This is a genomic window from Streptomyces sp. NPDC015346, assembly GCF_043078785.1.
GTDB lineage: Bacteria > Actinomycetota > Actinomycetes > Streptomycetales > Streptomycetaceae > Streptomyces.
Genome location: NZ_JBIBTW010000005.1, coordinates 514,847 through 571,197, shown reverse-complemented (window position 1 = coordinate 571,197; position 56,351 = coordinate 514,847). Strand labels below are relative to the sequence as shown.

At 72.1% G+C, this 56,351-nt stretch carries 49 protein-coding genes and 1 pseudogene (1 of these 50 cut by a window edge); 26 read left to right on the top strand and 24 right to left on the bottom strand.

Annotated elements, in window-relative coordinates:
- The 3 genes from ACF06X_RS21585 to ACF06X_RS21575 form a co-directional block, all read right to left on the bottom strand.
- A protein-coding gene (locus tag ACF06X_RS21585) for an RNA polymerase sigma factor SigF (protein ID WP_392288869.1) crosses the window boundary here: on the bottom strand, nt 1-812 show its 5' portion. 175 nt of this gene lie to the left of the window's left edge; only the first 812 of its 987 coding nucleotides appear in the window; it begins with the start codon at nt 810-812; its stop codon lies off the left edge, out of view.
- The gene (locus tag ACF06X_RS21580) at nt 809-1,222 is read right to left on the bottom strand and encodes an anti-sigma regulatory factor (RefSeq protein ID WP_351184013.1); all 414 of its coding nucleotides are present in this window, start codon (nt 1,220-1,222) and stop codon (nt 809-811) included. The genes ACF06X_RS21585 and ACF06X_RS21580 overlap by 4 nt, the downstream gene beginning before the upstream one ends.
- Nucleotides 1,223-1,475: 253 nt before the next feature.
- Entirely contained in the window at nt 1,476-1,736 is a 261-nt protein-coding gene (locus ACF06X_RS21575; RefSeq protein WP_392288868.1) for a UBP-type zinc finger domain-containing protein, read from the bottom strand.
- A 40-nt stretch (nt 1,737-1,776) separates the two neighbouring features.
- On the opposite strand from ACF06X_RS21575, the gene ACF06X_RS21570 reads away from it, so the two are divergent.
- Nucleotides 1,777-3,375, top strand: coding sequence for a Na+/H+ antiporter (locus ACF06X_RS21570; RefSeq protein WP_392288867.1), 1,599 nt, complete (start codon nt 1,777-1,779; stop codon nt 3,373-3,375).
- 12 nt (nt 3,376-3,387) lie between these two features.
- On the opposite strand, the gene ACF06X_RS21565 is transcribed toward ACF06X_RS21570, so the two are convergent.
- Nucleotides 3,388-4,287, bottom strand: a complete 900-nt coding sequence (locus ACF06X_RS21565) for a 1-aminocyclopropane-1-carboxylate deaminase/D-cysteine desulfhydrase (RefSeq protein WP_392288866.1) — start codon at nt 4,285-4,287, stop codon at nt 3,388-3,390.
- 49 nt (nt 4,288-4,336) lie between these two features.
- Complete coding sequence (locus ACF06X_RS21560; protein ID WP_392288865.1) at nt 4,337-4,927, bottom strand: N-acetylmuramoyl-L-alanine amidase; 591 nt, start codon at nt 4,925-4,927, stop codon at nt 4,337-4,339.
- A gap of 265 nt (nt 4,928-5,192) precedes the next feature.
- Between ACF06X_RS21560 and ACF06X_RS21555 the strand changes: the two genes are divergently transcribed.
- Both ACF06X_RS21555 and ACF06X_RS21550 read left to right on the top strand, forming a co-directional pair.
- Nucleotides 5,193-6,608 carry a family 2B encapsulin nanocompartment shell protein gene (locus tag ACF06X_RS21555; RefSeq protein ID WP_392288864.1) on the top strand — a complete coding sequence of 472 codons (1,416 nt, stop codon included), beginning with the start codon at nt 5,193-5,195 and terminating at the stop codon, nt 6,606-6,608.
- 86 nt (nt 6,609-6,694) lie between these two features.
- Nucleotides 6,695-7,738, top strand: coding sequence for a family 2 encapsulin nanocompartment cargo protein polyprenyl transferase (locus tag ACF06X_RS21550; protein WP_392289040.1), 1,044 nt, complete (start codon nt 6,695-6,697; stop codon nt 7,736-7,738).
- Between the two features lie 6 nt (nt 7,739-7,744).
- Here the strand turns inward: ACF06X_RS21550 and ACF06X_RS21545 are convergent, their stop codons facing one another.
- Nucleotides 7,745-8,320: a TetR/AcrR family transcriptional regulator gene (locus tag ACF06X_RS21545; RefSeq protein WP_392288863.1), complete on the bottom strand. Its 576-nt coding sequence runs from the start codon at nt 8,318-8,320 to the stop codon at nt 7,745-7,747.
- A 126-nt stretch (nt 8,321-8,446) separates the two neighbouring features.
- Between ACF06X_RS21545 and ACF06X_RS21540 the strand changes: the two genes are divergently transcribed.
- The 3 genes from ACF06X_RS21540 to ACF06X_RS21530 are packed head-to-tail and all read left to right on the top strand — an operon-like array spanning nt 8,447 to nt 9,903.
- Complete coding sequence (locus ACF06X_RS21540; RefSeq protein WP_392288862.1) at nt 8,447-9,034, top strand: dihydrofolate reductase family protein; 588 nt, start codon at nt 8,447-8,449, stop codon at nt 9,032-9,034.
- 26 nt (nt 9,035-9,060) lie between these two features.
- Entirely contained in the window at nt 9,061-9,432 is a 372-nt protein-coding gene (locus ACF06X_RS21535) for a hypothetical protein (RefSeq protein ID WP_392288861.1), read from the top strand.
- Between the two features lie 42 nt (nt 9,433-9,474).
- A complete protein-coding gene (locus ACF06X_RS21530; RefSeq protein ID WP_392288860.1) occupies nt 9,475-9,903 on the top strand; it encodes a DUF6304 family protein in 429 nt (142 codons plus the stop codon).
- A 77-nt stretch (nt 9,904-9,980) separates the two neighbouring features.
- Here ACF06X_RS21530 and snpA read toward each other — a convergent pair whose 3' ends face one another.
- The gene (gene snpA / locus ACF06X_RS21525; RefSeq protein ID WP_392288859.1) at nt 9,981-10,637 is read right to left on the bottom strand and encodes a snapalysin; all 657 of its coding nucleotides are present in this window, start codon (nt 10,635-10,637) and stop codon (nt 9,981-9,983) included.
- A 200-nt stretch (nt 10,638-10,837) separates the two neighbouring features.
- Between snpA and ACF06X_RS21520 the strand changes: the two genes are divergently transcribed.
- Both ACF06X_RS21520 and ACF06X_RS21515 read left to right on the top strand, forming a co-directional pair.
- The gene (locus ACF06X_RS21520; RefSeq protein ID WP_392288858.1) at nt 10,838-11,794 is read left to right on the top strand and encodes a LysR family transcriptional regulator; all 957 of its coding nucleotides are present in this window, start codon (nt 10,838-10,840) and stop codon (nt 11,792-11,794) included.
- A gap of 133 nt (nt 11,795-11,927) precedes the next feature.
- Nucleotides 11,928-12,350: a GNAT family N-acetyltransferase gene (locus ACF06X_RS21515; RefSeq protein ID WP_392289039.1), complete on the top strand. Its 423-nt coding sequence runs from the start codon at nt 11,928-11,930 to the stop codon at nt 12,348-12,350.
- A 105-nt stretch (nt 12,351-12,455) separates the two neighbouring features.
- Here ACF06X_RS21515 and sodN read toward each other — a convergent pair whose 3' ends face one another.
- Entirely contained in the window at nt 12,456-12,851 is a 396-nt protein-coding gene (gene sodN / locus ACF06X_RS21510) for a superoxide dismutase, Ni (protein WP_158990323.1), read from the bottom strand.
- Between the two features lie 150 nt (nt 12,852-13,001).
- Here sodN and sodX point away from each other — a divergent pair.
- Nucleotides 13,002-13,250: pseudogene (sodX, locus tag ACF06X_RS21505) on the top strand (nickel-type superoxide dismutase maturation protease); the annotation flags it as partial.
- 65 nt (nt 13,251-13,315) lie between these two features.
- On the opposite strand, the gene ACF06X_RS21500 reads toward sodX, so the two are convergent.
- A complete protein-coding gene (locus tag ACF06X_RS21500) occupies nt 13,316-13,999 on the bottom strand; it encodes a CGNR zinc finger domain-containing protein (RefSeq protein WP_392288857.1) in 684 nt (227 codons plus the stop codon).
- A 94-nt stretch (nt 14,000-14,093) separates the two neighbouring features.
- Here ACF06X_RS21500 and ACF06X_RS21495 point away from each other — a divergent pair, with 94 nt between their 5' ends.
- A complete protein-coding gene (locus ACF06X_RS21495; RefSeq protein WP_392288856.1) occupies nt 14,094-14,858 on the top strand; it encodes a class I SAM-dependent methyltransferase in 765 nt (254 codons plus the stop codon).
- Nucleotides 14,859-14,925: 67 nt separating this feature from the next.
- Here ACF06X_RS21495 and ACF06X_RS21490 read toward each other — a convergent pair whose 3' ends face one another.
- The 3 genes from ACF06X_RS21490 to ACF06X_RS21480 are packed head-to-tail and all read right to left on the bottom strand — an operon-like array spanning nt 14,926 to nt 17,633.
- Entirely contained in the window at nt 14,926-15,687 is a 762-nt protein-coding gene (locus ACF06X_RS21490; protein WP_392288855.1) for an amino acid ABC transporter ATP-binding protein, read from the bottom strand.
- Nucleotides 15,684-16,634 carry an amino acid ABC transporter permease gene (locus ACF06X_RS21485; RefSeq protein WP_392288854.1) on the bottom strand — a complete coding sequence of 317 codons (951 nt, stop codon included), beginning with the start codon at nt 16,632-16,634 and terminating at the stop codon, nt 15,684-15,686. Before ACF06X_RS21485 ends, ACF06X_RS21490 begins: the two co-directional genes overlap by 4 nt.
- Nucleotides 16,635-16,664: 30 nt before the next feature.
- Nucleotides 16,665-17,633 (bottom strand): ABC transporter substrate-binding protein, encoded by a 969-nt coding sequence (locus tag ACF06X_RS21480; RefSeq protein WP_392288853.1) that lies wholly within the window; start codon nt 17,631-17,633, stop codon nt 16,665-16,667.
- A 535-nt stretch (nt 17,634-18,168) separates the two neighbouring features.
- Between ACF06X_RS21480 and ACF06X_RS21475 the strand changes: the two genes are divergently transcribed.
- The 5 genes from ACF06X_RS21475 to ACF06X_RS21455 all read left to right on the top strand — a co-directional run bounded on the left by ACF06X_RS21475 (nt 18,169) and on the right by ACF06X_RS21455 (nt 24,327).
- Nucleotides 18,169-19,380, top strand: a complete 1,212-nt coding sequence (locus tag ACF06X_RS21475; protein ID WP_392288852.1) for an NADP-dependent malic enzyme — start codon at nt 18,169-18,171, stop codon at nt 19,378-19,380.
- Between the two features lie 212 nt (nt 19,381-19,592).
- Nucleotides 19,593-20,153: a phosphoesterase gene (locus ACF06X_RS21470; protein ID WP_392288851.1), complete on the top strand. Its 561-nt coding sequence runs from the start codon at nt 19,593-19,595 to the stop codon at nt 20,151-20,153.
- On the top strand, nt 20,150-21,706 hold the full coding sequence (locus ACF06X_RS21465; protein ID WP_392288850.1) for an alkaline phosphatase D family protein: 1,557 nt from the start codon (nt 20,150-20,152) through the stop codon (nt 21,704-21,706). The genes ACF06X_RS21470 and ACF06X_RS21465 overlap by 4 nt, the downstream gene beginning before the upstream one ends.
- Nucleotides 21,707-21,834: 128 nt before the next feature.
- Complete coding sequence (locus ACF06X_RS21460) at nt 21,835-22,800, top strand: zinc-binding dehydrogenase (RefSeq protein WP_392288849.1); 966 nt, start codon at nt 21,835-21,837, stop codon at nt 22,798-22,800.
- Between the two features lie 138 nt (nt 22,801-22,938).
- Nucleotides 22,939-24,327 carry a cellulase family glycosylhydrolase gene (locus ACF06X_RS21455; protein ID WP_392288848.1) on the top strand — a complete coding sequence of 463 codons (1,389 nt, stop codon included), beginning with the start codon at nt 22,939-22,941 and terminating at the stop codon, nt 24,325-24,327.
- A 15-nt stretch (nt 24,328-24,342) separates the two neighbouring features.
- On the opposite strand, the gene ACF06X_RS21450 is transcribed toward ACF06X_RS21455, so the two are convergent.
- Together ACF06X_RS21450 and ACF06X_RS21445 are read right to left on the bottom strand one after the other, a co-directional pair.
- The gene (locus ACF06X_RS21450; protein ID WP_392288847.1) at nt 24,343-25,236 is read right to left on the bottom strand and encodes a helix-turn-helix transcriptional regulator; all 894 of its coding nucleotides are present in this window, start codon (nt 25,234-25,236) and stop codon (nt 24,343-24,345) included.
- 1 nt (nt 25,237) lies between these two features.
- Nucleotides 25,238-26,152 carry a DUF4097 domain-containing protein gene (locus ACF06X_RS21445; RefSeq protein WP_392288846.1) on the bottom strand — a complete coding sequence of 305 codons (915 nt, stop codon included), beginning with the start codon at nt 26,150-26,152 and terminating at the stop codon, nt 25,238-25,240.
- 158 nt (nt 26,153-26,310) lie between these two features.
- Here ACF06X_RS21445 and ACF06X_RS21440 point away from each other — a divergent pair, with 158 nt between their 5' ends.
- Nucleotides 26,311-27,168: a hypothetical protein gene (locus ACF06X_RS21440; protein ID WP_392288845.1), complete on the top strand. Its 858-nt coding sequence runs from the start codon at nt 26,311-26,313 to the stop codon at nt 27,166-27,168.
- Nucleotides 27,169-27,237: 69 nt separating this feature from the next.
- On the opposite strand, the gene ACF06X_RS21435 is transcribed toward ACF06X_RS21440, so the two are convergent.
- Nucleotides 27,238-27,420 carry a DUF6104 family protein gene (locus ACF06X_RS21435; protein WP_037695221.1) on the bottom strand — a complete coding sequence of 61 codons (183 nt, stop codon included), beginning with the start codon at nt 27,418-27,420 and terminating at the stop codon, nt 27,238-27,240.
- Nucleotides 27,421-27,516: 96 nt separating this feature from the next.
- On the opposite strand from ACF06X_RS21435, the gene ACF06X_RS21430 reads away from it, so the two are divergent.
- The 7 genes from ACF06X_RS21430 (at nt 27,517) to fxsT (ending at nt 39,163) form a co-directional block, all read left to right on the top strand.
- On the top strand, nt 27,517-27,981 hold the full coding sequence (locus ACF06X_RS21430; RefSeq protein ID WP_392288844.1) for a CU044_2847 family protein: 465 nt from the start codon (nt 27,517-27,519) through the stop codon (nt 27,979-27,981).
- Entirely contained in the window at nt 27,978-30,059 is a 2,082-nt protein-coding gene (locus ACF06X_RS21425) for a trypsin-like peptidase domain-containing protein (RefSeq protein ID WP_392288843.1), read from the top strand. The genes ACF06X_RS21430 and ACF06X_RS21425 overlap by 4 nt, the downstream gene beginning before the upstream one ends.
- A 157-nt stretch (nt 30,060-30,216) precedes the next feature.
- Entirely contained in the window at nt 30,217-31,224 is a 1,008-nt protein-coding gene (locus tag ACF06X_RS21420; protein ID WP_392288842.1) for an AAA family ATPase, read from the top strand.
- A gap of 7 nt (nt 31,225-31,231) precedes the next feature.
- The gene (locus ACF06X_RS21415; RefSeq protein ID WP_392288841.1) at nt 31,232-34,351 is read left to right on the top strand and encodes an SAV_2336 N-terminal domain-related protein; all 3,120 of its coding nucleotides are present in this window, start codon (nt 31,232-31,234) and stop codon (nt 34,349-34,351) included.
- Nucleotides 34,352-34,540: 189 nt separating this feature from the next.
- The gene (locus tag ACF06X_RS21410) at nt 34,541-34,735 is read left to right on the top strand and encodes a hypothetical protein (protein WP_392288840.1); all 195 of its coding nucleotides are present in this window, start codon (nt 34,541-34,543) and stop codon (nt 34,733-34,735) included.
- Nucleotides 34,736-34,768: 33 nt separating this feature from the next.
- The gene (locus ACF06X_RS21405) at nt 34,769-36,097 is read left to right on the top strand and encodes an aKG-HExxH-type peptide beta-hydroxylase (RefSeq protein ID WP_392288839.1); all 1,329 of its coding nucleotides are present in this window, start codon (nt 34,769-34,771) and stop codon (nt 36,095-36,097) included.
- Nucleotides 36,098-36,154: 57 nt separating this feature from the next.
- Nucleotides 36,155-39,163, top strand: a complete 3,009-nt coding sequence (fxsT, locus tag ACF06X_RS21400; protein ID WP_392288838.1) for an FxSxx-COOH system tetratricopeptide repeat protein — start codon at nt 36,155-36,157, stop codon at nt 39,161-39,163.
- Between the two features lie 90 nt (nt 39,164-39,253).
- Here fxsT and ACF06X_RS21395 read toward each other — a convergent pair whose 3' ends face one another.
- From ACF06X_RS21395 to ACF06X_RS21365, 7 genes are all read right to left on the bottom strand, one after another.
- Nucleotides 39,254-43,051: a multifunctional oxoglutarate decarboxylase/oxoglutarate dehydrogenase thiamine pyrophosphate-binding subunit/dihydrolipoyllysine-residue succinyltransferase subunit gene (locus ACF06X_RS21395; protein ID WP_392288837.1), complete on the bottom strand. Its 3,798-nt coding sequence runs from the start codon at nt 43,049-43,051 to the stop codon at nt 39,254-39,256.
- Nucleotides 43,052-43,346: 295 nt separating this feature from the next.
- Nucleotides 43,347-44,432 carry an ATP-binding protein gene (locus ACF06X_RS21390; protein WP_392289038.1) on the bottom strand — a complete coding sequence of 362 codons (1,086 nt, stop codon included), beginning with the start codon at nt 44,430-44,432 and terminating at the stop codon, nt 43,347-43,349.
- A 38-nt stretch (nt 44,433-44,470) separates the two neighbouring features.
- Nucleotides 44,471-45,208: a response regulator transcription factor gene (locus ACF06X_RS21385; RefSeq protein ID WP_361850494.1), complete on the bottom strand. Its 738-nt coding sequence runs from the start codon at nt 45,206-45,208 to the stop codon at nt 44,471-44,473.
- A gap of 59 nt (nt 45,209-45,267) precedes the next feature.
- On the bottom strand, nt 45,268-45,942 hold the full coding sequence (locus tag ACF06X_RS21380; RefSeq protein ID WP_392288836.1) for a spermidine synthase: 675 nt from the start codon (nt 45,940-45,942) through the stop codon (nt 45,268-45,270).
- 191 nt (nt 45,943-46,133) lie between these two features.
- Nucleotides 46,134-47,207 carry a 5'/3'-nucleotidase SurE gene (surE, locus tag ACF06X_RS21375; RefSeq protein WP_392288835.1) on the bottom strand — a complete coding sequence of 358 codons (1,074 nt, stop codon included), beginning with the start codon at nt 47,205-47,207 and terminating at the stop codon, nt 46,134-46,136.
- 172 nt (nt 47,208-47,379) lie between these two features.
- On the bottom strand, nt 47,380-49,125 hold the full coding sequence (locus ACF06X_RS21370) for a glycoside hydrolase family 3 protein (RefSeq protein ID WP_392288834.1): 1,746 nt from the start codon (nt 49,123-49,125) through the stop codon (nt 47,380-47,382).
- A 116-nt stretch (nt 49,126-49,241) separates the two neighbouring features.
- Nucleotides 49,242-50,573, bottom strand: a complete 1,332-nt coding sequence (locus ACF06X_RS21365) for an MFS transporter (RefSeq protein WP_392288833.1) — start codon at nt 50,571-50,573, stop codon at nt 49,242-49,244.
- Nucleotides 50,574-50,724: 151 nt separating this feature from the next.
- Here ACF06X_RS21365 and ACF06X_RS21360 point away from each other — a divergent pair, with 151 nt between their 5' ends.
- Entirely contained in the window at nt 50,725-51,384 is a 660-nt protein-coding gene (locus ACF06X_RS21360) for a TetR/AcrR family transcriptional regulator (RefSeq protein WP_392288832.1), read from the top strand.
- Between the two features lie 67 nt (nt 51,385-51,451).
- On the opposite strand, the gene ACF06X_RS21355 is transcribed toward ACF06X_RS21360, so the two are convergent.
- Nucleotides 51,452-52,003 (bottom strand): hypothetical protein, encoded by a 552-nt coding sequence (locus ACF06X_RS21355; RefSeq protein ID WP_392288831.1) that lies wholly within the window; start codon nt 52,001-52,003, stop codon nt 51,452-51,454.
- Nucleotides 52,004-52,174: 171 nt separating this feature from the next.
- Here ACF06X_RS21355 and lon point away from each other — a divergent pair, with 171 nt between their 5' ends.
- A complete protein-coding gene (lon, locus tag ACF06X_RS21350) occupies nt 52,175-54,595 on the top strand; it encodes an endopeptidase La (RefSeq protein WP_392288830.1) in 2,421 nt (806 codons plus the stop codon).
- 108 nt (nt 54,596-54,703) lie between these two features.
- On the opposite strand, the gene ACF06X_RS21345 is transcribed toward lon, so the two are convergent.
- A complete protein-coding gene (locus ACF06X_RS21345) occupies nt 54,704-55,525 on the bottom strand; it encodes a lysozyme (RefSeq protein WP_392288829.1) in 822 nt (273 codons plus the stop codon).
- Between the two features lie 249 nt (nt 55,526-55,774).
- On the opposite strand from ACF06X_RS21345, the gene ACF06X_RS21340 reads away from it, so the two are divergent.
- Nucleotides 55,775-56,257 carry a MarR family winged helix-turn-helix transcriptional regulator gene (locus ACF06X_RS21340; RefSeq protein ID WP_392288828.1) on the top strand — a complete coding sequence of 161 codons (483 nt, stop codon included), beginning with the start codon at nt 55,775-55,777 and terminating at the stop codon, nt 56,255-56,257.
- The last annotated feature ends 94 nt before the right edge of the window (nt 56,258-56,351 follow it).

Here is a 56,351-nt window from a genome sequence, read left to right as displayed (position 1 = left end):
TTGAGCGACTCGCGGTACTCGACCCCCTCCAGGGCCTCGTCCTCCGCGCCCAGCGTGTCCGCGACCGCCGGGGACTCGTCGTCCGTGTCCGGGACGTCCAGGGAGAGCGTCGAGTAGGCGTTCGCCGACTCCAGACCCTCCAGGACCTCCTCCTCCGAGATGCCCAGGCGCTCCGCCAGCTCGTGCACCGTCGGGGAGCGGCCGTGCTGCTGGGAGAGTTCGGCCGTCGCGGTCGTCAGCGAGAGCCGCAGCTCCTGCAGCCGACGCGGCACCCTGACCGCCCAGCCCTTGTCCCGGAAGTGGCGCTTGATCTCGCCGACGACCGTCGGGGTCGCGTACGTCGAGAACTCGACGCCCCGCTCCGGGTCGAACCGGTCCACCGACTTGATCAGACCGATCGTCGCGACCTGCGTCAGGTCGTCGAGCGGCTCGCCGCGGTTGCGGAAGCGCCGGGCCAGGTGCTCGACCAGCGGCAGGTGCATCCGTACCAGCCGATTGCGCAGCTCCGCCTTCTCCGGGGAGCCCTCGGGCAGCTTGCGCAGCTCGATGAAGAGCGCCCGCGCACCGCTCCGGTCATGCGGATCCGGAGCCTCCTGCGGCTCGGACGCCTCCGGGGCCTCGGGCGTCCCTGAGGTCCCGGAGCCCTCATGGGCCTCATGGCCCTCGGGTGTCCGGGAGATCTCGGGGGCATCGTTGTGCTGCTCGTGCTCGCTCATCTGGACCGCCTGCTCCGTAGCGACCTCGACCTCGACCTCCGGATGCGGCCGCGCCTGCTGCTCAGGGATGCCGGCCGTCGCGTCCCCGCTCCTCACGCCGGGCCTGGCCCCGCGCCGCGCTGTTTGTACAGGCTGATGGAGACCGTGCGGTCGTCCGCCACGGAGGACTCGACCTTCCCGGCCAGCGCCGAGAGCACGGTCCACGCGAAGGTGTCCCGCTCCGGCGCCCGGCCGTCCGTCGTCGGGGCCGAGACCGTGACGTCGAGCGAGTCTTCGACCAGGCGGAAGACACAGCTGAGTACGGACCCCGGCACGGCCTGCTGGAGCAGGATCGCGCAGGCCTCGTCGACCGCGATCCGCAAGTCCTCGATCTCGTCGAGGGTGAAGTCCAAGCGCGCCGCGAGACCGGCCGTGGCCGTACGCAGCACGGACAGGTAGGCACCCGCAGCGGGCAGCCGGACTTCCACGAAGTCCTGGGTCCCGGGCTCGCCTGCGATCTGGGACACCCTCACCTCCAAGGTGGCACAAGCTCATTCGGGGCCCGGGGAGAAAGCCCCCGAACCGGGCGGTACGCAGTCGGTTGCGCGATCCGCCGTGACGCTATCGCGATCCATGCCGCCGTGTCGCCGTGGGCCCCGGTGGGGACCCCACCCCGCTGTCACTCATGGTAAGTCCATGAGTACACACAGTGGCTAGGGGTCTGCGAGGCCCAAATCCGCGGCGGTCGGCGGCCCCGCGGAGGGGTGACGTACCCACACCTCAGACGATCGAACCGTCCACGAAGCACCAGCGCCAGCGTTCCCCCGGCTCGAAGGTCCGCATCACCGGGTGTCCCGTGGTCGAGAAGTGCCCCGTGGCGTGCCGTCCCGACGACGAGTCGCAGCACCCCACGTGCCCACAGCTGAGGCAGAGCCGCAGCTGGACGGGGTGGGTGCCGGCGGACAGGCACTCAGGACAGGTGTCCGTCAGCGGCGCCGGTTCGGGGCGCGGCATTTCGGCGACGTGAGGGCACTCGCTCATGATGGCCAGGTTACGTGGTGGACCGAGACGGGGACCGGGCATGGACGCACTGCAGTTGGTGGCACTGGTCGCGGCGAGCGCCGCGGTGGCGGGGGCCGCCCGGAGAACCCCGGTGCCCGCGCCGCTGCTCCTGGTGGCGGCCGGACTCGCCGCCTCGTACGTCCCGGGCGTCCCCGACTACACGCTCGATCCGCACATCGTGCTGCCGCTGATCCTTCCGCCGCTCCTCCACTCGGCCGCGGTGGACTCCTCGTACCTCGATCTGCGGGCCAACGTCCGGCCGGTCGCCCTGCTCTCCGTCGGCTACGTCCTGTTCGCCACGGTGGCGGTCGGCTGGCTCGCGTACGTCCTCGTCCCGGACCTGCCGCTGACCGCCGCGCTCGTGCTCGGCGCCGTGGTCGCGCCGCCGGACGCCGTCGCGGCGACCGCGATCGCCCGCAAGCTCGGGCTGCCGAACCGCATCACCACCATCCTCCAGGGCGAGTCCCTGGTGAACGACGCCACCGCGATCACCGCCTACAAGGTCGCGCTCGCCGCGGCGGTCGGGGAGGGCGTCAGCTGGGCGGGCGGGATCGGTGAGTTCGCCCTCGCGGCGGTCGGCGGGATCGGCGTCGGACTCGTGCTCATGGTGCCCATCCACTGGCTGCGCTGCCGCCTGGACGGCCAGGCCCTGCTCCAGAACACCCTCTCGCTGCTCATCCCCTTCGTCGCCTACGCCGCCGCCGAGGAGGTCGGCGCCTCCGGCGTCCTCGCGGTGGTCGTCGTCGGCCTCTTCCTCGGACACCGCAACTGGCAGGTGGACTTCGCCACCCGCCTCCAGGAGGAGGCCGTCTGGAAGATGGTCGCCTTCATCCTGGAGTCCTCGGTCTTCGCCCTCATCGGACTCCAGCTGCCGTACGTCGTCCAGGGGCTCGGGCGGTACGGGATCGGCGAGGCCATCTGGTACGCGGTGGGCGTCTTCGTGGCCGTGGTCGTCGTCCGGTTCGTCTGGGTCTTCCCGGCCACCTTCCTGCCGCGCGCGATGTCGGAACGCATCCGGCGCCGCGAACCGGGCGTGAACTGGAAGGCGCCGGTCGTCGTCGGCTGGGCCGGCATGCGGGGCGTGGTCTCCCTCGCGATCGCCTTCTCGATCCCGGTGGCCACCGACGGCGTCGAGTTCCCCGCGCGCAACCTCGTTCTCTTCCTCACCTTCACGACCGTGATCGGGACCCTGGTGGTGCAGGGCCTCACCCTGCCGCCGCTGATCCGGCTCCTGAAGCTCCCCGGCCGCGACACCCACGAGGAGACCCTGGCCGAGGCGCAGGCCCAGAGCGAGGCATCCAGGGCCGCCGAGGAACGCCTGGAGGCGCTCCTCGCCGACGAGCGCAACGCCCTTCCGCAGCCGCTGGCCGACCGGCTCCGCACCGTCCTGGAGCGGCGCCGCAACGCGGTGTGGGAGCGGCTCGGCGCCGTCAACCGCATCACCGGGGAGACGGCCGACGACACCTACCGGCGGCTCGCGCGGGAGATGATCGAGGCCGAGCGGGAGGTCTTCGTCCGGCTCCGCGACGAGCGCCGGATCGACGACGAGATGATGCGCACCCTGCTGCGCCGCCTGGACCTGGAGGAGGCGGCGGCCTACCGCGAGGAGACCTCCTGAGGCGCCCCGCCGTCAGGACCGGGAGCCGGTGATCACCGCCGCGATCCGGGTCCCCGGGGCGAAGGCGCCCTCCTGTGCCAGGGCGACAAGTCCGTAGAGCATTTTGGCGACATACAGTCGCTCGATGGCGAGTCCATGCCGCGCCTCGAAGTCCTGGGCGAACGCCTCCAGGGCCGGCGTCGTACGGGCGTACCCACCGCAGTGGAAGCGCTCGTCGAGGGACCAGGCGCCCCGCGGGCCGCCGAAGGCCGCCGTCTGGAGCGCGCGGATCTCCGCGCCCAGGAAGCCGCCCTTGAGGACCGGGACGCCCAAAGCCCGCTGCCCGGCGTCCAGACCGGCCGCCAGGCCCGCGAGGGTGCCGCCCGTGCCGCATGCGACCATGACGACGTCGGCGGCGCCGGAGAGCTCCCTGCCCAGCTCCACGCACCCTTGGACGGCGAGCGTGTTGCTGCCGCCCTCGGGCACGACGTACGTCCCCGGAGGGGACTGGGCGAGCAACGGGGCCAGCACCTCGGGGTCGTTCTTCGCCCGGTACGTCGCCCGGTCCACGAACACCAGCCGCATCCCGTCCGCCGCGCACGCCGCCAGCGAGGGGTTCAGCGGCCGCCCGGCCAGCTCGTCCCCCCGGACGACCCCGATCGTGTCGAAGCCGAGCAGCCGGCCGGCGGCGGCGGTCGCGCGCAGGTGGTGGGAGTACGCGCCGCCGAAGGTGAGCACCGGCCGGCCGTCGGCCGCGCGCAGATTCAGCGCCAGCTTGCGCCACTTGTTGCCTGGCAGCTCCGGGTGGATCAGGTCGTCGCGCTTGAGCAGCAGCCGCAGACCGCGCCGGGTGAGACGTTTGTCCTCGACCGGCTCCAAGGGGGACGGGAGCCGGGGCCGCAGCCGGGAAAGTGCGAGGTCGAACGCGTTCACCCGGCCATTGTCGCGCGGACACGGCCCAGGGGGCCCCGCCGGACACCCCCTAGCGCAGTCGCTCGGCGATCCGCTTCCGCATCGAGGACATCGTGAAGCCGCGCGGGTCCACCTTCCCCGGCTGCCACTCCAGGTGGCCGATCACCGAGCGATGGTTCCAGCCGTGCACCCGGCAGACCGCGGCCGCGGCCTTCTCGATGGCCTCCAGCTGGACCTTCGGCCACGGATCCTCGCCGTTCCCGAGGTTCTCGCACTCGAAGCCGTAGAAGTGACGGTTGCCGTCCGTGGTGGCCTCGTTGTCCGGCGGGAGGCCCTGCTCGGCGATGACCGCCCGCAGCACCTCGTCGTCGCCGGCCCCCGCGTGGTTCGCGCGGCCGTAGCCGACCAGGTGGACGGTGCCGTCCTTGGTGATCACGCCGTGACAGAGCGGGCCGGGCAGCGACGCGTAGCCGTCGCGGCAGATACGGACGGTGTTCGCGGTGCCCCGGGTGACGGTGTGATGGATCATCACGCCGTGGACGGGGCCCCAGGGGCCCTTGTGGTTGCGGTTGTGCGTACGCCAGTCGCCTACCTCGACGACCGAGAGGCCCTCGTCGCGCAGGGCGGCGAGGAACCTGCTCGCGGGCATGGGTGCGGCCATGGCCGACTCCTTCGGACAAGCGGAACGGGAGGGACGCTCTCACCGGAGTACCGGAGGGGTGCGCTCCCAGCCATCCGTTCGGGCCGTGTGCGAGCCGATCCGGACATTGCGCCAACGGGGCCGAAATGGCTGCGCTGTTCGAGTGGAAACCGGGTGACATGCCCACTCGGCGGTGATCCACTCCCACTCATTTGTGTAATGGCGCCCGCACTCTCCGTGCTGAAAGGCTTCCTCTCGCAGCTCAGGCATATCGAGAGGGAGTTCCATGTCCGTTGGTTCGGTTGGCGACGAGGTCCGCGCGGAACAGGCAGGCCCGCAGCAGAGTCTCGGTACCGCCGCCGCGCGGAACCTGGCGACCACCACCAAGTCGGCCCCGCAGATGCAGGAGATCACCTCCCGGTGGCTGCTGCGGATGCTGCCGTGGGTCCAGGTGCAGGGCGGCACGTACCGGGTGAACCGGAGGCTCAGCTACTCCGTGGGTGACGGCCGCGTCACGTTCGTGCAGACCGGTGAGCGGGTCGCGGTCATCCCCGCGGAGCTCGGCGAACTCCCCGCCCTGCGGGGTTACGAGGACGAGGAGGCCCTCGCCGAGCTGGCGTCGCGCTGCGTCCAGCGGCAGTACGCCGCCGGAGAGGTCATCGCCACCGCCGGCGAGCCCACCGACCGGGTCCACCTGCTCGCCCACGGAAAGGTCGAGCAGATCGGTGAGGGGCCGTACGGCGACGAGGCGATCATCGGCGTCCTCGCCGACGGCTCCTACTTCGGCGACAGTTCGCTGACGCGGGACGGCGCCACCTGGGAGTGGACCGCCCGGGCGGCCACCGCCTGTACGGTCCTCGAACTCACCCGGGACGACGTACGGAACCTCGCGGAGCGGGCGACCTCGCTCGGCGCCCACCTCGCGAGCTTCGCCGCGCTGCCCCACCAGCGCACCAACAAGTACGGCGAGGCGGCGATCGACCTCTCCGCCGGTCATGTCGGCGAGGCGGTCGTCCCGCACACGTACGTGGACTACGACGCCTCGCCGCGCGAGTACGAACTGTCCGTCGCGCAGACCGTGCTGAAGGTCCACAGCCGGGTCGCCGACCTCTACAACCAGCCGATGAACCAGACCGAGCAGCAGTTGCGGCTCACGGTCGAGGCGCTGCGCGAGCGCCAGGAGCACGAGCTGATCAACAACCGGGAGTTCGGCCTTCTCTCCAACTGCGACTACGGACAGCGGCTCCAGCCCCACGACGGCGTGCCCAGCCCGGACGACATGGACGAGCTGCTCTCCCGCCGCCGGGGCTCCAAGATGTTCCTCGCCCACCCCCGCGCCATCGCCGCCTTCGGGCGCGAGTGCAACCGGCGCGGCCTGGTCCCCGAGTCCATCGAGATCAACGGCAACCGGATCCCCACCTGGCGCGGTGTGCCGATCTATCCGTGCAACAAGATCCCGATCTCGGACACCCGGACCACCTCGATCATCTGCATGCGTACGGGCGAGTCCGAGCAGGGCGTGATCGGCCTGCACCAGACCGGGATCCCGGACGAGATCGAGCCGAGCCTGTCCGTCCGCTTCATGGGTATCGACGAGCAGGCGATCATCTCCTACCTGGTCACGGCCTACTACTCGGCGGCGGTGCTCGTCCCGGACGCCCTCGGTGTCCTCGAGAACGTGGAGGTCAGCCGCTGGCACTGACCCCCGGCGAGCCACGGCGGGGGCCCCGGACCGGCCCCCGCCCCGCCCACCCCGCGCCGAGCGAACAAGGAGGGAAGACCGTGACCATGACCCGTGCGGACGCCACTGCCGACAGTCGGAGTGCCGTGGCGCTCCTCGACCAGACACGGACCGTCGTCCATCCCCAACTGCGTTCGACCGTCGAGTCGTTGCCGGGCTCCATACGGAGAGTGGCGATGTACCACTTCGGCTGGGAGCAGGCCGACGGCTCCCCGGCCGCGGGGCAGGCGGGCAAGGCGATCCGGCCCGCCCTCGTGCTCGCCGCCACCCGCGCGCTCGGCGGTGATCCCACACCGGCGATCCGGGCGGCCGCCGCCGTGGAGCTGGCGCACAACTTCACCCTGCTCCACGACGACATCGTGGACGAGGACCCGACCCGCCGTCACCGGCCGACGGCTTGGAAGGTGTTCGGTGTCCCGGACGCGCTGGTCGCGGGAGACGCGATGCTCGCGCTCGCCCTGCGGCTGCTCGCCGAGGACGGCCACCCGGCATCGGCCGCCGCCTCGGCCCGGCTCGCCGCGTGTGTCATCGAACTCTGCGCCGGCCAGCAGGCGGACTGCGCGTTCGAGCGGCGCGGCCCGCACGAGGTCTCGCTGGACGAGTGCCTGGCGATGGCCACCGCCAAGACGGGCGCGCTGCTGGGGTGCGCCTGCGCCGTGGGCGCGCTCTACGCGGGGGCGGGGGAGGAGGAGGTGGCGGCGATGGACGCGTTCGGCCGGGAGGCCGGGCTCGCGTTCCAGCTCATCGACGACCTGATCGGGATCTGGGGCGACCCGGAGCGCACGGGCAAGCCGTCCGGCGCCGATCTCGTCGCCCACAAGAAGTCGCTGCCGGTGGTGGCGGCGCTCGCCTCGGGGACCGAGGCGGGGGAGGAGCTGGCCGCGCTGTACGCCCGTACGACACTCGACGCCCCGGCGGTACGGGCGGCGGCGGACGCGGTCGAGCGGGCGGGCGGCCGGGACTGGGCGCAGACCGAGGCGGCCGACCGGATGGCCCGGGCCGTCCAGCAGCTCTCCCGCGCGGTCCCGGACCTGACGGCGGCGGGGGACCTGCTCGCCCTCGCGGAGTTCGTCACCCGTCGGACCCGGTGAAGCGGCTCAGGCCTCCGGCACGATCCGGGTGACCACCGTCTCGATGAGGGTGTCCAGGGCTCGCTCGTCGTGGAGGCCGGGCACCGTGAAGTGGTCCAGCAGCAGGCCGGTGAGGGCGAAGTAGAGCAGCCGGACCGTGTCCGCGTCGCCCGGCATCCCGGACGCGAGGTGCAGGCGGATGTTCTCGTCGAGGTCGGCGCGCAGCACCTTGGTGAGCTGGGTGCGCAGTTCCGGGCGGCGCGCGGCCTCCAGGCGGAGTTCGAAGAGCCCGAGATAGCAGGTGCGCTCGGCCGCCATCCGGCGGGCGACCCACCGCATCAGCTCGACGACCAGCTCCCGGCTGGGCTCGGGCCGCAGGGCCGTCTCCAGGGAACCCGCTTCGGGGGTCAGCCGGACGAAGATCTGGTCAGCGACCTGGGAGAGCAACTGGTCGCGGTCGGCGAAGTAGTTGGACGCGGTGCCCGTCGGCACCCCCGCCCGCGCGTCGACCGCGCGGAAGGTCAGCCCGCGGGCACCTTCGTCCGCCAGCACCTCGATCGCGGCGTCGAGCAGGGCCGTCCGGCGCTCCGGATTCCTCGCCATCGTGGGCTCCTTCCGTCCCCTTCGGGATCTCTTCGAAAAATAGGTCTTGCGCAACCACTACAGGTGAAGCACTATAACCGTCGTGGTTGCGATCGCAGCCCCACCCTGAAGAAGAAGAGGACCGGTTTGCGCAAGCTCACCTATTTCGTCGCCTGCACCATCGACGGGTTCATCGGTGACCCGAAGGGCGACGCCACCTCCACGTACCAGTACGTGGCCGGGGAGTACCTGGAGTACATGAGGACCGAGTTCCCCGAGACCTTCCCGGCCCACGGCTGGGAGATGCTCGGTGTCGACCCCGACTCCGAGAACCAGCGCTTCGACACCGTGATCCAGGGCCTGAACTCGTACCGGATCGGCCTGGACGTCGGCATCACCAGCCCGTACAGCCACCTGCGCGAGCTGGTCGCGACCCGCTCGCTGACCGAGTCGCCCGACCCGAACGTCGAGCTGATCGCCGACGACCTGGTCGGTCGGGTCCGCGAGCTCAAGGCCGAGGACGGTCCGCTGGGCATCTGGCTCTGCGGCGGCTCCACGATCGCCGGTGAGCTCATCGACGAGATCGACGAGCTGATCATCAAGACGTACCCGCAGGTGTACGGCTCCGGCATGCCGATGTTCGGCGCCGACTTCGAGCCCCGCGACTTCGAGCTGGGGGCGGTCCGCACCTTCGACAACGGCGTGCTCGTCCGTACGTACACCAGGAAGCGGTGACAAGGGGGCCGCTCTACCCTTGAGGTATGGGCAGCCAAGGACTTCACACCGGCCACGATCCACAGGCCGAGCCGGTCTGCCCGGCCTGTGGCCGGCCCGTGGGTACGGCCATCCGGCGGCACAAGGTCATGGGGGCCTGGGTGCCGTACTGGGAGGCACGGCCGTGCTCCAACCCGCGGTGCGCGCTCTTCGGGAGGAAAGCCGACGGCTCGATCCCGACGGGCGCCGAGGTGGCCGAGGAAGGCGGGGAGAGCGGGGAGAGCGGTGGCACGGGGGAGCCGGAGGTCTCGACGACCACCGAGCCCCCGGAGGGTTCCGCGCCCGGAGGTGCGGATGCAGCCACCACGCATGTGAGCGGCAAGAACGGCGAGACCGGGAGAAGTCCGGCCTCTGGGTGACCGGCCGCGCGGAGACGCCGGTCAGACCGCTACAGTCCGCGCATGTCATCGGAGTCGACGGAAGTCTGGACCGGCTGGTACCGGGATCGCAGCGGCGCGGAAGCGATCGTGATCACGGCGAGTGGGAGCCGGGTGTCCACCCGGATCAGGGGAATCGAGTACACGGGCGCGAGCTTCGCCGCCCTGTGCGCGGCGGGCGCGGCGGAGGAGGGCGGCGAGGCCCTCACCGGCTGCGTACTGGAGTGGGACCTGCCGCTCCCCGTCGTCATGGACGGCAGGACCGAGCAGGCCACCCTCAGCTGCCTGCTGACCCTCGGTGAGCGCGTGGACCTGAGCCTCACGCTTCACTACGCAGGCGCGGCCTTCGCGTCCGGCATCGCCGGGGGTGACTTCGAGGAGGCCCTGGAGCGGGTCAAACGTCAGCTGCCGGCCGGGGCCGAGTTCGGCCGCCGGCTGCTCCAGGCCGCCTGACCCGACCGGGATCGCCCCGCCGTCCGGCGGGGCGCCGGAAACCCGGTGGGGCGCCGGAAACCCGGTGGGCGGGAGCCTCAGGAGGTCTTGAACGCCGAGGCCAGGCCGTAGCGCCACAGCTGGTCGACGCGGGCCCGCTCCTGGGAGTTCGGCTGGGCGTTCTGGCAGGAGGTGCCCGGGCCGCCGCCGGACATCAGCTCGCTGCACGGGCCCGAGTAGTGGTCCGGGAGGCCGAGGACGTGCCCGGTCTCGTGGGCGGTGACGCGGGTGGAGTTGTACTGCTGGTTCTGGCGGTAGTCGAGGAAGATGTAGCCGCGGCCGTGGCCGTCGGTGGAGGCGTACGAACCGCGGGAGTCGTTGCCCTCGTAGTAGCGGAAGTCCGGGTTGCTGCCCTCCACCAGCCGCACGTTGACCACGGAGCTGTTCCATATCTGCGTGCTGCGGGCGATCTGGGTGCGGAACGTGGGGGCGTTGGCGGCGCTGTAGACGACGGTGACGGCGGTCGCGCCCGGGTTGGCGGCCCGCTTCTGGGCCACGGACTTCACGACGGCGTCGAAGAAGGCCTTGGTGGCCTTGGCCTCTTCGGCGGACCCGGCGTAGGCCGCGTAGCCGGAGGGCGCCGCGGCCGAGGCGATGGGCGCGGCCGCGGCGGTGGGCGCGGCGCCGAGCGCGGCGGCGAGGCCGAGGCCGAGGGTGGCGGCGAGCGAGGCGGTGAGGACCTTGGGGTGTCTCATGGGGGGTGGCTCCTCCTGATCGGTTGGAGAGAGTGTCGGGGGAGCCGGGGCCGCGGCGGATGATGGCAGCAGGCGATAACGCGGGCGCATCACCACGGCCGGGGCCCCGCCGTCGTGCCCGCCAACTCCCGTAGATCCCAAGGGGATTGGTGTGCTTCCGGTGTCTGGTGCGCCCCGGGGTGCCGCCCTACCCTCGGCACATGGAGCTGGAGGTGAGGCATCTGCGCGCGCTCTGCGCCATCGCGGACACGGGCAGTCTGCACAAGGCGGCGCGGCAACTGGGCGTGAGCCAGCCCTCCTTGACGACCCAGCTCCGCCGGATCGAGCACGCACTCGGCGCCGAACTCTTCACGCGCGGCCGCACCGGCTGCCGACCCACGCCGCTGGGCCGTGCGGTCCTCAGCGGGGCGCGGCCGCTGGTCGATCAGATGGCCACGCTGATCACCGAGACGAGGGCCGCCGCCGCCCGCGCCGACGGGCCGCTGCTGCGGGTCGGTTCGACCGCGAGCCGGGCCCTGCCGGGCTGGCTGCGCCGACTGCGCCAGGGCAGCCCGGGCACGGACATCGCGCTCCACATGGACGTCTCCGCCAACGCGCTGCTGCGGTCGGTCGCCGCCGGTCAGCTGGACGTGGCCTTCGTCCACGAGGTGGAGGGGTGCCCGCTGCGGGTGCCGGAGGGGCTCCAGGAGCGGGTCCTGGTCGAGCGGGAGCCCCAGTTCGTCTCGATGGCCCGGGACCACCCCGCCGCCGCGCGACCCGTGGTGGAGCTCGCCGACCTGGCCGAGGACCGCTGGATGGTGGACCCGACCGTGGACGGCGAGTGGGACGGGCTGCGCCGCGTCCTGCGCGAGGCGGGCATCGACCCGCCGCTCCTGCACGGCGACTACCACACCGCGGCCTCCCTGATCGTGCTCGGCGAGGCCGTGGCGCCCTGTCAGCCGACCTCCGGCCCGCGCGAGGACATGGCGATCCGCCCGCTCCGCGACGACCCGCTGGCGGTACGTCTGCTGCTGTACGCCCGCCGCGGGGCGCCGCTGGACCCGCTGTACGACGATCTCGCGGCGGCCTACCGGGAGGCGGCACTGCGGGCCGCGCCGTACCGGCAGTGGATCCGGCTGCACGGCATGTCGGTGGGGCCGGGCATGATGACGGCATGACGGATCCTGTGGACACGGCGACGCTCATCGCGCCGGCGGAGCACGTACGGGCGGGTGCCGCGGCGCCGGCGGACGTCGCCGAAAGGGAACAGCGGTGAGCGCCGCACGCGTGCGCCACGCGCTTCCCGGCGACATGGAGCGGGTGGCCGAACTGGCCGCCGAGCACGCGACCTACGAGAAGGCCGCACCACCGGCGCCGGGCCTCGCGGACCGTCTCTCCCGCCTGCTGTTCGGCCCCGAACCGTCCCGCCTGCGCTGCCTGGTCGCCGAACTCCCGGACGGCCGCCTCGTCGGCTACGCCACCTGCGCCCCCGAACTCTCCACCTGGGACGCGGCCGAGTACCTCCACATGGACTGCCTCTACCTCTCCGCGTCCCAACGCGGCCTGGGCCTCGGCCCCCTCTTCATGACGGCCCTGCGCGCCGAGGCCCGCGCCCTGGGCCTCCCCGAGATCCAGTGGCAGACCCCGGCCTGGAACGAGGGAGCGATCCGCTTCTACGACCGCCTGGGCGCCACCTCGAAGCAGAAGCTCCGCTACACCCTGCCGGTGGAGTGACAGGAGCGCCCAGCCGAAGGGGCCCAAGCCGAAGGGGCCCAAGCCGAAGGGGCCCGACCGGGATCGCCGGCCGGGCCCCTTCGGGCGGTGCTTGGGGGAAGAAGGTCAGGCCTTCTTCGTCTCCCAGAAGATGCGGTCGATCTCGGCGATGAGTTCCAGCGCCTTCTCGCCCGTCTTCGGGTCGGTCGACGCCTTGGCGGCCGAGAGGGCCTTCAGGGTGTCGTTGATCAGCGTGTGAAGCTCGGGGTACTTCTCGAAGTGCGGCGGCTTGAAGTAGTCGCTCCACAGCACCGAGACGTGGTGCTTGGCGAGCTCCGCGCGCTGCTCCTTGATGACCGTGGCACGCGCGCGGAAGTGCGCGTCCTCGTTGGCCTGGTACTTCTCCTGGACGGCCTTGACCGACTCGGCCTCGATCCGGGCCTGGGCCGGGTCGTAGACACCGCAGGGGAGGTCGCAGTGGGCGCTGACCTTCACCTTGGGGGCAAACAGGCGGGAAAGCATGCAGCTGTCCTTCCTCGTGATCGTCTTCTCAGGTGGGAGATTACTCCCCGAGAAGCCTGTTTTCGCGAGCGCCCCCTGGGGCTTAGGACAAAAGTCCAGGGTCACCATGGGACTCGTGTACGAGTGGACGATCGGACCGGGAGGTGCCGGATGACGGAAACGGGGCGGGAGCCGGGGCGGGGGGCCGGGCCGTTGTTCGGGATCGCCGAGGTGACCGGGGTGTCCATGGTGCCCACGCTGCTCCACGGCGACCAGCTGCTCGTGCGCTACGGCGGACGGCTGCGTCCGGGGGACGTGGCGGTGCTCCGGCATCCGCTGCAGCAGGACCTGCTCATCGTCAAGCGGCTGATCGAGCGACGGGGCGGCGGCTGGTGGGTGCTCGGCGACAACCCCGACACCGAGGGCGACAGCCGGGTCTTCGGCGCCGTGCCGCCGGAGCTGGTCCTCGGCCGCGTACGGGCGCGCTACCGGCCCGTGACTCCCGGGCGCCGGCGCTCGCCGCTCGTGGTGCTCTCCTGGCTGTTCTCGGCCGTCAGGCCGGTGTGGTCGTCGTCGAGGGCCTCCCGGCCGACCTGGTCGGTCCGTTCGGCCTCCAGGCGCTTGCGGGCCCGGTAGGCGGCCACGTTGGCGCGGGTCGCGCAGCGGTCCGAGCAGTAGCGGCGGGAGCGGTTCGTCGAGGTGTCCAGGTAGGCGTTGCGGCACGGCGCCGCCTGGCACAGGCCGAGCCGGTCGGCGCCGAACTCCGTCAGGTGGAAGGCGAGCCCCATCGCCGCGATGGCCGCGTAACCCGCGGTCGCGTTCGAGGGATGGTCGGCGAGATGCATGTGCCAGCGCGGCCGCCCCTCGTCGTCCAGGTGGTCGTGTCCCGAGATCTGCGGGCTGACCGGGAACTCCAGGAGCAGCGAGTTCAGCAGGTCCACGGCGTGGGTGTGGTCGCCCTCGTCCGCCGCGGTGAAGACCGCCCGCAGCCGGGCGCGGACCGAGCGGAAGCGCGTGACGTCGGCGTCCGTGACGCGCCGGGCCATCTGCGAGGCCTCGCCGAAGAGCTCGCGGACCGCCTCGACCGAGGTCAGGGAGTCCTTGTTGCGGGCCGGCTCCTCGGTGTTGACCAGACGCACGGCGTAATCCGAGTAATAGGCCAGTTCCACTTGTAGTCCTTACTCCGGCGGTCTAGGGTCTCGGGAGGGAGGGGTAAGCGATGGTTCCCCTCCGAGGGTATTACGAAGAGGGGAAGGTGCGGAGATGACGGACGCGACGACGACCGGAACCGACTGGGCGGCCTGGCAGCGGAGCTGGGACCGTCAGCAGGAGTGGTACATGCCGGACCGCGAGGAGCGGTTCCGCGTGATGCTCGACATGGTCGAGGCCGTGGTGGGGCCCGAGCCCCGCGTCCTGGACCTGGCGTGCGGTACAGGGAGTATCACGGACAGGCTCCTCAAGAGGTTCCCCGGAGCGACCAGCACCGGCGTCGACCTCGACCCCGCCCTGCTCGCCATCGCCGAGGGCTACTTCGCCGGCGAGGAGCGCGTCACCTTCGTGACCGCCGACCTCAAGGACCCGGAGTGGGTCACGAAGCTCCCCCACACCTCGTACGACGCCGTACTCACCGCCACCGCGCTGCACTGGCTGCACACCGAACCGCTCACCGCGCTCTACGGACAGCTCGCCGGTCTCGTCCGCGACGGCGGTGTCTTCATGAACGCCGACCACATGATCGACGACACCACGCCCCGTATCAACGCCGCCGAGCGCGCGCAGCGCCACGCCCGCATGGACCGGGAGAAGGCCGCCGGAGTCCTCGACTGGGCGGACTGGTGGGCGGTGGCCGCCAAGGACCCCGTCCTCGCCGAGCCCACCGCCCGCCGCTTCGAGATCTACGGCGAGCACGCCGACGGCGACATGCCCTCCGCCCGCGTCCACGCCGAGATCCTGCGCGCCGCCGGCTTCGACGAGGGCCGCCCGGTCTGGGCCTCGCCGTCCGACACCCTGCTGCTCGCGCTGAAGTAGCCCCCCCGCGACCACACGGAAGGGGCGGTACGGGAATCCCGTACCGCCCCTTCGTCCGTCGTACGAGCTACAGCACCTTGGACAGGAACGCCTTCGTCCGGTCGTGCTGGGGGTTGCCCAGGACGTCGCGCGGGTTGCCGGACTCGACCACCACACCGCCGTCCATGAAGACGAGGTTGTCGCCCACCTCGCGGGCGAAGCCCATCTCGTGGGTGACGACGATCATCGTCATGCCCGACTCGGCGAGGTCGCGCATGACGTCGAGGACGTCACCGACCAGCTCCGGGTCCAGCGCCGAGGTCGGCTCGTCGAAGAGCATGAGCTTCGGCTCCATCGCCAGCGCACGGGCGATGGCGACACGCTGCTGCTGACCGCCGGAGAGCTGCGAGGGGTAGTTCCCGGCCTTGTCGGCCAGGCCGACCCGGTCGAGCAGCCGCTCGGCCCGCTCACGGGCCACCGCCCTCGTCTCGCCCTTCACCTGGATCGGCGCCTCCATGACATTGCCCAGGGCCGTCATGTGCGGGAACAGGTTGAAGCGCTGGAAGACCATGCCGATGTCCCGGCGCTGCGCCGCGACCTCGCTGTCCTTCAGCTCGTAGAGCTTGTCGCCCTTCTGGCGGTAGCCCACCAGCTGGCCGTCGACGGACAGCCGGCCGCCGTCGACACGCTCCAGGTGGTTGATGCACCGCAGGAAGGTCGACTTGCCGGAGCCGGACGGGCCGACCAGGCAGAACACCTCGCGGGGAGCCACCTCGAGGTCGATACCCCGCAGGATGTGCGCGGCGCCGTAGGACTTGTGGACGCCCTCGGCCTTCACCATGGCGGTCATCGCGTCGCCTCCGGGGAACGCTTGAACGTGGTCAGGTTGGCCCGGATGCGCTGCCACGGGGTGGGCGGCAGGCTGCGCAGCGAACCACGGGCGAAGCGGCGCTCCAGGTAGTACTGGCCGACGCTGAACACGCTGGTCAGGGCCAGGTACCAGATGGAGGCCACGAACAGCATCTCCATGACCGCGCCGGCCGTGTTGCCGATGTTCGACGAGGCCCGCAGCAGCTCCGTGTACTGCACCGCCGAGACCAGCGAGGAGGTCTTCAGCATGTTGATGAACTCATTGCCCGTCGGCGGCACGATCACACGCATGGCCTGCGGCAGCACGATACGGCGCATGGTCTTCGTCTGGGACATGCCCAGCGCGTGCGCGGCCTCGGTCTGTCCCTCGTCCACCGACTGGATGCCGGCCCGGACGATCTCCGCCATGTACGCGCCCTCGTTCAGGCCGAGGCCCAGGAGCGCGACCATGAACGGCGTCATGACGTCCACGGTCTCGTTCTTGTAGATCGGTCCGAGGTTGATGTACTCGAAGATCAGCGACAGGTTGAACCAGACCAGCAGCTGGACGTAGACCGGCGTGCCGCGGAAGAACCAGATGTAGAGCCAGGCGACCGCCCCGGTCACCGGGTTCTTCGAAAGGCGCATCACCGCGAAGAGGACGCCGAGCACGAGGCCGAGCGCCATCGAGGCGACGCTGATGACCACCGTGTTCCACAGGCCCTGGAGCACCGAGGTGTCGAACAGCTTGTCTCCGACGGTGTCCCAGATGACGTTGCCCTGGGAGAAGGCGTAGACGAGCCAGCCGAGCAGCACGACGACGACCACGCCGCTGACCCAGCGACCGTAGTGCCGTACGGGGATGGCCTTGATCGCCTCGTAGGGGGAGCCCGAGGCGCCGGGGCCGGCCGGTGCGGCGGCCGGCCCCTTGTCGATCTTGTCAGTCACAATGACTGCCCTTCAGTGGAGCGCGGGAGGTCACTTGCCGGCGTTGATGGTCGCCGAGGTGACGGCGCTGTCCTTGACGTCCCACTTCTCCAGGACCTTGGCGTACGAGCCGTCCTTGATGATGGCGTCGAGGGCTTCCTTGACCGCGTCACGCAGCTGCGGCTTGTCCTTGGAGACGCCGATGCCGAAGAGGCCGACGTCGCTCTGGCTGCCGACGACCTCGAAGTCGTTGCCGCCGCCGGAGGTCTTCGCGATGTACGCGGCGACCGGGTAGTCGTTCAGGTCGGCGACGGCGCCGCCGGCCTTGACGCGGGTCTGGGCCTCGGCGTCGGTGTCGAACGCCTGGATGGTCAGCTTCTTCGCGCCGCACTTCTCGGCCTGCGCCTTGAAGGTGTCCTCGTAGATGGTGCCGCGCTGGACGGCGACGGTCTTGCCGCACAGGTCGTCGAGGGAGTTGATGCCCTGCGGGTTGCCCTTCTTGACCAGCAGCGAGACGCCGGACTTGAAGTAGTCGACGAAGTCGATTCCCTTGCCGATCTTCTTGCCGCTGTCGTCCAGGCCTTCCTGACGCTTCTTGTTGTCCGTCATCGAGGACATGATCAGGTCCTGGCGGCCGGTGTAGATCGAGGTGATCAGACCGTCGAAGGTGCCCGAGACGAACTCGAACTTCACTCCCAGCTTCTTGCCGAGGGCCTCGCCGAGGTCGGGGTCGACGCCGACGATCTTGCCGCCCTCGGTGAACTCCATCGGAGCGTAGGAGGCGTCCGTGCCGACCTTGATGACGCCGGCCTTCTGGATGTCGGCGGGCAGCTTGGAGAAGAGGGGGGCGTCGGACGACGGAGCGCCGGTCTGGGTACCGCCCTCCGTCTTGCCACCCTCGGTCTGGTCGCCGCAGGCGGTCAGCAGCATGGAGCCGGCGACCGCGATGGCGGCGACCGCGGCAAGACGGGACGTGCGGGTCTTGGCGGCGGTCGTACAGCGCGTGGAGCGTGCGGTCATGGTCGGGTTCCTCCGGCGTGTGAGGGAGTTGCCATAGGCCGCGCACGCACCTTCGGGTGTCGCGACCTCGTGTGATTACGGCATCTTGCCATTCGGACTGCCTCAAACGGGCGGCCACGCATGTCAAAATCGGATAACGGGTGACCCCCGAATCACGACAGACCGCTCCATCAAGGCCGGATCTTCTCCTGAGATACCTCCCCGGAACCGAAAAATCTCCGGTTGATCTCGCCATTCGGACGACACGAAGGCCACGATCCGGTGTACCGATCGGCTTGTCCGGACATGGGGTGACGCGTCTGCTCTGCGCAAGCCGACGATACGGCCGTATGAGTCGTGTCACCGCTCCGTTATGGACTCGTCCGCGGTGCCCTCCGTCCGGTAAGAAGGATCCTTACACCCCTCATCCGGGGCTCAGGGCGCGTTGTGCGGCGCGCCCGCGCGGCTGCCAGACACGGCGGCTGCGGGTTCCGCCCACCCCTCCTCACCAGGAGAGGCCAACCCTCAAGCAATGAAGAATTAAGGGGTCAACCCAATGGCAGCGGAGATCGTCAATCCTCGCAGCGAGAGCGGTACGGAAGGGGCTCAGGAGGAGCCCTTCGATCCGGCTTTCGCCCTGCACCGCGGCGGCAAGATGGCCATCTCGGCCACGGTGCCGCTCCGCGACAAGGACGACCTGTCCCTCGCGTACACACCCGGCGTCGCCAAGGTGTGCACCGCTATCGCCGAGCAGCCGGAACTGGTCCACGACTACACCTGGAAGTCTCAGGTCGTCGCCGTCGTGACCGATGGAACGGCCGTGCTCGGACTCGGCGACATCGGCCCGGAGGCCTCGCTTCCGGTCATGGAGGGGAAAGCGATCCTCTTCAAGCAGTTCGGCGGCGTGGACGCGGTGCCGATCGCGCTCGCCACCACCGACGCCGACGAGATCGTGGAGACCGTCGTCCGGCTCGCGCCCTCCTTCGGTGGAGTGAACCTGGAGGACATCTCGGCGCCGCGGTGCTTCGAGATCGAGCGCAAGCTGCAGGAGCGCCTCGACATCCCCGTCTTCCACGACGACCAGCACGGCACGGCCGTCGTCACCCTCGCCGCGCTCCGCAACGCGGCGAAGCTGACCGGCCGGACCCTCGGTGACCTGCGCGGAGTCATCTCCGGCGCCGGCGCGGCCGGGGTCGCCATCGCCAAGTTCCTGCTGGAGGCGGGGCTCGGCGACGTGGCCGTCGCGGACCGCAAGGGCATCGTCAGCGTGGACCGTGAGGACCTCACCCCGGTCAAGCGCGAGCTCGCGGAGATCACCAACAAGGCGGGCCTCACCGGCTCCCTGGAGACCGCTCTGGCCGGCGCGGACGTCTTCATCGGCGTCTCCGGCGGTACGGTCCCGGAGGCGGCGGTCGCCTCGATGGCACCGAACGCCTTCGTGTTCGCCATGGCCAACCCGAACCCCGAGGTCCACCCCGACGTCGCGCACAAGTACGCGGCCGTCGTGGCGACCGGTCGTTCGGACTACCCGAACCAGATCAACAACGTCCTCGCCTTCCCGGGCATCTTCGCGGGCGCCCTTCAGGTCAGGGCCTCCCGGATCACCGAGGGCATGAAGATCGCCGCGGCCAACGCGATCGCGGACGTGGTCGCCGACGAGCTCTCCGCCGACTGCGTGATCCCGTCGCCGTTCGACGAGCGGGTCGCCCCGGCCGTCGCGGCCGCGGTGGCGGCCGCCGCCCGCGCGGAGGGCGTCGCCCGACGCTGACGCCTCCGGCGCCGAGGCGTGCGGCGCCACCTGTCGTCCGGTGCCACCTGTCGTCCGGCGCCACCCGTACGGGCCGCCCGGTTCCCCTTCCAGGGGCAACCGGGCGGCCCGTCGGCGTGATCGGAGGCATTGTTCCGTCCCGCGTCTTCCAAGGTTCACCCCCAGCTGCTGTGATGCACCGCGCCGGACACCTCAAGCAAGGGGAGACGCGAGTGAATCTGGTCGTCAACGGTGACGCCGAGAGTGGACCCGGGGGGAGCTCCCAGCCCGTCGGCTCCCTCGTCGGATGGAAGATCGCGGAGGGCGCGCCCGCGCTGATCGCGTACAGCCTCGGCGGCGGGTACCCCGGTCCGAAGGACCCCGGGCCCGCGCTGCGGGGGAGCAGGTTCTTCTCCGGCGGCAACAGCCCGAAGACCGTGCTCGTCCAGGACGTCGTCCTGCCGACGGACGGTATCGACACGGGGAACGTGCGCTACGAGATCGTCGGCTGGCTCGGCGGATACGCCACGCAGGAGGACGGCGTCCGGCTCTCCGTCGAGTTCCGGAACGCCAAGGGCACCCCGCTCGCGCTCAGCGTCCTCGGGCCGGTCACCGCCGGCGAGCGCGGCAACAGGACCGGTCTCTTCGAGCGGCGGGAGTCGGCCGCGGTGCCGCCGGGGGCCCGCGTCGCACGGGTGCGGCTGGTGTTCACCCGTACCGGAAGCGGAACCTCGAACGACGGTTACGCCGACGGGATATCGCTCACGCTGACGACGCAGGGGGCAGCCAAGTGACGCTCGACCGACGGAGCCTGATCAAGGCCGCCGCTGCCGCCGGAGCGCTCGGCACCGTGTGGCCGCTCAGCGTCGGGCTCTCGCCCGCGCAGGCCCAGGACGCCGCCCAGCAGCTCGGCGCCGAGTACGACCCAGCCCCCTTCACGCTGGGCGTCGCCTCCGGCGACCCGCAGGCCGGCAGCGTCCTGCTGTGGACCCGGCTCGCCCCGGAGCCGTTCGCCGAGCACCAGAACCTGCCCGAGATCGTCGAGGTCGAGTGGGTCGTCGCCGAGGACAGCGCCCTGTCCAGGGTCGTCGCCCGCGGCACCTTCCCGGCCTCCGCCACCCTGGGGCACAGCGTGCACATGCCGGTCGGCGGCCTCGCCCCCGGGCGCCACTACTGGTACGCCTTCAGGGCCCTCGGCACCACCAGCCGCGTCGGCCGGACCAAGACCGCGCCCCTCGGGGCCGTCTCCTCCGTCCGTTTCGCCTCCGCCAACTGCCAGCACTTCACCTCCGGCTACTACGCGGCCCACCGAGGGATCGCCCGCGAGAACCTCGACTTCGTGGTCCACCTCGGCGACTACATCTACGAGGGCGGCGCGACCACCGGCCACGACCGCGAGCACAACGCCCCCGACCCCTTCACGGTCGGCGACTACCGACGCCGCCACGCCCTGTACAAGGGCGACGCGTCCCTGCGCGAGGCGCACGCCGCCCACCCGTGGTTCCTCACCTGGGACGACCACGAGGTCGTCAACGACTACAGCGGTACGGGTGGAGGGGCGCCGTTCCTCAAGCGCCGGGCCGCCGCGTACCAAGCCTGGTACGAGCACATGCCCCACCGTGACGGGCTGACCGGTGATTCCGCCCTGCCCGACCCGGTGATCCACCGCCGCCGCACCTGGGGCGACCTGCTCGAACTGACCGTCCTCGACCTGCGCTCGCACCGCTCGGCGCAGAACCTGGCGGACGGCACCATCCTCGGCGCCGACCAGAAGACCTGGCTCAAGCAGGGCGTGTCCCAGGCCCCCGACACCTGGCACGTCTGGGCCAACTCGATCATGCTCAGCCAGCTGCGTGGCCGCCCCGGCGGCTCGTACATGTTCACCGATCAGTGGGACGGCTTCCTCGCCGAGCGCAAGGAAGTGCTCGGCCATGTGCACAGCAGCGGCCTGGAGGACCTGGTCGTCATCACCGGCGACTGGCACTCCGCCTTCGTCGACGACATCCGCCCGGACTTCGACAACACCGAATCCCCGGTCATCGGCACGGAGTTCACTGCACACTCGATCTCCTCGAGCGCGTACTCGGCGGACTGGAACCGCACCAACGGCCCCCTCATGGGCGCGGGCAACCCGCACCTGCAGTATTTCGAGGGAAACCGTTACGGCTACGACGTGTACGAAGTGACGCCGCAGCGCTTCACCACCCACATGCGCGTGATCGCCGACCGCCGCGACCCGGTCTCGCCGGTAACGACCCTGACCTCGTTCCATGTGGACCGGGGGAGGGCCGGCGCGTACGAGGACCCCTCGACGAAGAACTCCCCGGCGCAGTACCGCAGGGACTGACACGCGGGGACCGACACGCAGGGTTCGCTCACCGCGGGAACAGACACCGCGGTGAGCGAAACAGCAGGGATCCACGTCACACCGGTGCGCGGTACCGCCGCGCACCGGCCCGACCTACGCTCAGGGTCATGTTCGCTGCCTACGCCGCCCGAATCGACCGCGACCAGCCCCTGAACGGACTTGAGCTCGGCGAACGTCCCGAGCCCGAGGTGCGACCCGGCTGGACGACCGTCACCGTCAAGGCCGCCTCCCTCAACCACCACGACCTGTGGTCGCTGCGCGGGGTGGGACTGCCCGAGGAGAAGCTGCCGATGATCCTCGGCTGCGACGCCGCCGGCATCGACGAGCACGGCAACGAGGTGGTCCTGCACTCCGTCATCGGCCAGACCGGACACGGCGTCGGCCCCGACGAGCCCCGCTCCATCCTGACCGAGCGCTACCAGGGCACCTTCGCCGAGCGGGTCACCGTCCCCTCCTGGAACGTGCTGCCCAAGCCCAGGGAGCTCTCCTTCGAGGAGGCCGCCTGCCTCCCGACCGCCTGGCTCACCGCGTACCGCATGCTCTTCACCAACGCCGGGGTGCGGCCCGGCGACTCCGTGCTCGTGCAGGGCGCGGGCGGTGGTGTCGCCACCGCGGCGATCGCGCTCGGCAAGGCCGCGGGTCTGCGCGTGTACGCCACCAGCCGTGACGAGGCCAAACGCAAGCGCGCCGTGGAGCTGGGCGCCGAGGAGGCGTACGAGCCGGGCGCCCGGCTCCCCCGCCGGGTGGACGCGGTCATCGAGACCGTCGGCGCGGCCACCTGGTCGCACTCGGTCAAGTCGCTGCGGCCGGGCGGCACCCTGGTCATCTCCGGTGCCACCAGCGGCGACCGTCCCTCGCACGCCGAGCTGACGCGGATCTTCTTCCTGGAGCTGAAGGTCGTCGGCTCGACGATGGGCTCGAAGGACGAGCTGGAGGACCTGCTCTCCTTCTGCGCCGTCACCGGGGTGCGGCCGGTGATCGACGAGGTGCTGCCGCTGGACCGCGCGCGGGAGGGCTTCGAGAAGATGGCATCGGGCGAGCTCTTCGGAAAGATCGTCCTCACGACCTCTTGATGGTTCGTCAGGTCAGCTGATGGGATCTCCGGCACCGCGAACACACCGTCGTGCCGGAGGTTTCCCGTGTTACGAACATCCCTTGTGTGGCGAACGAACGCCGTGGGGCGAACGAGCCTCGTGTCCCGGACCCACCTCATGTGGCGAACCGCTCTCGCGGCGGGCGCCGTTCTCGCCACGCTGCTCGTCCCCACGGCCGCCCGCGCCGACAGCGCCGACAGCGGCGGAGAGGGCAGTGGCGCGGGAATCCCCGTGCTCACCGACGAGCGGGGCCGCGCCCTCACCCTGCGCGGCTGGAACGTCGAGGACAAGGCCGGCCGCGGCGAGCAGGCCCTGGCCGCCGTCACCGAGCGGCACTTCCGGGACATGCGGGCCCAGGGCTTCAACTTCGCCCGCCTGCTGGTCTTCTGGGACGACCTGGAGCCGCGGCCGGGCGCGTACAGCGACTCCTATCTGCTGAAGATCGAACGCGTCCTGGACTGGGCCGAGAAGTACGACGTCCGGGTCCTGATCGACGCCCACCAGGACGTCTTCGGGCCGGCGTTCGGCCATCGGGGCGTCCCCGCCTGGGCGACCCGCACCGACGGGCTGCCCTTCACCCCGCACCCGGACGACTGGTTCGCCGAGTACTTCGAGCCGGCGGTGCAGCGCGCCTTCACCCATCTCTACGAGGACGAGGACCTCCGGCGGGCCCAGGAGCAGATGTGGCGCGTCCTCGCCGACCGCTTCGAGGACCACCCCGCCGTCCTCGGCTACGACCTGATCAACGAGCCGATGGGCGAACTGCGGGAGGGCGAGGACCTGCCGACCGCCGCACGGCGGATCGAGCGCGACCACCTGACCCCGATGTACAACCGCCTCGTGGACGCGGTCCGTTCGGTCGACCGCGACACCTGGATCTTCGTCGAGCCCACGCCCATCGTCGGCGAGGGCGTGCCGACGGGCCTCGGGCGGATCGAGGACCCGAAGGTGGTCTACGCCCCGCACTTCTACAACACGGCGATGGAGGCGGGCGCCGACTACGACCCGGCGGCGGGCTGGATCGAGACGTACGAGCGGGCCGTGACGCGGTACTCGAAGGAGTACAAGGTCCCGGTGGTGGTGGGGGAGTGGGGGCCGCTCAACAACTCCCTGCCGAACATGAACCGCTTCTACCGGGACGCGATGGCCTCCCTCGGCCGCTACGGCTCCGGCTGGGCCGGCTATGTCTGGTGCTACGGCGGCGGGTACTGCGCGGTGGACGGTGCCGGTGCCTTCCGTGCGAACAAGGAACTGACCGCGCAGCCGTACGCGGAGGCGGTCGCGGGCACGGTCCGCTCCTCCTCGTACGACCCCGACGCCGGGGTCTACCGGCTGGAGTACGACTCCGGGCGGCGCGGCTCCCGGTGGACGGAGCTGTCCCTGCCGCCGGGCCCCTGGACGATCGAGGCCGGCGGCACGGCGGTCGTGGTGCGCCAGTCGGCCGGCCGTGCCTCGCTCCTCGCGGTCCCGGGCGCCCGGGTGACGGTGACCGTCACCCGGGGATGACACGGTCGGCTCCCCCTACGCCTCGCGGCGAGGCCGCAGCAGGGACGTGATCCGGTCCGCGGCCGTCGACAGATGGCCGCGGGCCTCCGCCAGCTGGTCCGCGCTCACGCCGTGGTCGCGGGCCGCGTCGCGGATGTCGTCGCGGAAGCGGTCCAGGAGCCGGTCCAGGTCGCGAGCCGGGTCGCCCGTGGACTCGGCGTCCTTCGCCCACTCCGAGGCGGCCTGCTCGGGCGTCTCCGGCTGCCGGCCCGCCCTGGGGTGCGTCGTGCCGGTGACCAGACCGCCCAGCTGGGCGGTGATGTCCGAGATGCCTTCCCAGACCCCCGACGGCCAGTCGCCGCGGGCGAAGCGGTCCTGGACCTGCTCCTGGACCTGCTGGGCGATCCGCTGGAACTCCTTGGCCTGGCGGCGCGCCGACTGTGCCTCCGCGCGGGCCTGCCGGGTCTGCTCCCGCCACTCCTGCTTGGCGCGGCGCAGCTCCTCCTTGACGTCGGTGAAGGAGGACGAGGAGGACGAGCCGCGCCGGGTCTCGCTCGCCGCGGCGCGCATCTCGCTGCGCAGCTTGCCCGCGGCCCCGCGCACGTCGTCACGGATCTCGGCGGCCAGCTCGGAGACCGACTCGCGGATCTCCTGCTCCAGGTCGGCCAGTTCGCCGCCGCGCCCGGCGAGCTCGGCGCGGCCCGCGTCGGTGATCGAGTACACCTTGCGGCCGCCCTCGGTGGCGTGGGTGACCAGGCCCTCCGCCTCGAGCTTGGCCAGGCGCGGATAGACCGTGCCCGCCGAGGGTGCGTACAGCCCCTGGAAGCGCTCCTCCAGGAGGCGGATCACTTCGTAGCCGTGGCGGGGGGCCTCGTCGAGGAGCTTGAGCAGATAGAGGCGCAGTCGGCCGTGGGCGAAGACGGGCGGCATGTCAGAGCACCTTTCCGGATGCGGAGGGGGCGGTGTCGGCGGCGCCGTCCGCGTCGGGTGCCTCGGCGGCGTCGGTGTACTCGTCGGTGTACTCGTCGACCGGATCGGGGCGGCGCAGCAGCGCGAGGGAGCCGGAGATCGTGGTCGCCCTGAGCGTGCCCCGGCCGGCGCCGAGCGTGCCGGTGATGCTCTTGGCGCCCCACTGCCCCGCGACCCGCAGGTCGTCGAAGGCGTTGGAGACCGAGCCGCTCGTCGTGTTCGCCTCCACCCGGGCGTCCGCCGGGTGCGGGAGCCGGATGGCGACCTCGCCGGAGACGCTGCTCAGCCGGATGTCGGCGGGCGGCCCCTCCAGGTCGGCGGGGTCGAGGTCGATGACCATGTCGCCGCTGACGGTGTCGGCCTTCACGGACGCGCCCGCGCCCTCGATCACCGTGACGTCGCCGGTGACGGAGTTGACCCGCAGCGCGCCGGTGACGGACTGGGCCTCCAGGCTGCCGGAGATGCTCTCGGCGCGGACCGGCCCGGAGAGGCCGACGAGGGTGGTGTCACCCGTGACCCCCCGGACGTCCGTGCGGCCGCTGATGCCCGAGATCACCGCGCCGGCGCCGACCACGCCCACCTCGACGTCCGTACCGGTCGGCACGGCCACGGAGACGACGGCCCGGCGACGCAGACCCTTGCGGTCGAGCCACTTGAGGAAACCCTTCCAGTGCAGGTCCTCATAGCTGACCGTCAGGGTCGAGCCCTCCTGCGTCACGATCAGGGGCGGGCCCTCGATCTCGGCGATCTCCAGCCGGGCGGAGGCCTCGTCGGTGCCCACGACGTTCACCGTGCCGTTGACGATACGGACCTGGAGCCGCGTCACAGGGTCGGTCAGCGAGAGTTTCCTCGGCTCGGCCACGGACCACTCTGTCATCGTGCTGACCTCCCGGATCGGGGACGCAACATATCGCGTCTCTCCCTAGACACGATATATCGCGGTGAGGGGAAGTCAATCCCGTTCCGGTGCGGCCGTGTGCGGCGTTCTCTCCCGAAACGGCAGCAATATGGACGAATTGGCCTAACGTATGAGCCATGAACGCGACATCCGGATCGCGCCCCGTCGGCGCGCTGCTGCTCTGCCGTGCCGAACCCGCGACGGTCCGCCCGCCGGCCCAGCTGCTGCGCGAACAGCTGCTCCTCGCCCCGGCCGGCACCGACTGGAGCGTCCTCGTCCCGGAGGGAAAGCCCTGGCTCCACGGCGGCGAACCCGTCGAACGGGTCGTCACCGGCTGGGCCACCGCGCTCGCCGTCTCCGCCGCCACCTGGCCCGTCCTCGCCCTGTGGTGGGACGGGGACCGGGCCGGCTTCACCCTCGCCGCCGGCTTCCGCCGCACCGTCGGCTACACCTGGCTCGCGGACGGCACCCCCGTCGGCGAGGACGAGGCCATGCGCACCTTCGCGGCCCGCCTCGCGCTCGATCCCGTCCTGGACGTCCAGGCCCTGGAACCGCTCACCGAACCGGACAAGGACGCCGACGCCCACACCCGACTGATCGGACTCACCGCCGTCCTCGCCCGCGTCGGTCTGGAGCTGCCCACCGGAATCACCCCCGGCGACAGCGCCGACCGGCTCCGCTCCGTCGCACTGGCCCAAGGGGCCGAGGAAATCGAATGGTCCGGCTGGCGCGACGCCGTACGGGCCGAACTCGACGCCGTGGAGGGCGGGCGACTCGGCCCGTACCTCGTCGGACCGAAGGCCCGGCTGCTCTGCGCGGCCCAGCTCGGGGCGGGAGTACCGCTGCTCGCCTGGGGCCTCACCCGCCGCAGCGGTGGCTGGACGACGGCCGGGGCGCTGCTCGTCGCGGACGGAGCGCTGGGTCTCGTGTACGACCGTCTGCGGGGAGTCCCCACGAGCCGGCGAGGAGCGATTCCCCGCAGCTTCTCCTCATGACGCCGGGGGCCGGAACCAGCCCTCCGGGCGGCTTCCCTTCCGGGGTCTTCCGGGGTGCCTACTCGTCCCCTACTCGTCCTCGTCCTCGTCGTCGAGACGGGCGAGCCAGGTCGCGAGGCGCTCGACCGGCACCTCGAAGTCGGGGTTGAGGTCGACGAACGTCCGCAGTTGCTCGGCGAGCCACTCGAAGGAGACCTCCTCCTCGCCTCGCCGCTTCTCCAGTTCCTCGATGCCACGGTCAGTGAAGTACATGCGATCAGGATAGGCCGTGGTCTCCCGCGCCTCTCGCGCTTGTCAGCTGCAGGGATTAGCCTGCTTCATCATCGTTTCGGGGAGCGGGGGGCCGCTGTGACGCACGGGATCGCTCGAATACGACTGGACGACGGGACACCGATCTGGGCCCGGGTCAGCGCGCCGGAGGAACTCGACGAGGCCGACGGCTTCCAGGACACCGGGATCGGCGACCGGGTGATCTCCATGGCCGGGGGACTCACCGACGTCGTACGCGGTGTCGTCGGCTCCCTGCGGGCCGGGCTCGACCCGCAGGCACCGGTGGAGGTCGCCGTCAGCTTCGGCATCGAGCTGTCCGCGCAGGCCGGCAAGGTGATCGGCGTCCTCGCGGACGGCGGCGGCACCGCATCGGTCTCCGTCTCCCTGACCTGGACCGAACCAGGCCCCGCGCCCGCACCCACGCCCGAACCAGGCACCGTGCCTGGGCCTGTGCCCGAACCGGGACCCGCGCCCGTGCCGGGGCCCGGCGCCGCGCCCGATGGCGGACCACCCCACCGCCCGGCGGCCGACGGCGCCGTATGAGCGCCCTCGACGCCCTTGTGCGCCCCGCCCTGGTGCGCATCTCCGATCCCGCCGATGGGTATGACGCGCGCAGCGACCGGTACTGGGGCACGGGCTTCTTCATCGCCCCCGGCTGGCTGCTGACCTGCGCCCATGTCGTGGCCAAGGGGGGAAGCGCGGTGTGGAGAGGCGAGCGGGCCGTCGGCGTCACCTGGCAGGGTGCCACGAGCACCGGCGAGGTGGTCCTGGCCAAGCCGCGCCCCGACCGGCCGGAACGGGAGCTCTCCCGCTGGGACTTCCCCGACCTCGCCCTCGTCCGGGTCCCCGATGCCCGGGACGTCTCGTGCGTACGACTGAGCGAGCGCCCGCCCGTCATCACCCGGCCCATCCCCGTCAGCCTGCACGGCTGGTCCCGGCAGACGGGGACGGTCGGCATCCGCCAGGCCGTCGGTGAGGCGCACGCCGTCGACGGCGGCGCGCTGCTGCTGCGCTGGACGCTGCCCGTCGAGGGGCTCTCCGGCGGGCCCGTCGTCGATCTCGGCAGAGGCGCCGTCATCGGCCTGAACAAGGGGCGCGGCAAGGACGAGGGCGCCGCCGTCCCCATCACCGCGCTGCGCGAGCTGCACGACGTGCCGGGCGGCGAGATCCTCCACGAGGTCATGCGGGACCACGACCGCCACCACCTCGCCCGGTACCGCTCGCTCTCCACCGAATCCGACTGGACCAGGGAGCAGATCCGGCTCCGGCCGCCCACCACCCAGGGTGTCGGCCCCGGACGCCGTATCCATCTGTACGGCCGGCTCGCCGAACTGCCCCCGCCCGCCGGTCCCGGGGAGGTCATGCACCTGGTCGACGAGGTCAAACGCAGGGTCCTGCACGAGGACTTCCAGTCCGTGCTCGAAGCCGACCCGCGCACCTGGCGCGAGGGCGTCGGGCTCCTCCACGAACTGCGCGACCCGGTGCGGGAGGCGATCCAGGACCTCGGCCTGAACGCGGTGTTCCTGTACGCGGCGATGGTCGTCCGGCACGTCACCGACCTGCACGGCGAGGGCCCCGCCGTGACGAGCCTGGCCGACTGGATCACGGACGAGGCCATGGAGGCTCATCACGCGATACGGCAGGAGATCGCCCAGCTCCTCACCCCGGGCCGCCCGGGCGCCGCCGTCACCGTGCGGGAACCCCGCGCGCGTGCCGACGTGCTGCTGGAGATCGACAGCCTGCCGTACGGCACCCGCCACCCGTGGCGGGTGAAGCTCCTCTTCGACGGGCACACGGTCAGCCCGGTGGACGGCGACGACGTCGGGGTGGAGCGCGAGGAGCTGGAGGAGACCCTGCGCGGTCCGCTCGCCCGCGCGCTGAGTCTGGGGGACAGCGGCGAGCACCTGGCGGCCGTCGAGGCGGTGCTGCCCCTCGAACTCTTCGACCTGCCCATCGACGGATGGCGGCTGGCGCCCGACGACGAGCTGTTCGGCGAGCACGCGCTGACCCTGGGGGAGAGCCGGACCGTCGTCGTCCGCCCGGCCGGGCGGCGGGCCGGACCCCCCTCGCACGAGTGGCTCAAACGCTGGCGGGCCTCCGAACACGGGCCGCTGCGGGCGATCCCGCTCCGCGCGGAAGTGCCGGTCCCCCGCATGACGGACGAGCTCGACCCGCGCGGTGCCGAGCCGGACCGGCACGCCCCGCACCTGCGCCGTGAGACCCCGAGGCAGGCGTTCGCGCGCTTCCTCGACGCCGAGGGCGGCGCGGTGCCGGTCTACTGCGGCCAGGTCGGCAGCGGCGACGGCCGCAGGGCCATGGCCGCCGCCCTCGCCGCCGGCCACCCCCTCGCCCTCTGGCGGACCGGCCCCCACCCGCACTCCGACTGCGCCGAGTTCCACGAACGGGCCGGCCTGCTGCTCGCGGAGGTGGGGAAGGCCGAAGGCCTGCACCGGCCGGTCCGCACCCTGCGGATCCGGGCCGGGGACGAGGAGGCCGATCCTGCGGAGCGGTCCGCCCACGCCTGGGCCGAGCACGTCGCCGTCCTCTTCGATCCCCCCGACCGCCCGCCCCACGACCCGCCGCTCCAGGCCCCGCCGATGCTCGGAGACCCGGACCGGTGACGGCACCGATGACCGGAGCAGTGACGGCATCGGTGGCCGGACCGGTGACCGGGCGGACGCGCGGACAAATGGTCCGGTTCGAGCATCGGCAGGCCCGGCGGTCGGGCGGTACCTTCGTCGGGGCCGGCCACGCCACCACAGCCAGGAGGAGTCCATCGTGAACGATTGGCGGATCTACCGGGGCGCCGGCCATCCGCACGACGAGATACGGCGGTTGCCTCCGCCGCCCCCGTGGCGCGACTTCTCGGCCGGCGGCCCGGACGACACCCAGGCCGGTTCCGACCGGCGGCTCGGCGTGCGCCGCCGGCTCGTCCAGAACCACCACCCCCGGCCCGCCGAGACCGACGCCGTCAACGCCGCGCTCTACCTGCGCCGGCCGCTCCTGGTCACCGGCAACCCCGGCACCGGCAAGTCCACCCTCGCCCACGCCGTCGCCCACGAACTGCGCCTCGGCCGGGTGCTGCGCTGGCCGATCGTCAGCCGCTCCACCCTCCAGGACGGGCTCTACCGCTATGACGCCATCGGCCGCCTCCAGGACGTGCAGCTGGAGCGCGCCCAGACCGGCTCGGCCGTCCCCGCCGCGACCCCGGCCGGCATCGGCTCGTACATCCGGCTCGGACCGCTCGGCACCGCGCTGCTCCCCTCCGAACAGCCCCGCGTCCTGCTCATCGACGAACTCGACAAGAGCGACCTCGACCTGCCCAACGACCTGCTGAACGCCCTGGAGGAGGGCGAGTTCGCCATCCCCGAGCTGGAGCGGCTCGCCGACCGGGAGCCCGTCGTCGAGGTGCTCACCGACGACGGACGCAGGGTGCCGGTCCAGGGCGGCCGGATCCGCTGCACCACCTTCCCGTTCATCGTGCTCACCTCCAACGGCGAACGGGACTTCCCCGCCGCCCTGTTGCGCCGCTGCATCCGGCTCGAACTGGAGCCGCCCGGCGAGGAGCAGCTCGGCGCCATGATCGAGGCCCATCTCGGGGCGGAGGCCGCGGCCGGCGAACAGGCCCTGGTCAGCCGCTTCCTCAACCGCGAGCCCGGCGAGGTCATCGCCACCGACCAGCTCCTCAACGCCCTCTATCTCACCCAGCACGCGCCCCGCACCGAGCGGGTCACCAGGGAACGCATCGCGGACATGCTCATGCAGCCGCTCGATCAGCCGAGGTGATGGCCGGATGCACCGGATGCATCTGGAAGAACTCACCCGCAGACTGCGGGCCGGCGGACAGGACCCGACCGCCGAAGAGGTGGCGGACGCCGTCTGGCTGGCCCAGTGGCTGCCGCGCGCCGGCCCGGACACCGGCCCGGGCACCGGCCTGGACCCCACCGTGGGCCCGCCGGCGGACGAGGCCGTCCGCGAACCACCCCGGCAGGGTCGAAAACCGGCCACGGACCGGGAGGGCGGGCCGGCCCCGGAGAGCGCTCCCGACCCCGACCCGCTCCCCACCCTCGGCCCCGACAGCGTCGCCCTCCACATGCGGTCCGCCGGCGCGGCCCCGGCCGGCCGGGGCGCACGGAGCGGCGCCGCCCTGCCCGTACGCGCCCCCGGCGCCAACGCCCTGCCCGGGCTCCTCGGACTGCAGAAGGCGCTCCGCCCGCTGCGGCGGTACGCCCTCTTCCCGCTCCGGCCGGGCGAGGGACTCCTCGACGAGGAGGCCACCGCCGAACGCAGCGCGGCCGCCGGCATCCTCCTCCCCGTCCTGCGCCCCGCCGCCGCCCGCCGCCCCGACATCCAGCTCCTCATGGACACCGGACCCGCCATGGTCGTCTGGGACCGGATGGTGGAGGAGCTGCGCCAGGCCTGCCAGCAGTCCGGCGCCTTCCGCGACGTCCAGGTCCACCGGCTCTACGACACCGGTGAAGGGCCGCCGCTCGTCACCACCACCTCGGGGGCCGACGGCCGGCCCCGGCTGCGCCCCGGCGACCAGCTCCACGACCCCACCGGCCGTCGGCTCACTCTGATCGTCAGCGACTGCGTCGGACCCCTCTGGCAGCGCGGCGCCGCCCAGCGGCTCATCCACCAGTGGCCCCGGCGCTCCCCGCTCGCCGTCGTCCAGCCCCTGCCCCCGCGCCTGTGGTCGCGGACCGCGCTGCCCGTCGAACCCGGCACGCTGCTGCGCCCCGCCGCCCCCGGCGGGCACACTCTCTTCGTCTCCGACGAAGAGCCCTGGGAGCCGGTCGCCGCCGACTCCCGCGCGGTACCGGTCCTCACCCCGACACCGGAGGCCTTCGCCTCCTGGGCACGGCTGCTCGGCGGCCGCGGCACGGGCGCGGTGCGCGGCTGGGCCGCCCGTGTCGCCCCCCGCCCGGCACACCGCGACCCAGCGGCCCCGTACGCCGCCCCGGACCGCGCCCCCGCACGACCGGTCCGTACCGACGACGAACTGCTGCGCGCCTTCCGGGCCGGAGCCTCGCCCGGGGCGCTGCGGCTCGCGGTCCACCTCGCGGCGGCGCCGCTCGCGCTCCCGGTCATGCAACTGGTCCAGCGCGCGATGCTGCCCGACACCGGCCCCATGGAGCTCGCCGAGGTCCTGCTGAGCGGCCTGCTGCGCCAACTGCCCGGCCCCACCCCGTACCCCTGCTACAGCTATCCACCCGGCGTCCAGCAGCACCTCCTCGGCTCGCTGGACCGAGGGGCCGCCGCCCTCGTCCTCAAGCACTGCTCCGAGTACGTGGAGCGCCACTTCGGCCAGGGCATGCGCAACTTCCCGGCGCTGGCCGCCGCCCGGCTCGCCGGGCACGGCGCCGACGAGGAGACGACCCCCACCGCCGAGGAGCCCGACGAGGAAATCGCCCCGGAGGGGCCCGAGTCGGAGCTGTTCGCCCGTATCCCCGCGCGCGTGCTCCGCTTCTACCACCCCGACCTCGTCACCCCCGAGCCGCTCGCCGAGGCGCGCCGGCTCCTCGCCCGGTGGTACGACCAGTCCGACCCCTCGCTCCTGGCCGGGGCGCGCGAGCGCGCCGAAGCGGCCCTGACCGGGGACGCGGTACGCGCCCGGATCGTCCTCGGACGCGTCCTGTACGCGGAGGCCGGCACCGCCGCCGTCCGGGGCACCGAACGGCAGGCCGAGCTGCTGGCCCGCGCCGCCGACGCGCTCGAGACCGCCGCCGAACGGGCCGACCCCCAGAGCGAGGAAGGGGCCGAGGAGCGGGCGGAGGCCCGGCTCGAACTGGCGGTGGTACGCCACGCCCAGTGGCGGCTCACCGATGACCCCGGACGACTGGACGCCGCGCTCGCCGCCCTCGCCGGAGACCCGGGGGAGTGGCCCGAACACCACCGCCACACGCTCCACCTGCGCCGCGGGCGGCTGCTGCTCGCCCGCGCGGACGGCCCGGGCGCGGCGGCCGAACTCGCCGCCGCGGTACGGCTCCGGGAGAGCGGACCGGCCCTGCTCGACCTGGCCGACGCCCTGGCGCTCGCGGCCGCCGACCCGGCCGAGATCGAGGCCGTACTCGACCGTGCGGAACCCCTCCTCGGCGAGAGCACGGCCCTGCGGCTGCGCTGGACCACCGCCCGCTCCCGGCTGTACGACACGGCCGGCGACGGACCGGCCGCCGACGCCGCCTATGAACAGGCCACGCTGCTCGCGCCCCCCGAGAGCGAGCGGCGCGGCACGCTTCTGCTGGCCTGGGGCGAGTCGCTGATGCGGCGCGCCGCCGAAGCCACCGGTACGGAACCGGTCGACCGCGCCGAGGGCGTGCTGCGCGAGGCGCTCACCGCCCTGCCCGCCGACGCCCCCGCCCGGGCCAGGGCCAGGATCCTGATCGGCGGCGTGCTGGCCCTGCGCTTCCACCGGGCCGGCTTCCTGCCCGACCTGTTCGAGAGCCGCCATCTCCTTGAGCAGTCGGTGCGCGCCACCCGCGATCCGGGAACGCGTTCCCAGGTGTGGCTGCAACTAGGACGGGTGAGGCTGGAGTTGAGCGAAACCGCCCGGGACGGTGGCCTCGGCGACGCGCTGACGGCCTACGAGCGCGCCGCGGAGGACGCCCGGTCCGCCCACGGCGACACCCCGGGCACGATCACCGGGGCCCGCGCGTTGCACGCGCAGGGCGCGTTGCTGTGGCTCATGGGTCGCACGACCGGGGCGAAGGCCGTGCTGCGGGCCGCGGCCGAGCGGTGGCGGCGGCTGGCCGCCGCCTCGGTGGAGGTGGACCGCGGCGACGTGGAGCGGACGAGGGCGCTCCTGGCGGAGGTGGACGCCGGGCCGGGACCGTTCCCGGGACACGCCTCCGAAGCGGAACGGCGGCGGATCGCTCCGCCCTGGTGGCCATGGAGCGAACAACCGACCGGATAGACCGCCGTAGAAAGGGACCGTGGAGACCGACGGACAGACCTACGGAGAGAGCGACCGGAGAGACGGCTGGATAACGGGGGCGTGAATGGGCGCAGTTGAGTCGAACGGGTTTCTGACTTCCCGGTGTCGGGAAGAACCGCTCCGCCGCTACGACCGTGGGGGACAGGCGTCGGTGAGAAGGAGCCGAGGGTGTTGGAGCACAGGGAGTGGGCGACCGGTGGCGACCCGGACGCCGGTCAGGCTCCGCCCCTGCCCGACCTCACCGCCGTCGACCTGCGGACCTTGCGCGACATGGACCACCCCGAGCTCGTGGCCGCGGTCGACCGGGTGCTCGGCCGGTCACGGGACTTGGGCGAGTCCTGGGTCAGCGAGGGCAACCCCTGACGGTCCCCCCTCCCACCGCTCCTTTTCGGTCAGATGTCGCCGGACGCGGCCGCCCGCCGGGGCTCCTCGGGGGACCGGATGACGACCGCCGCCCTCCTGTCCCCGGCCGACTTCACGGAGCTGGCCAGGACCGGCCCCGCGACGGCGGGGATGGCCGCCCTCCGCGCGGGACTCCGCTCCCGGCGGCTGCTGCTCCTGAAGGCCCTGCTGGTCCGGGTCAAACGCTGCGGGGAGAGCGTGGACAGCGCGGTGGCCCGGCGCTTCGAGGCCGCCTGGAGCCTCCTCGAACAGGCTGAGCGGGCCCACCCGCGCGTGGTCCGGGAGGTCCTCGACTATCCGACGACCGGGGCCTGGCTGGCGGCCGCCCTCGCCGCCCCCGAGGGGCCGGCCCTCGACCGCAGGCTCGACCGGCTGGAGTCGATCGCCGTCACCGCCGCCCTCCGGGCCGGCTGCCCGCTCGACCTCACCGTCACGGCCCCCGGGGGCAGCTTCTCGCTGACCGGCGTCGGACGGCTCCTGGTGGACGGCGAACGGATCCGGGTCCGCGCCCGCAGCCGGCTCGTACGGATCGGGCCCGAGGGGTCCCGCACCGGCCAGGCGGTCCTCCACCTCGCCGATCCCCGCTCCGGGACCCTGACCGGGCTCGGCACCGGCTGGACCGTGCTGCGCACCCTGCCCGGGGCGACCGCCGTCCTCGACGACCTGGATCCGTACCGGGTGCCACCGGACGGGGTCGGAGCCCCGCCCCGCGCCGCGGGCGAGCGCGACCACACCGACGCGGACGCCTGGGACGGGCGCTGGCGCGCCGCCCAGCAGCTCCTGCGGCAGGTCGACCCGGCCCGGGCGACGGAGGTCGCCGGCCTGGTCCGCGCGGTCGTCCCGCTCGCCCCCGGCGGCCCGCGGTCGGCGCACATGAGCGCCACCCTCCGCGCGGCGCCGGGAGCCGTGCTGGCCTCCCTGCCGTCGAGCGCGCGGGCGATGGCCGAGACGCTCGTCCACGAGACCCACCACAGCAAGCTCGCCGCCCTCCACGAACTCGTACCGCTCCACCGGCCGGGGCGGCCCGCCCGGCACCAGGTGGGCTGGCGCTCCGACCCGCGGCCCATCGCGGGAGTGCTCCAGGGCGCCTACGCGCACCTCGCGCTCACCGACCTGTGGCGCCGCGCCGCGGCGGCGGGCGGCCTGTCGGCGGCATGGCGGACGAGCGCCGGGCAGCAGTTCGAGCGCTTCCACGATCAGGTGGGCGGCGCCCTGGAGATCCTGCTTGAATCCGATGAACTGACCATCGCCGGGCGGGAGTTCACCCGGCAGATGAAGAGGCATCATGCGAGCCTCGGCACAGGCCGGACGGCCCTTGGGTAACACTGTGTCGACGGACGATGACAGTACGTGGCGCGTGAGCGGGACAGGGAGACGCTGATGGCGGAACAAGGGCGGACGGGCGGCGCCGCGGCGGCGCCGGAACATGTTCTGGTGGTCTTCCCGGGCTATCACCGCCCCTGGGCCACCTGGATCGCACAGCGCCTCGAAAGCCACGGCCTGAGGACGACCCTGCAACGCTGGGACCCCCCGCGCGAGGTGCCCCTGGAGGACTCCTTCGGCGACCTGCTGCTCGCCCGGGGCCAGGTCCTCCTCGTCCTCAACGACTGGTTCTTCGAACTCGGCCCGCGCCCGGCCGGCGAGTGGAACGACGTCCTGCGCGGCTTCGTCGCCGCCCACGCCGACCGCTTCGCCGCCGTCAACCTCACCAACCGGCCGCTGCTGCCCGCCACCGCCGTCCTCGAACCGGTCAGCCTGTGGGGCGTGGGTGAGGACGAGGCCGAGGCCCGCCTGCTCTCCCGGCTCGCCCTCGAACCACGCCGCCCCGTCGGCCGGCGCCCCCTGCCCGGAACGCTCGCCCGCTACCCCGACACGCCCCCCGAGATCTGGGGCGAGGTCCCGCGCCGCAACCCCCGCTTCACCGGCCGCGACGACCTCCTCGCCGAACTCCAGCAGCGCCTCATGGACGCCGACCGGGGCAACGCCGCCTGCACCCTCCTCGGCATGTCCGGCATCGGCAAGACCCAGATCGCCGCCGAGTACGCCCACCGGTTCAGCCCCGACTACGACGTCGTCTGGTGGGTCAACTCCGACGACCGCAACGTCCAGCGCGACCGCTTCGGCGAACTCGCCGCCGAACTCGGCCTGCCCGCCGGCAACGAACCCGGCGAACGCATCCGAGCCGTACGCGAGGCACTGCGCAGGGGCGACCCGCACGCCAAGTGGCTCGTCGTCTTCGACGGCTGGGACGACACCGAGGGCGCGGGCGTCCTCCTGCCCCACGGCCCCGGGCACGTGCTGATCACCTCCCGCAACCGCGGCTGGGCCGAACACACCGAGATCGTGGAGGTGCCCAGCTTCGACCGGGCCGAGTCCACCGGCTACCTCATGCGCCGCGCCCCCCACATCAGCGGACCGGAGGCCGACGAGGTCGCCGCCGAGTTCGGCGACGTACCCCTGCCGCTCGTCCAGGCCGCCGCCTGGCTCGGCGAGTCCGGCATGGAGGTCCCCGAGTACCTGCGCATGGTCAGGGAGGGCAGGCTCTCCACCGTCGACGAGCCCACCGGCGGCGACGGCTTCCCCAACGCCTCCCTCACCTCCTGGTCGATACTGATCAACCGGCTCCGGCGCGCCCAGCCGCAGGCCGTCGAGATCCTCAGCCTCTGCGCCTCCTTCGCCCCCGGCCGCATCCCCCTCGGCATCGTCCGCGCCTACCCGCAGGCGGAACTGCCCGAAGAGCTCCGCTGGATGGCCACCGACCTGCCCGCCTGGACCCGCGCCCTCGACACCCTCGTCAACTACTCCGTCCTCACCCGCGAGAGCCGCGGCCCCGTCACCAGCACGGAGATGGGACCGCACCAGGAGTCCGTGCACATGCACCGGCTCGTCCACGACATCGTCGCCCGGCTCACCGACGGACCCCACCGCGCCGACCACCGCAAGGCCGTCCGCACCCTCCTCGCCGAGGCGGACCCCGGCAACCCGATGGACAGCCGGCAGTGGCCCCGCTACGCCGAACTGCTGCCGCACCTGGAACCCTCCGGCGCCCTCACCAGCCGCAACCCGAGGATCCAGAACGCCGTCCTCAACTGCCTGCGCTACTGCTACCGCAGCGGCGAGTTCACCGCCGGCGTGCGGCTCGCCGAGAAGATCCGCACCAGCTGGACCGGGTTCATGGACCCGCTCTCCCAGCCCCTCCTCGACCTGACGACGCAGGAGGGCAACGTCCTGCGCGCCAGCGGCCGGTTCCGCGAGGCCTACCAGCTGGACCACGCGCTCCAGCAGCGGCTCCGCCTCGCCTCACCGCCCGACGAGCTCGCCATCATGCTCTGCAACGGCGCCATCGCCAGCGATCTGCGCCACCTCGGCCAGTACACCGAGGCCGAGGCCCTCCAGCGCGAGGTCCTCGACGAAGCCCAACGGCTCCTCGGCGAGACCGAGTTCGTCACCCTCGTCGCCCGCTACAACCTCGGCGTCGGACTGCGGCTCCTCGGCCGCTACCAGGAGGCGTACGACCTCGACGTCGAAACCCTCGCCCGGCGCGAGACCGTCCTGCGCCCCCGGCACGCCAACACCCTGAACTCCAGCATCGCCTGCGCCCAGGACCTGCGGCTGCTCGGCCACTACCGGGACGCCCTGGCCCGCCAGGAGTCCACCTTCCGGATGCACGTGCAGCTCCTCGGCCCGCTCCATCCGCAGACCCTCAAGGCCCGCGCCCAGCTCGCCCTGTGCCGGCGCCGGGAGGGCGGCTCCCAGCAGGACATCGGCGCCCTCATGTCCAGCGTGCTCGACCAGCTGGAACAGGTCCACGGCCGCGGCCACTACGTCACGCTGTCCTTCGTCAACGACTACGGCAACTACCTGCGCGAACACGGCGACCTGGCCCAGGCCAGGGATCTCATCGCCGAGGCCGAGTCCGGCTACCGCTCGCTCCTCGGCCCGGCCCACCCCTTCGCCACCGGCATGCTCGCCAACACCGGCCTCGTCATGCAGGCCTCCGGCGAGCGGGCCGACGCCATGGCCATGCTGGAGGCCTCGCTCGCCGGCCTCACCGCCTCCCTCGGGCCCGACCACCCCTGGGTCCTGGGCTGCGCGCTCAACGCGGCGGCCGCCCGGAACTTCAACGGCCGCGTCGCCGACGCCACCGAGCTCAGCCGCGAGACGCTGCGGCGGGCCCGCCACGTCCTGGGCAACGACCACCCGCTGACCCTCTCCTGCCAGATCGCCCTCGCCGCCGACCTGCGCGGCCTGCGCGAGGTGGAGGAGGCCGGAAAGGTCGAGGAGGACGCGCTGCTCACCCTCACCCGCACACTGGGCGCCCAGCACCCCCACACCCTCTCGGCGCGTCAGCGCAACCGCCCCTACTGGGACTTCGAGGCGTACGTCTGACCTGACCGCACCCGGACACGCCGGAGGCCCGGCACCCCCATCGGGGTGCCGGGCCTCCGTACGTACCGGAACTCGTACCGGAACAGCGGGTCAGGCCTCGAAGACCTCGTTGACCAGCTGCTGCTGCTCGGCCTGGTGGCGCTTGGCCGAGCCGACCGCCGGGGACGAGGAGTGCGGACGCGAGATCCGGCGCAGGCGCTCGCCGTGCGGGATGTCGGCGCCGACCGCCAGGTCCAGGTGGTCGATCAGGTTGAGCGCGATGAACGGCCAGGCACCCTGGTTCGCCGGCTCCTCCTGCGCCCACAGGTACTTCTCGGCGTTCGGGTACTTGGCGATCTCCGCCTGGAGCTCGGCACCCGGCAGCGGGTACAGGCGCTCCAGACGGATGATCGCCGTGTCCGTGACACCGCGCTTCTGACGCTCGGCGTCCAGGTCGTAGTAGACCTTGCCGGAGCAGAAGACGACCTTGCGGACGTCGGCCGCGTTCACCGACTCGTCGCCGATCACCGGACGGAAGCCGCCGGTGGTGAACTCCTCCGCCTTGGACGCCGCCGCCTTCAGACGCAGCATCGACTTCGGGGTGAAGACGATGAGCGGCTTGTGGTGCGGGTTGTGGACCTGCCAGCGCAGCAGGTGGAAGTAGTTCGACGGCAGGGTCGGCATGGCGACCGTCATGTTGTCCTGGGCGCACATCTGGAGGAAGCGCTCCGGGCGGGCGGACGAGTGGTCCGGGCCCTGGCCTTCGTAGCCGTGCGGCAGGAGCAGCGTGACCCCGGAGGTCTGGCCCCACTTCTGCTCGGCCGAGGAGATGAACTCGTCGACGACGGTCTGCGCGCCGTTGACGAAGTCACCGAACTGGGCCTCCCAGATGACCAGCGCGTCCGGGCGGGCCAGGGAGTAGCCGTACTCGAAGCCCATCGCCGCGTACTCGCTGAGCAGCGAGTCGTAGACGTTGTAGTGGGCCTGGTCCTCGGCCAGGTAGAGCAGCGGGGTGTAGTCCTCGCCGGTCTCCTGGTCCACCAGGACCGCGTGCCGCTGGCCGAAGGTGCCGCGGCGGGAGTCCTGGCCGGACAGCCGGACCGTCGTGCCCTCCATGAGGAGCGAGCCGATGGCGAGGGTCTCGCCGAAGCCCCAGTCGATCGTGCCGTCGTCGATGGAGGCCGCGCGGCGCTGCATCTGCGGCATCAGACGCGGGTGGACCTTGATCCGCTCCGGGATGTTGACCTGCGACTCGGCGATCCGCTTCACGACCTCCTGGGAGACCGCGGTGGTGACGGCGACCGGGAACTCGGGCTGCGGTTCCGGGCTGTGCGCCGGAGCCGGCGCCGAGGTGGCCTCGCGGACCTCCGCGAACACCTTCTCCAGCTGGCCCTGGAAGTCCTGGAGCGCCTGCTCCGCCTCTTCCAGCGTGATGTCGCCGCGACCGATCAGCGACTCGGTGTAGAGCTTGCGCACCGAACGCTTCTTGTCGATCAGGTTGTACATCTGCGGGTTGGTGAACTGCGGGTTGTCGCCCTCGTTGTGACCGCGGCGGCGGTAGCAGATGAGGTCGATCACGACGTCCTTGTTGAACGTCTGGCGGAACTCGAAGGCGAGCCGCGCGACGCGGACCACGGCCTCCGGGTCGTCGCCGTTCACGTGGAAGATCGGCGCCTCGATCATGCGGGCCACGTCGGTCGCGTACATCGAGGAACGCGAGGACTCCGGGGCGGCGGTGAAGCCGACCTGGTTGTTGATGACGATGTGGACCGTGCCGCCGGTGCGGTAGCCGCGCAGCTGCGACATGTTCAGCGTCTCGGCGACGACACCCTGGCCGGCGAAGGCCGCGTCACCGTGGAGGGCGACCGGCAGGACGGTGAAGTCCGTGCCGCCCTTGTTGATGACGTCCTGCTTGGCGCGGACGACACCCTCCAGGACCGGGTCGACCGCCTCCAGGTGCGAGGGGTTGGCGGTGAGCGAGACCTTGATCTGCTCGCCGTCCAGGCCGGTGAAGGTGCCCTCGGCGCCCAGGTGGTACTTCACGTCGCCGGAGCCGTGCATCGACTTCGGGTCGAGGTTGCCCTCGAACTCGCGGAAGATCTGCGCGTACGACTTGCCCACGATGTTCGCGAGGACGTTCAGGCGGCCGCGGTGGGCCATGCCGATGACGACCTCGTCCAGGCGGGACTCGGCGGCGGAGTCGATGACCGCGTCGAGCAGCGGGATGACGGACTCGCCGCCCTCCAGCGAGAACCGCTTCTGACCGACGTACTTCGTCTGCAGGAAGGTCTCGAACGCTTCCGCGGCGTTCAGTCGGCGCAGGATCCGCAGCTGCTCCTCGCGCTCCGGCTTGGAGTGCGAGCGCTCGACGCGGTCCTGGATCCACTTGCGCTGCTTCGGGTCCTGGATGTGCATGAACTCGACGCCGGTGGTGCGGCAGTACGAGTCGCGGAGCACGCCGAGGATGTCGCGGAGCTTCATCATCGACTTGCCGGCGAAGCCGCCGACCGCGAACTCGCGCTCCAGGTCCCACAGGGTGAGGCCGTGCTCGGTGATGTCCAGGTCGGGGTGCTTGCGCTGGCGGTACTCCAGCGGGTCGGTGTCGGCCATGACGTGGCCGCGGACCCGGTAGGAGTGGATCAGCTCGAAGACCCGGGCGGCCTTGGTGACGTCGTCGTCGTGCGAGGCGTCGATGTCCTTGAGCCAGCGGACCGGCTCGTAGGGGATCCGCAGGGACTTGAAGATCTCGTCGTAGAAGCCCTCCTCGCCGAGGAGGTAGTTCGCGACGACGCGCAGGAACTCGCCGGAGGCGGCGCCCTGGATGACCCGGTGGTCGTAGGTCGAGGTCAGGGTCATGACCTTGGAGATGCCCAGCTTGTTCAGGGTGTCCTGGGAGGTGCCCTGGAACTCGGCCGGGTAGTCCATCGAGCCGACGCCCATGATGACCGACTGTCCGGGCATCAGACGCGGCACGGAGTGGACGGTGCCGAGGCCGCCGGGGTTGGTCAGCGAGACCGTGACGCCGGTGAAGTCCTCCATCGTCAGCTTGCCGACGCGGGCGCGCTTGACGATGTCCTCGTAGGCCTGCCAGAACTCGAAGAAGTTCAGGGTCTCGGCCTTCTTGATGCCGGCGACGACGAGCTGGCGGTCGCCGTTGGGCTTCACCAGGTCGATCGCGAGGCCGAAGTTCACGTGCTCCGGCTTGACCAGCGTCGGCTTGCCGTCCTTCTCCGCGAAGGAGTAGTTCATCGACGGCATGGCCTTGATCGCCTGCACCATCGCGTACCCGATGAGGTGCGTGAAGGAGATCTTCCCGCCCCGGGCGCGCTTGAGGTGGTTGTTGATCACGATCCGGTTGTCGAAGAGCAGCTTCACCGGGACGGCGCGGACGGACGTGGCCGTCGGCACCTCCAGCGAGGCGTTCATGTTCTTCGCGACGGCGGCGGCGGGGCCGCGCAGCGGGACGAGCTCCGGGCCCGCGGGGGCCTCGGCGGCCTTCGCGGCGGCCGGGGCGGGCTTCGCGGCGGGCGCGGGCGCCTTCGCCGGGGCCGGAGCCGCGGCGGCGGGCTGCGCGGGCGCCGGGGCGGCGGGGGCCGGTACGGCGGCCTGGGCCGGAGCCGCGGCCGGGGCGGCCTCGGCGGCCGGAGCGGCGGCGGGGGCGGCCGGAGCGGCAGGTGCGGCCTGTGCGGGGCTCACCTGCGGCGCGGCGGCGGGAGCCTCCGTCGAGCCGGGCTTGTAGTCGGCGAAGAAGTCCCACCAGGCACGATCGACCGAATTCGGGTCCTGGAGGTACTGCTGGTAGATCTCGTCGACGAGCCACTCATTGGCGCCGAAGGCGGTCGCAGGGTTTTGACCCTGCCCGTCTTGGTCGGTGGAGGTACTCGGGGTACTGGGGGACTGAGACGACACGGCGGTAACCGCCCTCTTCCGCTTCACAAGGTGATGGACAGCGGAAATAAAGGCTACGCCTCCCTGGCCGAGAGGTGCAGGCCGGGCACTCCAACGTCGTGCAAGTCACACTTGACGGAGTGTTTCGGCGCATGGATTGGCGGGAAACAAGCGTGGTTCTGCCCTCTCGCGGGTACACGAAAGCGCGGCCGCCGCCCGTTCCCGGACACAACCCTGACCATCTCCTGACCACGTCCTGCTCACGTACACCCTGCTCACGTACACGCAGAACGTGCCCTTCCGGTTCGACCCTACGTCAATCCCGCGCCGGAAGGCTGCCCGGAAGGGTGACCTGGATCCGGCATCCGCGTGACGATTCGGCCACTCCGATCTCGCCGCCGTGCAGATCCACCGCCCAGCGGGCGATCGCCAGCCCCAGTCCCGTACCGCCGTCGCTGCCCGGACCCGCCTGGGCCGGCACCTGTCCCCGGTTGAACCGCTCGAAGACCGTGTGCCGCAGCGCCTCCGGGATGCCGGGGCCCTCGTCCTCGACCTCGAGGGCCAGCGAGTCCCGCCACGGCCCGCGCCGGGCCCGTACGGTCACCCGGCCGTGCGGCGGCGAGTGCTTCACGGCGTTGTCGATCAGGTTCGCCATCACCTGGTGGAGCCGCTCCGCGTCCGCGTGCGCGGTCAGCTCCGGCGGCGACACGTCGAGGTGCAGATGGACGTCCGTACGGTTGTGGAGGCCGGAGCTGGAGGTGAGGCCACGCTGGGAGGCGGCGAGATTGGCCTCCCTGAGGACCCCCGACAGATACGGCCAGACCTCGAAGCGGCGTGCCTTGAGCGTGACGACACCGTTGTCAAGACGTGACAGGTCGAGCAGCGTCTCCACCAGCCTGCCCAGCCGCTCGGTCTGCTTCAGGGCCGTCCGCATGGTCTCCGGATCGGCCTCGGAGACACCGTCCACCACGTTCTCCAGGACGGCGCGGAGCGCGGCGATCGGGGTGCGCAGCTCGTGCGAGACGTTGGCGACCAGCTCCTTGCGGTGCCGGTCGACGGCCTCCAGGTCGTCCGCCATGCGATTGATCGTCGAGGCGAGGTCGCCCAGCTCGTCGCGCCGGTCGGCGCCCCGCACCCGCCGGCTGAAGTCGCCCCGCGAGATCGACCCGGCGACCGTGTTCATCTCGTCCAGCGGCGCCGTCAGCGACTGCGCCACGAACTGGGTGATCAGCAGGGTCGCGATCATCGCGAAGATCGTGATGTAGCGGAACTCCGTGGAGGTCCGGATCGCCACCAGCGCCAGGGCCGAGGTCAGCAGAACCGCCCCGACGACCAGCGCGCCCAGCTTGGTCTTGATCGAGATCACCAGCCGGCGCCGCCGGGTCCCGCGCCGCGCCGTCAGCCGCGCCGTCCGCGGCTCGCCCCGCCCCACCCGCCGGCTCACGGCGCCGGGGTCTCCAGCGCGTATCCGACGCCGTGGACGGTACGGATCCGCTCCGCGCCGATCTTCCGGCGCAGCGCCTTGATGTGGCTGTCCACCGTCCGCGTCCCGGAGGCGTCCGCCCAGTCCCACACCTCCGCGAGCAGCTGCTCGCGCGAGAGGACCGCCCGCGGCGTGTTCGCCAGGCAGACCAGCAGGTCGAACTCGGTCGGCGTCAGGTGCACGTCCTCGGCCCTGACCCGGACCCGGCGCTGCGCGTGGTCGATCTCCAGTTCGCCCAGGCGCAGGATCCCGCTGCGCGGGGTCACCGCCGCGAGCGCGGCCCGCTCCACCCGGCGCAGCAGCACGTGCACGCGGGCCGCCAGCTCACGCATCGAGAACGGCTTGGTCATGTAGTCGTCGGCGCCGACGCCGAGCCCGACCAGCATGTCCGTCTCGTCGTCACGCGCCGTGAGCATCAGGACCGGAACCGGCCGCTGGGCCTGGACCCTGCGGCACACCTCCAGACCGTCGAAGCCCGGCAGCATCACGTCGAGCACCATCAGGTCCGGCTGCCACGCCTCGGCGGCGTCCACCGCGGCCGGACCGTCGGTCGCCGTCTGGACGAGGAACCCCTCCGCCCGCAGCCGCGCGGAGATCGCATCCACGATCGTCGTGTCGTCCTCGACGACCAGCACCCGCCTCTGCGCGCCCGGAGTGGCCGCCGCACCGTGGTGAGTGGTGTGTGTCTGCTCCATTGCCCCGCCTCGCATCGCTGATGTCGGCCAGAAGCCTAGAGGCACCGGTGGCGTCCCGGCTACGCAGGCCTGACGCCGAGGTGCACCACGTCGGGGACGCCCCGGGCAACGGGGATCTCTTCCGTCCGTACCCCGTTGAATCCGGCATTCCGCAACGACTCCTCGAAATCCGGGGACGGCCTCGCGGACCAGACGGCGAGGATCCCGCCGGGGTTCAGCCGGGCGGCGCAGGCCGCCAACCCCTCTGCGGAGTACAGGCCTTGGTTGTCCTCGGTGACGGTCCAGTCGGGTCCGTTGTCGATGTCCAGGCAGAGCGCGTCATAGGTGTCGGGCGAGGTACGGACGTACTCGACCAGGTCCGTGTGCAGGATCACGCACCTCGGATCGGCGAGCGCGCGGCCGGAGATGGCCGCGAGGGGCCCGCCCCGGTGCCAGTCGATGATGGCCTCTTCGCGCTCGACGACCGCGATCCGGCTCCAGCGGGGGTCAGCGGCGGCGTGCGCGAGCGAGAATCCGACGCCCAGGCCGCCGATCAGGACGGACGGGCCGCCGTCCGCCCGCTCCGGGGGGAGGGCGTCCATCGCCGCGTCGATCAGCAGCCGCTCGGACCGCCCGTCGGAGGTGTCCATCAGGAACGTTCCGTTGGCGATGATCTCGAAGTGCTCCGCGCGTCTGCGCAGGACGACTTCGCCGTACGGGCCCTCGCGGCGGTCGAGGATGACGGGGTTCGGCATGTTCACTCACTCCGGTCTCGGCTCGGCGGACGGTCCCGGCCATCCTCGCCGGGCGGGGCGGGCCGGGACAAACGGATACCGGCGGGAGGGAGTTGCTACGGAGCTACGGAGCCACGGAGCTACGGAGCTACGGAGTTACCGAGCTACGGAGCCATGGGCCCGCGGAGTCACGGGCCTACGGTGTGGCGCGGTCACGGCCGGGGGGCGTCGTGGCGCACGTACCGCTCGACCCGGTTCAGCTCGCGGCGGGCGTCGACGGGTGTGCCGTACGTCCGGTCCCAGGTGATCGGGGCGATCGTGACATGGCCCTTGTCCAGGAGCCAGGTGGAGTCGGCGTCCGCACGGCCCTCCGCGCACTCCCCGGCACCGCTGCCGTCGAGGGGGCACAGGCCGAGGGCGATGTCGAAGGTGTCGCCGCCCGCGCCGCCGCGCTGCCGGAAGTCGTGGAAGACGACGGCGCCGTCGCCGACCCGGGTCCACACCGGGGCCTTGGCCCGCTGCCCCGCGCTGACGTCGGGGTAGTCGACCTTGAGCGCGAACGCCGGGTTCAGGAGGTCGCGCTCGACGAGGCCGGCGACGAGGCGGGCCCCGAAGTCGGCGTGGACGCGGTAGTTCGCCAGGGGGAAGAACGTGTTGGTCGCGTCGCCGGAGGAGGAGAACGCGATCGCGGGCACGCCCTGGTCGATGGCGGCGACGGCCGCGCCGACCGTGCCGGAGTCGTTGACGCTCGCGGAGACGTTCGGGCCGGAGTTGATGCCGGTGAGGACCAGGTCCGGGTGCTCGGACCAGCCCACCTTCGCCTTGAGGCCGCCGCGCAGGGCGAGTTTGACGGTGTCGGCGGGGGTCGCGCTCGGGGTGTCGTCGGCGCAGGCTCCGTCGGCGAGACAGACGCCGAAGACGGCCCCCTGGGAGGGGGCGCCCGCGCAGTCGCTCTCGTAGCCGGCGGGCAGCGTGGTGCGGCGCTGGGCGGTGACGACGCCGCCGTTGGTGACGGCCGTGCCCTTGCCGGACTGGACCTGCCAGGGGGCCATGACGACGACGTCGGCGCCGGCGGCGCACAGGGCGCGGCGCAGTTCGTACAGGCCGAGGCCGTCGGAGTTGTTCGCTCTGGCGGCTCGCATGGAGTCGTCGTTGGAGATCAGGACGCGGAGTCCGGTGAGGGGCCGGGCGTCCTGAGCGGGCGCGGCCGGGGTGGCGGCGTAGGCGGTGGCGCCCACTCCGGCGAGGACGGCGGCGGCCGTGGTCAGGGCGAGGTACGTGCGCATGGGAGTGCGGTCCCTTCGGGTGCGTGAAGGCAGGGTGGGGCTTCGGGGTCGATCCGGGGCCCTGCCCCCCCACGGGAGGGCCCCGGATCACGCGGGGTCGTTCAGGTACCCCGCGGTCCATGGGTGGCCTTCGGGCCGGTCAGAGCTTCAGGCCGGTCAGAGTTCGGGCCGGTCAGAGCTTCAGGCCGTGGCCGTGGGGGAAGACCGGGTCCGCCGTGTCGTTCGGTACGTCCGGGCGGGCCGCGGCCACCGCCGCCATCGAGCGCGGGAGCTCGAAGGGCAGCGTGCCCTCCGCCTTCGCCCGGCCGAAGGCCACGTCGAGCAGGGCCTCGTCGCTCGCGCCGTAGTCGGCGATCAGCGCCGCCGCGTGCTCGGCGATCTCGGGGAGGACGGCCGGCCGCTCCAGGTTGACGCAGACCACCGTCGGGACCGTCGCGAGCAGCGCGAGGACGCGGGCCGGCTCGGGCCCCTCGAAGGCGAGGGTGCCGGAGTGGAAGAAGGACTCGAAGCGGTTCGGCCGCTCCTCGTACGGGGTGCGCAGCCGCAGCACGGCGAGGTCGGCCTCGGCCGGGGCGGTCACCACGTCGCCGTACGCCGCCGCGACGACCCGGTCGACGTTCTCCACGTACAGCTTCGGCCGTCCCGACAGGGGCAGCGGACCGTCGGTGAGGACGGTGAGCGACCGGCGCTGGGCGGCGGCGCCCGCCGCCTTGAAGTCGGCGCGGCCGACCGTCTCGGCGGCCTCGTCGGGATCGACGTACCGCCGCTCGTCGAAGAGGCCGAGGACGAACTTCTCCCGCAGCAGCCGACGTACGGAGTCGTCGATCCGCGCCTCGGAGACCCGGCCCGCGCGCACCAGTTCGACGATCACCTCGGGGCACTGCTCCCCGCCGAACTGGTCGCAGCCGGCGTCCAGCGCCTTCGCCGCCCGTTCGGCCACGCTCAGGTGCTCCACGCCCCAGGCGCGCGCCTCGTGGATCTCGCCGAAGATCGTCGCGTCCGTGAGCAGCCCCCAGTCGGTGCAGACGATCCCCGTGAAGCCCAGCTCCTCCCGCAGCAGCCCCGTGACGACTCCCCTGTTGAAGCCGAAGCCGACCTCTTCCCAGTCGGTGCCGATGGGCCGGCCGTAGCAGGGCATCATCTGCGAGCAGCCGGCGGCGACGGCGGCCCGGAAGGGCTCCAGGTGGTGGTCGCGCATGCCGCCGGGATAGACCTGCTCCTTGCCGTGCGGGAAGTGCGGGTCCTCGCCGTCCTTCTGCGGGCCGCCGCCGGGAAAGTGCTTGACCATCGCGGAGACCGACTCCGGTCCGAGCTCCTCGCCCTGCAGCCCGCGGACGTACGCCCGGACCAGCTCGCATGTCAGGGCGGCGTCCGAGCCGAACGTGCCGGACTGGCGGGCCCAGCGGGGCTCGGTGGCGAGGTCGATCTGCGGGTGGAGCGCGGTACGGAAACCGACCGCGAGGTACTCGCGGCGCACGGTGTCGGCGAAGCGGAACACCAGCTCCGGGTCGCCGATCGCGGCGAGGCCCAGCGCCTCCGGCCAGGCCGAGAACGCGCCCGCGCCGAACGAGGCCCCGATGTTGTCCGTGAAGGCGTGGCGCGGGTCGGTGGAGAGCGAGACCGGGATGCCCAGCCGGGTGGCGGCGGCCATCTCCTGGATCGCGTTGTGCCACCGGGCCATCTCGCGGGCGCCGTAGGTGCCCAGCAGATTGAAGTGGGTGAGGTGGCGGCCCTCGATCAGCTCCGGGGTGGTGAACGGCAGCATCGAGCCGTCCGTCTCGGTCACGGGGGTGCCGTCCGGGTTCATCATCAGCATCGAGTGGAAGAGCTGACCGGCCTTCTCCTCCAGAGTCATCCGGGCGAGGAGGTCCTCGACGCGCTCGGCGACGGGACGGGCGGGGTCCTGGTACGGGTGCATGTCCGGGCTCCTGGATGTCACTGGGTGTGCTGGGCGTGCTGGGCGTTCTGGGGTGCCAGTGGGTGCCGCTGGGTGCCGCTGGGTGTCGCTGTGTGCCGCCGTGTGCCAGGGGGGTGTCACTTGACCGAGCGGATGAACTGGACGGCGGCCGCGCCGAGGACGCAGGCCACACCGCCGAAGAGGAAGAGCGCGCCGTAGTTGCCGCCGCCCCCGGTCGCGAGCAGCGCGGGCGCCATGATCGGGACGAGCGACTGGGGCAGGGCGTTGGCGATGTTCAGGACCCCCATGTCCTTGGCGGACTCCTCCGGGTCGGGCAGGACGGCCGCGGCGAGGGCCACGTCCACGGAGAGGTAGAGCCCCTCGCCGAAGCCGAACACCACGAGGGCGAGGACGAACATCCCGAAGGAGTGGGCGGTGGCGATGAGGGCGAGGCCGGCGCCGATGACGACGGAGGAGGCGAGCACGTACGGCTTGCGGCGGCCGGAGCCGTCGGAGAGCACACCGCCGAGCAGCGAGCCCGCGACGACGGCGGCCACCATCGCCACCATGCCGGTGAGGAGCCTGCCGGAGACCTCGTCCTGGCTGTATCCGAGGCGGTCCATCAGGAAGTACACCTGGTAGCTGGTGACGCAGGCGATGCCGACGAAGACCAGGAAGCGGCCGACGAAGTTCCAGGCGAAGTCGGGGTGCCGGCGCGGGGAGACCCAGAAGCTGCGCAGGAACTCGGCGACGCCGTACGGGGGGAAGGCGCCGGCCTTCGCCGGCCGGTCGCGCATCACCGCGGAGAGGAGGACCACGGACGCCAGGCCGATGACGGCGGGCACGAGGAAGGCCAGCGCGATCGAGGAGCGGAAGGCGTCGGCGAGGAAGGAGCCGAGCACCAGCGCGATCGAGGTCATCATGCCGACGACGCCCGAGACCCGGGCCTGCTGATGGTGCGGGACGAGGTCGGGGATGCAGGAGACCAGGGCGGCCATGGCCGCGTTGCAGCCGAGCTGGGCGACGGCCCAGCCGAGCATCAGGGCCGGGACGCTCCCGCCGGTGGCGACGGCCGCGAGACCGGCCAGGCCGACGGTCATGCCGCCGATCAGCCAGGGCCGGCGGCGGCCGAACCGGCTGGTCGTACGGTCCGACAGGGCGCCGAAGACGGGGTTGCCGATCATGGCGAGGACCGCGCCGAGGGCGAGCACCTTGCCGAGGGCGGCGCCGCGGTCGGCCTCCGGGACGATCTGGGCCACGCGCAGGGCGAGGGTGACCATCACCGGGGTGAGGACGGCGACCATCAGCCCGAGCTGGGCGAGGGCGAGGCCGAGGACCAGCTTGGCGGGGGCGTTCGCCGGGGCTTTCGCCGGGGCGGTGGGCGGGGTGGGGCCCGGGGGGACCGGGGCGGGGGAGCTGACGCCGGCTCCGACGCCGACGGCGTCCGCCGGGTCGTGGGTGATGGCCATAGGGGGACTCCATCGATCACGGGCCGGCGGCGGGTGCCGGCCTGGGCGCGCTCAGGCTAAGCGTGAAAACCGAGTGACCACTAGGTTTCTGAAATGTGTCCTGCGTCACAGCACGTAAGGGGCAATTCGGGCACGTCATAAGGTGGTCCCCATGCCGGAGAACAAGGGCGGTACGACCCGCAGAAGCGCAGGCAAGGGCAGCTACGCGGTGGGTGACGCGCGCCGCCGCAAGATCCTGGACACCGCCGTCGACCACTTCGGGCAGTGGGGCTTCCACGCCTCCTCGCTGGCGCGGATCGCGAACGACTGCGGCATCACCCAGGGCGGACTGCTGCACCACTTCCGCAGCAAGGAGGACCTCCTGCTCTCCGTCCTCGCGCAGAGCGAGCAGCACGACGTGGAGCGCCTCCTCGCCGAGGAGCCCGAGTCGTACGCCGCGTTCCTGGGGAAGCTCGTCCGCCTGATCGAGGACAACACCCGGCGGCCCGGCATCGTCCGGATGTTCAACGTGCTCGTCGGCGAGTCCGGCAACGTCGGGCACCCCGCCCACCAGTACTTCAAGGAGCGCTACGCGCGCGTGCTGCGGCACAACGTCGAGCTGCTGGAGGCGGGGGTACGGAGAGGAGAGCTGCGGCAGGACATCGACTGCCGGGCCGTCGCCGAGGAGCAGCTGGCGGTGATGGACGGACTGCAGCTCCAGTGGGCCCTGGACCCGGCCTCCATGGACATGCCGACGCGGGTACGGGCCTTCCTGGACCGGCAGTTGAGGGAGATCGCGGCGACGGGGGAGGGGCTGCCGGGGGAGGGCTGAGGCCGCCGGTGCCCCCACCGCCCAGGCGCGTCCCGCGGTTCACCCCTGGTTCCCCGGGGTCCGGCCCTCAGGGGCCGGTCGGCGGGCCGCCCTCGGGCAGTGCCGCGAACACCCGGGCCAGCGCGGGCGGGATGCCGCCGTCCGTGGCGACCACGAGCCGGTGCTTGTACGTGACCATGTACCGGAAACCGTCGTGCGCCGGCTCCCCGGTCGGCCGGTCCGGGACCTTCGCGTAGGCCGGGTCCTCCAGGGCCGCGCGGAGTTCCGCGACCTGAGCGGGGGTCATCCGGCCCTCGCGCGAGGACTTGATGCCGTGGCGGACGGTGTAGCCGCCGTCGTGGCGCACGATCAGCTGGTTGACGACGCCCGCGATGCCGCCGTTGACGTTCACCTCGACGAGGACCTCGTCCGGGGCGGGTTCGTCCTCTTTGACGGTCTCACCAGGCGTCCCGGTCGGAGACGTTTCGGGGGGTGTCCCGGCGGCCGTCCCCGTGGAGCCGCCGACCGGCGGCGGCGGGACCTCCTGGTCGCCGCACCCGGCCACCGTCAGCGCCGCCGCCACCACCGCCGCCGCGACCCACGACCGGCCCCGCGCCCCGTAACGCCTCCTGCGCATCATGCCCCGAGCATGCCGCCGGCCGCCGCCATTGACCAGGGGTGGGCCGCCGCGAGAGCCCTGGTCGCACACCGCGCGAGAGCGATCGCTCAGAGCGAACAAACACCGGGGAACATTCCTCGGCTCACGAGCATTGAGTCCATACAGCTCAACTTGACTGCCGAAGGGGAGATCATGGCTGCTGAGAACGCAGGCTCGCCGGAGCACTCGACGCTCACCTTGCCCGTGCTGCCGCTCGACGACGAGGTCGTGCTGCCCGGCATGGTGGTGCCGCTCGACCTCTCCGCCAACGACGTACGCGCCGCTGTGGAGGCCGCCCAGGCCGCCGCGCGTTCCGGCACGGGCAAGCCCAAGGTGCTGCTCGTGCCCCGCATCGACGGGCACTACGCCGGGACCGGTGTCCTCGGCACCGTCGAGCAGGTCGGACGGCTGTCCGACGGCGACCCCGGCGCGCTCATCCGCGGCCTCGGCCGTGTGAAGATCGGCGCCGGCACCACCGGCCCCGGCGCGGCCCTGTGGATCGAGGGCAGTGTCGTCGCGGAGACCGTGCCCGAGCCGCTGCCCGGCGCCGTCACCGAGCTGGTCAAGGAGTACAAGGCGCTGGCCACCAGCTGGCTGAAGAAGCGTGGCGCCTGGCAGGTCGTGGACCGCGTCCAGCAGATCGACGACGTCTCGGCCCTCGCCGACAACTCCGGATACTCCCCCTTCCTCACCGTCGAGCAGAAGGTCGAGCTCCTGGAGACCGCCGACCCGGTCGCCCGCCTCAAGCTCGCCACGGCCCAGCTGCGCGACCACCTGGCCGAGCAGGACGTCGCCGAGACCATCGCCAAGGACGTCCAGGAGGGCGTCGACAAGCAGCAGCGCGAGTTCCTGCTGCGGCGCCAGCTCGAAGCCGTACGCAAGGAGCTGCGCGAGCTCAACGGCGAGTCCGAGGGCGACGAGTCCGACGACTACCGGGCGCGCGTGGAGGCCGCCGACCTGCCGGAGAAGGTCCGGGACGCGGCCCTCAAGGAGGTCGAGAAGCTGGAGCGGTCCAGCGACCAGTCCCCGGAGGGCTCCTGGATCCGCACCTGGCTCGACACCGTCCTCGAACTGCCGTGGAACGAGCGGACCGAGGATCAGTACGACATCCAGGGCGCGAAGGGCGTCCTCGACGCCGAGCACGCGGGCCTGGAGGACGTGAAGGAGCGGATCACCGAGTACCTGGCGGTGCGCAAGCGGCGCGCCGAGCGCGGGCTCGGGGTCGTCGGCGGCCGCCGGGGCGGCGCCGTGCTCGCGCTGGTCGGCCCGCCCGGCGTCGGCAAGACCTCGCTGGGCGAGTCCGTCGCGCACGCGATGGGACGGAAGTTCGTACGGGTCGCGCTCGGCGGTGTGCGGGACGAGGCGGAGATCCGCGGCCACCGGCGTACGTACGTCGGCGCGCTGCCGGGCCGGATCGTACGGGCGATCAAGGAGGCCGGGTCCATGAACCCGGTGGTCCTGCTCGACGAGATCGACAAGGTCGGCTCCGACTTCCGGGGCGACCCGGCCGCGGCGCTGCTCGAAGTCCTGGACCCGGCGCAGAACCACACCTTCCGCGACCACTACCTGGAGGTCGAACTCGACCTCTCCGACGTGGTCTTCCTGGCGACGGCGAACGTCCTGGAGGCCATCCCGGAGGCGCTGCTCGACCGGATGGAACTGGTGCGGCTCGACGGGTACACGGAGGACGAGAAGATCGTCATCGCCCGCGACCACCTGCTGCCGCGTCAGCTGGAGCGGGCCGGTCTGGAGCCGGGCGAGGTGGTCATCGAGGACGCCTCCCTGCGGAAGCTGGCGGGCGAGTACACCCGGGAGGCGGGCGTACGGAACCTGGAGCGGTCCATCGCGCGGCTGCTGCGGAAGGTCGCGGCGCAGCACGAACTGGGCGACCGCGACCTGCCGTTCTCGGTCGGCGTGGACGACCTGCGCGGGCTGATCGGACGCCCGCACCACGTCCCCGAGTCCGCCCAGGACCCGGCGGAGCGGCGCACCTCGGTGCCGGGCGTGGCGACCGGGCTCGCGGTCACCGGCGCCGGCGGTGACGTCCTCTTCGTGGAGGCGTCCCTCGCCGACCCCGAGACGGGCGCGGCCGGGCTGACCCTGACCGGTCAGCTGGGCGACGTCATGAAGGAGTCCGCGCAGATCGCGCTCTCGTTCCTGCGCTCGCACGGCGCGGAGCTGGAGCTGCCCGTGACCGGCCTGAAGGACCGGGGTGTGCACATCCACTTCCCGGCGGGCGCGGTCCCGAAGGACGGGCCGAGCGCGGGTATCACGATGACGACCGCGCTGGCCTCGCTGCTCTCCGGCCGCCTGGTCCGTACGGACGTGGCGATGACGGGCGAGGTCTCGCTGACCGGCCGGGTGCTGCCGATCGGCGGTCTGAAGCAGAAGCTTCTGGCGGCCCACCGGGCGGGGATCACGACGGTGGTGATCCCGAAGCGCAACGAGGCCGACCTGGACGACGTCCCGGCCGAGATCCTCGACAAGCTGGAGGTCCACCCGGTCACGGACGTCCGCCAGGTGCTCGAGATCGCCCTGGCCCCGGCGGAGGTGCCGGTGGGCGTGGCGGCGTAGTCCCCGCCCCCGCACCCGCCCCCTCCCCCCGCCCCCAGCTCCCGCGACCCCCCGGACGTGCCGCGCGTCCGGGGGGTCGTCGTCGGGAGGTCCGGAGCCGGGGGACCGTCAGCCTTTCGCCAGGGCCTGTACCCGCGAGAGGTCGCCGTTGAAGTGGTTGTGGTCGCCGACCGTCGGGCCGGACGAGGTGTACTGCCACATCGTGTAGTACGGCCAGCCCGCCGGGAGTTCGCCGACCGTCGTGGCGTACCGCGCGATCCAGAGCGGGTTCGTCGCGCCGAAGCCGGAGTAGTTGCCGGTGCACTGCTTCCACCAGCTCGTCGCCGTGTAGATCACCGGGTCACGGCCCGTCCGGTACTTGTACCGGTTCACGAAGTCGCGGATCCAGGCGACCATCCCGGACTGCGTCTTGCCGTAGCAGGTCGCGCCGTACGGGTTCCACTCCATGTCCAGCGCGCCCGGCAGCGTCCTGCCGTCACCGGACCAGCCGCCGCCGTTGTTCACGAAGTAGTCCGCCTGCGCGGCGCCCGTCGCCGTGTCCGGCGTGGCGAAGTGGTACGAGCCGCGGATCATGCCCACGTTGTACGAGCCGTTGTACTGCTGCGTGAAGTACGTGTTCTTGTAGTACGTGCCCTCCGTCGCCTTGACGTAGGCCCATTTCACCCCGCTGTTCCACAGGGTCGACCAGGCCACGTTCCCCTGGTGGCTGGAGACGTCCACGCCCTCGGTCTGGGTGGCCTGGATCGAGATGCCGCCGGGCTTGCCGCCCTGGCCGTCGTGCTTGAGGACGCCCATGCCCATGTGGGCGGAGCCGCGTTCGGGGACCGCGTCGGCGGCGGTCGCGGGGCCGGAGAGGGCGACGGGGAGCAGCAGGGCCAGGGCCGCGAGCGCGGCGCCGGCGAGGGTCTTTCCGGATCTGTGCACGGGCATTGCGTGCCTCCGAAAGGCTCGGTGGGGAGCGGGGCCGGCACACGACCACGCCCGCCACGCGACGCGTGAAGCGTGGTGTGGACATGTCAGCGATGCCGGTGGGAGAGAAGCTACGCACGTAGACCCGCCGGGCGGAAGAGGGCCTGGGTACCGCCGTTGGTCTACGCCTGCGAAATACTGGGGGAGCTGCGGCGATGGCCGCCGGGGAAAGAAACTTTCAGGGCCGGAAAGCGCGGACGAGGGGCTGACGTGCACGGAAGCGGTACGGGGAGTGAAGGCGAACCGAGCAACAGGAGTGGTGTGGACCAGGAAGTCCTCGCCCTCGAACGGGAACTGGCGGTCTTTCTGCGCCGCGCCCGCGCCCAGTCCGGCGAGATGGCCCGCGAGGTCCACCCCGAACTGGAGCCCGCCGCCTACGGCCTGTTCGTCCGGCTCGACGAGGCCGGGCCGCAGCGCGCCACCGACCTCGCCGGCTACTTCGGCGTCGGCAAGGCGACCATGAGCCGCCAACTGCGCGCCTTGGAGGACCTCGGTCTGGTCGCCCGTGACCCGGACCCGGCCGACGGCCGGGCCTCACTCGTCCGGCTGACGGCGGAGGGCCGGGACCGGTTCCGGCACGTACGGGACGCACGCCGCGGGCGGTACGTCCGCAAGCTCGCGGACTGGGACCGCGGCGAGGTCGCGGAACTGGCCCGCCTCCTGCACCAGCTGAACGCCGGCTCCGAGAACTGACCGGCGGAGCAGGCCGACCGTCAGAGCCCCGCGCCGACCGGCGGAGCACCGGGCCGACCGGCAGAGCCCCGAGCTGACCGGGGGACCACGGGCC

Excerpts from the sequence above, each read along its gene's own strand:
- ACF06X_RS21575 (WP_392288868.1), bottom strand. The coding sequence starts at position 1,736 with ATGAGCGAGTGCCCTCACGTCGCCGAAATGCCGCGCCCCGAACCGGCG.
- ACF06X_RS21570 (WP_392288867.1), top strand. The coding sequence starts at position 1,777 with ATGGACGCACTGCAGTTGGTGGCACTGGTCGCGGCGAGCGCCGCGGTG.
- ACF06X_RS21560 (WP_392288865.1), bottom strand. The coding sequence starts at position 4,927 with ATGGCCGCACCCATGCCCGCGAGCAGGTTCCTCGCCGCCCTGCGCGAC.
- ACF06X_RS21555 (WP_392288864.1), top strand. The coding sequence starts at position 5,193 with ATGTCCGTTGGTTCGGTTGGCGACGAGGTCCGCGCGGAACAGGCAGGC.
- ACF06X_RS21550 (WP_392289040.1), top strand. The coding sequence starts at position 6,695 with ATGACCCGTGCGGACGCCACTGCCGACAGTCGGAGTGCCGTGGCGCTC.
- ACF06X_RS21545 (WP_392288863.1), bottom strand. The coding sequence starts at position 8,320 with ATGGCGAGGAATCCGGAGCGCCGGACGGCCCTGCTCGACGCCGCGATC.
- ACF06X_RS21535 (WP_392288861.1), top strand. The coding sequence starts at position 9,061 with ATGGGCAGCCAAGGACTTCACACCGGCCACGATCCACAGGCCGAGCCG.
- ACF06X_RS21530 (WP_392288860.1), top strand. The coding sequence starts at position 9,475 with ATGTCATCGGAGTCGACGGAAGTCTGGACCGGCTGGTACCGGGATCGC.
- snpA (WP_392288859.1), bottom strand. The coding sequence starts at position 10,637 with ATGAGACACCCCAAGGTCCTCACCGCCTCGCTCGCCGCCACCCTCGGC.
- ACF06X_RS21520 (WP_392288858.1), top strand. The coding sequence starts at position 10,838 with ATGGAGCTGGAGGTGAGGCATCTGCGCGCGCTCTGCGCCATCGCGGAC.
- ACF06X_RS21515 (WP_392289039.1), top strand. The coding sequence starts at position 11,928 with ATGGAGCGGGTGGCCGAACTGGCCGCCGAGCACGCGACCTACGAGAAG.
- sodN (WP_158990323.1), bottom strand. The coding sequence starts at position 12,851 with ATGCTTTCCCGCCTGTTTGCCCCCAAGGTGAAGGTCAGCGCCCACTGC.
- ACF06X_RS21495 (WP_392288856.1), top strand. The coding sequence starts at position 14,094 with ATGACGGACGCGACGACGACCGGAACCGACTGGGCGGCCTGGCAGCGG.
- ACF06X_RS21490 (WP_392288855.1), bottom strand. The coding sequence starts at position 15,687 with ATGACCGCCATGGTGAAGGCCGAGGGCGTCCACAAGTCCTACGGCGCC.
- ACF06X_RS21480 (WP_392288853.1), bottom strand. The coding sequence starts at position 17,633 with ATGACCGCACGCTCCACGCGCTGTACGACCGCCGCCAAGACCCGCACG.
- ACF06X_RS21475 (WP_392288852.1), top strand. The coding sequence starts at position 18,169 with ATGGCAGCGGAGATCGTCAATCCTCGCAGCGAGAGCGGTACGGAAGGG.
- ACF06X_RS21460 (WP_392288849.1), top strand. The coding sequence starts at position 21,835 with ATGTTCGCTGCCTACGCCGCCCGAATCGACCGCGACCAGCCCCTGAAC.
- ACF06X_RS21455 (WP_392288848.1), top strand. The coding sequence starts at position 22,939 with ATGTGGCGAACCGCTCTCGCGGCGGGCGCCGTTCTCGCCACGCTGCTC.
- ACF06X_RS21450 (WP_392288847.1), bottom strand. The coding sequence starts at position 25,236 with ATGCCGCCCGTCTTCGCCCACGGCCGACTGCGCCTCTATCTGCTCAAG.
- ACF06X_RS21445 (WP_392288846.1), bottom strand. The coding sequence starts at position 26,152 with ATGACAGAGTGGTCCGTGGCCGAGCCGAGGAAACTCTCGCTGACCGAC.
- ACF06X_RS21440 (WP_392288845.1), top strand. The coding sequence starts at position 26,311 with ATGAACGCGACATCCGGATCGCGCCCCGTCGGCGCGCTGCTGCTCTGC.
- ACF06X_RS21435 (WP_037695221.1), bottom strand. The coding sequence starts at position 27,420 with ATGTACTTCACTGACCGTGGCATCGAGGAACTGGAGAAGCGGCGAGGC.
- ACF06X_RS21425 (WP_392288843.1), top strand. The coding sequence starts at position 27,978 with ATGAGCGCCCTCGACGCCCTTGTGCGCCCCGCCCTGGTGCGCATCTCC.
- ACF06X_RS21415 (WP_392288841.1), top strand. The coding sequence starts at position 31,232 with ATGCACCGGATGCATCTGGAAGAACTCACCCGCAGACTGCGGGCCGGC.
- ACF06X_RS21405 (WP_392288839.1), top strand. The coding sequence starts at position 34,769 with ATGTCGCCGGACGCGGCCGCCCGCCGGGGCTCCTCGGGGGACCGGATG.
- fxsT (WP_392288838.1), top strand. The coding sequence starts at position 36,155 with ATGGCGGAACAAGGGCGGACGGGCGGCGCCGCGGCGGCGCCGGAACAT.
- ACF06X_RS21385 (WP_361850494.1), bottom strand. The coding sequence starts at position 45,208 with ATGGAGCAGACACACACCACTCACCACGGTGCGGCGGCCACTCCGGGC.
- ACF06X_RS21380 (WP_392288836.1), bottom strand. The coding sequence starts at position 45,942 with ATGCCGAACCCCGTCATCCTCGACCGCCGCGAGGGCCCGTACGGCGAA.
- surE (WP_392288835.1), bottom strand. The coding sequence starts at position 47,207 with ATGCGCACGTACCTCGCCCTGACCACGGCCGCCGCCGTCCTCGCCGGA.
- ACF06X_RS21370 (WP_392288834.1), bottom strand. The coding sequence starts at position 49,125 with ATGCACCCGTACCAGGACCCCGCCCGTCCCGTCGCCGAGCGCGTCGAG.
- ACF06X_RS21365 (WP_392288833.1), bottom strand. The coding sequence starts at position 50,573 with ATGGCCATCACCCACGACCCGGCGGACGCCGTCGGCGTCGGAGCCGGC.
- ACF06X_RS21360 (WP_392288832.1), top strand. The coding sequence starts at position 50,725 with ATGCCGGAGAACAAGGGCGGTACGACCCGCAGAAGCGCAGGCAAGGGC.
- ACF06X_RS21355 (WP_392288831.1), bottom strand. The coding sequence starts at position 52,003 with ATGATGCGCAGGAGGCGTTACGGGGCGCGGGGCCGGTCGTGGGTCGCG.
- lon (WP_392288830.1), top strand. The coding sequence starts at position 52,175 with ATGGCTGCTGAGAACGCAGGCTCGCCGGAGCACTCGACGCTCACCTTG.
- ACF06X_RS21345 (WP_392288829.1), bottom strand. The coding sequence starts at position 55,525 with ATGCCCGTGCACAGATCCGGAAAGACCCTCGCCGGCGCCGCGCTCGCG.